We start from the raw sequence: 56,970 nt of genomic DNA, 5'->3' as shown, positions 1-56,970 counted from the left end.
AGTAAACAAGGCCGTATTCAGCTCAAAGCCAAGATGTTCAAAAAGCTGCGCACCGCCCGTTACCTGAAGGCAAAGGGCGATGCGAACGCGATTACGGTGGGCTTTACCGGGCGTATCGCTCGTATTGCCAGGGTTCACCAGTACGGATTGAAAGACCATCCCGGAAAAGGAGCGGCGGATGTTCGTTATGCGAAACGGGAGCAGTTGGGGTTTACTGCTGCGGATCTGGAGATGGTCCGCGACAGTTTGCTGAGGCACCTCGCCGACTGACCGATACAAGCTAGCAAGCTACTTCTCAGAATGTACTTCAGGAATAAACCGACAAACGGCAAGCAAATTTTTTTGTTTCATAGCAACACCGCAAAAATAATTGGTGTCCCAGTTTCAGGCGCGAAACAGGGTTGAATGTCCCGAGCTATCAAGACAAATGCGCCCTTCTTCCTTGTGCAAACATTAGCGCCTAGTTGCATTATGTTTAGCAGTTGATTACATTATTCAATATTGTATACGACGTATACAGAACTTCATGAGGAAGAAATGATGGCTTCGCCTGTTTTGTCATTTCGCGTTGAAGATGTGTTGGTAGAAAAGCTTGATCAACTGGCCCAGGCTACTGATCGTGATCGTCAATATCATCTCAAACGCGCGTTGGCTCGTTATGTTGAATCTGAATCCTGGCACGTCAAAGCCATCGCCGAAGGTATGGCGGATGTCGAGGCTGGCAGGGTAACTGATCTAGAAACCGTTAAAGCCAAGTGGGTAAAGCGTGCTGCTAATCGAACTGACTGAAAAAGCGCAAAGCGACCTGGATGCGATCCATGAACACTATGTATCGCACCTAGGCAACGGAAGAGCTGACGCTGTTATCGCGGACATTTTTGACTCCATCGAGCAGTTAAAAACCTTTAGAGGCATGGGCCGTCCCTCCCAAGCGCCCGATGTTCGTGAGTTAGTTTTAACCCGCTACCCCTTTATCGTTGCTTATCATGTGGCCCACGAGATCATCTCAATTGTTCGCATTCTTCATGAACGCAATGAACGTAATCGCGACTGGTGATCTCCGCGCATTGAAAGTTGGGCGGTGTACTCTGTAGCAGAGCCCCACACAACCCCCTCTAGCTGCGCCCCGCACGCGTGAACGCCACTATGGCGGCATGAACGATTTCGCCGCTTTCGCCCGCATGCTCGAAAATTTAATCCGCTTCGGTACCATCGCCGAAGTTCAGACGGTGCCGCCCCGTGTCCGCGTTAAAACCGGTGATTTGCTGACCGGCTGGTTGCCATGGCTGGCCCTGCGGGCCGGAGCGGATGTCGATTGGGACCCGCCGACAGTCAATGAGCAAGTGCTTTTGTTGAGTCCATCCGGCCAGTTGGCCAACGGGGTCGTCGTCACGGGGGTTTACTGTAATGCGATACCCGCCAACGGCGACCGTGGCGGTTTGCATCGCCGTACCTATCGCGACGGTACGGTTATCGAATATGACAGCAACGCGCACCACTTGAGCGCGGTGTTGGTGGACGGCGGCACGACCGACCTGATCAGCAAAGGCGGAATTCACATCGTTGGTTCGATTACCCATGAGGGGGATTACACCCAGCAGGGTAATTTCACGCAAACGGGCAGTTATGACCAGACCGGCGACCAGAATATCGCGGGCACCGTTACTGTTTCTGCCGACGTGATCGCCGCAGGCGTTAGCCTGGTTAAACACCTCCACATTGGCAACCTTGGTGCCCCAACGAGCCCTCCGGTATGAACCGAGAAACCGGGGCGTCTCTCGATTTACCTGCGCATATCAGTCAATCCATCGACGATATTTTGGGTACCCGCATCGGCACGCGAATCATGCGGCGCGAATACGGAAGCCTGTTGCCCGAACTCATTGACGAGCCCTTTAACGATGTCACTCGACTGCGGATTTATGCGGCCATCGCGATGGCTGTTATCCGCTGGAAGCCACGTATTGGGTTGACCCGTGTGCAGTTCTTCGGGGGAACGTTGGCCGGCGACTCCGTGTTTGATCTGGAAGGCATTTTGATTGACGACAACGTACCCCAAAACCTGCGCATTCCCCTGCAACTAGGGGCCGGCGTATGAACACCTTTACGGCTATCGACCTGAGCCAATTGCCCGCACCGCAAGTGGTCGAGCAGATCGACTACGAGCAGATTCTGGAAGAACGCAAAGCCTACGCCATTAGCCTTTGGCCAGAGGACCAACAGGGCATGTTGATTGAACTGGGGCGTCGGGCAAGGATACCTTCGAAGTGGCGCAGAATTCAGCGCTCATACGCCACCGGGCGAATTCGACCAATCGCCGGCTATTGATGTCCGTGTCTTTCAGGTTGCCGAAGTCGGCGACACTGATCGCCACAAGGGTGGCCCGCTTGGTCTTCCCCAAGGGTCTGACCTTCTCCATCTCCAGTAGGTACCGATTGATCATGTCCTTGATGGTGACGCCCTTGCGGTTCGCTCTCTCGATGGCGCCGGGTTGATCCAACTCTGTTTCACACGAACGAGTCCAAGCCTGCGCTGCCTGTTTCCGGGCGAAGGTCTTACTCTCTTGGTAGACTTGCACTCCTTGACGCATGATTCGGATTTGAGCGGTATAGCTGGCCGTTCCGTCGGCCCGTTTTCTGATCCTGATAGTTGCCATATCGATTTGGTACACGCCGGTTTTGAGTTGGTACGTTGTACCATCGAGCTGAAAAAAAGCCCTAAATCGCCCTGAAACCCGCTGTGAACACGTAGAGAAAAATGTTACCGAAATCAGCTATATACCCTGTAAACACAAGCTCTACGGTGTCTAGGCGTTTCTCTGTTGCCCCCATGATGGATTGGACCGATCATCATTGCCGGTACTTCCTGCGGCTACTGTCAAAGCATGCGCTTCTCTACACTGAGATGGTCACTACCGGCGCCTTACTCAATGGCGATCACGAGCGCTTCCTGCGCCATGACCAGGCCGAGCATCCATTGGCTTTGCAATTGGGTGGCAGCGTCCCTGGAGACTTGGCAACGTGCGCGCGCATGGCGGAGACTGCCGGTTATGACGAGGTCAATCTGAATGTGGGCTGCCCGAGTGATCGGGTGCAAAACAATTTGATCGGTGCTGTGTTGATGGCGCATCCGGGGCTGGTGGCGGATTGTGTGAAGGCAATGCGGGATGCAGTGGCTATTCCGGTGACCGTGAAACATCGCATCGGAATCAATGGCCGAGACAGCTACGCCGAGCTGTGTGATTTTGTCGGGCAGGTGCATGAAGCGGGTTGTACCAGCTTTACCGTGCATGCGAGGATCGCGATTCTTGAGGGTTTGTCGCCGAAAGAGAATCGCGATATTCCGCCGCTGCGGTATGACGTAGCGGCAAAGCTGAAGGCAGATTTTCCCGATTTGGAAATTATTCTGAACGGTGGCATCAAGACCCTCGACCAGTGCGCCGAGCATTTGCAAGTCTTTGATGGGGTGATGCTGGGCCGCGAGGCTTACCATAATCCATACATTCTGGCTGCCGTCGATCAACGGCTTTTTGGCAGCACCGCGCCAGTGATCTCCCGGGCGCAAGCGCTGTCGGCGTTGAGACCTTATATTGCCGCGCATATTGAGAACGGCGGGTCGATGCATCACATCACTCGCCATGTACTGGGGCTTGGCACGGGGTTTCCCGGGGCACGGCGCTTTCGGCAACTGCTGTCAGTTGACATACATAAAGCGCAGAACCCACTGGCGCTGCTGGATCAAGCGGCAGAGCTGCTGGAAGGTCGCTAGTTATCTGTAAGTTCACGGAACAAGCTGTGCGGATGGGGCTCAAATGTTCTTCGATTGCCCATCCGCCTCAAGACGCATTTAGAAAGATGTTTTCTTGAGTGGTCGGCAGCGCTCGGGTAATGTCATCTAACCGCACAGGACAGAGCACACTCATGACTTCCAAGCTGGAACAACTCAAGAAAATCACCACTGTAGTCGCCGACACCGGCGACTTTGATGCCATCGCCCGCCTTAAGCCGGTGGATGCCACGACCAACCCATCTTTATTACTCAAGGCCGCTTCAAGTTCGAGCAACGATGAGTTGCTCCAGGAAGCGTTCAAAGGCAGCAAGAACGATATTGGCTTGGCCTGCGACCGTTTCGCCGTCGCAATCGGTCAGAAAATTCTTAAAGTCGTACCGGGTCGTGTGTCTACTGAAGTAGATTCCCGCCTCTCGTTCGATACCAACGCCATGATCGAACGTGGCGAACGCCTTATCGGTTTGTATGACGAAGCCGGCATCGGTCGCGAGCGGATACTGATCAAACTTGCATCGACCTGGGAAGGCATACGTGCCGCCGAGAAGCTGGAAAAAAGCGGCATCCAGACCAACCTCACCCTGTTGTTCTCATTTGCTCAGGCAGTAGCCTGTGCTGAAGCGGGTGTGTTTTTGATCTCCCCGTTTGTGGGCAGAATTTACGACTGGTACAAAAAATCAGCCGGCCACGACTTTGGAGGCGCCGATGATCCTGGCGTGCAGTCGGTCAGCAAGATCTACAACTACTACAAGTCCAACGACTACAAGACCGTGGTGATGGGCGCCAGCTTCCGTAACCTGAGCCAGATCGAGCAACTAGCCGGCTGTGATCGCCTGACCATCAGCCCAGACCTGCTGGAGCAACTATCTAAAGACATGGGCACGCTAGAGCGCAAACTTGCTCCGGGCAACTCCGGCGAACCGCGTCAAAGCTTGACCGAAAATCAGTTCCGCTGGGCATCGAACGAAGACGCCATGGCGACTGAGAAATTGGCTGAAGGTATTCGTCAGTTCGCTCGCGACCAAGAAAAGCTTGAGGCATTGCTCGCCGCCAAGGCCTGAATGCGCAAAAGGGCGGTACCTCTAGAGGGTCCGCCCTTTTTTACGCCTGCGATTTGTAATTATTGACCCGCGGTGTTAGGGGTCTCAGTGACGCTCAAGGGCATTGACCAGATCATGAAACGCTTCACGATTTGAGTCGTTGAGGCCCATTAAAATCTTGTGCGCTTCCAACACCTTCGCTTTTACCACTTCCTCGGATTGATCTTGCGATGGCAAATCCGTCAACGATTCAGGGCAGCGAATCGGCCGATCGACGATGTTGAATACCTGATCAAAACCCATCGACTGCAATAGCCGAGTAATGTCTTCGTGGGTGGTGACGACAGTCGGCAGAAGTCCAACTTTTTGCCGGGACATAATCGAAAGCTTGGCCAGCAAGCCGAGCGTTGTGCTGTCTATGCTACGGGTTTCAGTCAAATCGATAATGATCGCTGAAAAATTCCGCGACGTGAAAATTCTTTCAATAGTTGTATCCAAAGCCGAACAAAGCGTAAGTCGTACTTCCCCGACGAATTTGAGAATAAACGTGCCTGCTTGCTCGGCGAACTGGATTCTACCGGTACTCATTAAAGGTTCCTGCTCAACACCAACAAGGCGATATCATCCGGCATCTCCCCTAGCGTGGCCAATCCAAACACTTGACGCAGACCATCCAGGCTGCCGCCTGCCGCTTTCACCAACTGAGGTAAAACGGCTTCTTTCTCTTTGAGTGTATCACCCGGTAAAAGGTCCAATATCCCATCGGACAGCAAGGTCAGACTGAATGCTTCAGGCAAATCCAACACGTGATCCTGATAGGTTGCCTCATTGAACAGCCCTACCGGAAGGCCTCGACCTTCCAGATAGTGCACTTCAGTTGGCGTGTACATAATCGGTAGGGGTAAATGGCCTCCGATGCTGTAGGTCAATTTCCCGGTTTCTTCGTCTATGACGCCGCCAACCATGGTGACATGCTTACCTAGGTTGCAGTTGATCAATCCACGATTTATGTGACCTAGCACTTCTGAAGGCTTGAAGTCAGGCATGGTGCCGTTGCGCTTGAATTCAAACATCAAGCGCGTCGTCATGAATTTCAACAATACCGTGACGAATGCTGATGAAGCCCCGTGCCCAGATACGTCAGCCAAATAGAAGGCTACCCGGCGCTCATCAACCCGGAAATAGTCCACGAAATCGCCAGAGAGGTACAGCGACGGAATGATCTCGTGCGCGAACTGGAACTCGCCTACCTCCCACGGATTGACCGGCAGCATATTCATCTGCACCTGGCGACCAGCGTTCTGGTCTTCCTGGAGCAAGTGCAAACTAGCTTCGAGTTCACGGTTAGCGGTTTCGAGCTTTTGTCGATAGCGTTGGTTTTCCAGCAGCAAACGAGCTCGATCCAAGGCTCTACGCACTGAATGCTCGAGCACTGCCAGATCTTCCAGCGGCTTGACCAAGTAATCTGCCGCGCCCAGACGCAAAGCCTCGACAGCATCGTTCATAACACCAGCGCCGGAAACGACGATGACTGGCATCTCAGGGGCGAGGTCTGTTACCTGACGGATAAGTTCGAGGCCGCCCACCTGAGGCATACGCAGGTCGCAGATCACTAGATCGGGCTTTTTTTGCTCGAAGATCTGAAGGCCCTGCAAGCCATTGCTCGCTTGCAGGACACTGAAGCCACTGTCTTCCAAATAGGCGGCGATGCTCGCTCGCACTACTTCGTCGTCATCGATTATCAGCAGCGTGGCACTGGTTTTCTGCATGTGGGCAAACGGCGCCAGGGGTAGGTTGGCGTAGGCGATTCGGATCACCCGGATCGCATACTGGATTCGCTTCTAGCCTCTCTAAAACGCCAGCAACAGACTTTACCATCGCTGATATTGCCATTCAGAGGTGCCCTTTAAGGCGCAGACGGTACTCCCATCCGACGGGCGTTTCAAGCTCATGCCCGTGGCGCCTTGGAGTCTTTACATCACAAATCACAGAGAGTTATAAGAACAGACAAATCAGCAACTAAATCGAAGGACTAACCATGAGCCAAAATGATCGGGACTACACGGAAAAGAGAGATTACATTCGAATGCGTGTGGATGCCGATATCACCTTGTTGTACGCAGGCCAGGTCGTTCCTGCAATCTGTGTAGACCTGTCAAGCTCGGGCATGCAGGTGCAGGTGCCGCGGGCTTTCAATGTAGGAGACAAGCTAAATGTACGCATTGATTCAGACCATTCTTCCCTCAAAGGATTAGAAGCGAAAACTGAAGTGGTCTGGCTGGTGGCTCAGGAAGACGGTGGCCAGAAACTGGGGCTCACCATTATTTCGATGAATTGATACAATTTTTTTCCTTGCGCGCTTATTGAATAAAAAAGGCGACCTCAGGGTCGCCTTTTTTAAATTTAGAACGATTAGAAATCGTCTTTGACCTTTCCGTCTTTTACCTTGAACTCGCGGCTTTGCAAGTAAGCATTACGGATGAACGTATACTTGTCACCATTGATCAACTTCTCAGCCGACAGCAGGCTGGCGCGGGTATCGACAATATCCAGCGCCTCAAGCGAGTTACGCCAGGAGATATCATTCATGTAGTGGTAAGGCGAGTCGTAGGTATCAGGGAACCTGGCAAGGCCATCACGCACGGTGCTTGGGCCTAGCAACGGCAGCATCACGTAGGGACCGCTGGAAACACCCCAGTAACCCAGGGTCTGACCGAAGTCTTCGTCATTACGCTGCAAACCCATTCGAGTACCGACGTCAATGAAACCAGCAACACCCAACGTGGTGTTCAACAGCAAGCGCGCTGTGTCGACCCCAGCGGCGTGTGGTTTGGCTTGCAAGACATCGTTAGCAAAGTTGCGGACGTCGCCGATATTGTTGAAGAAGTTATGGATACCATCTTCAACGAATCGCGGAGTGATGAACTCATACCCCTGGGCCAGAGGTTTTAGCGCATACATATCAAGCGTGTCATTGAAGCGAAATATTACGCGGTTGACGCCTTCCCACGGATCTTCATCCGCCGCTTGGGCTGCCGAAGGGACCAGTGCTACACCGCCGATAAAGCACAGTAGAGCCAGACGATTGATAAAGCCTGCACCAGTCACGGGCATAGCTAACACTCCTAGTTAATGGGTCGGGCTCTTGCCCTGCACGTCAAGGTCAGCAGTATAAAGCCTTCGGCAACATTTTTGGCAGCCTCTCTGGCACTGATAGTGCTAATGCACAAAATCGATAGCTCCGTGCTCATATAGCATTCATCTAACTGTCACAAAGGCTCCGTAGCGTAGGAGAATATTTCAGGGACGCCACTATGCCTGCGCCACACGCCCTACATTTGACTGCACCCGCTCCCACCTTCACCGCGCTGCTTTTCGGCCTCAGCGGCTGCTTAGTGGACTTTGGCGCTTGCGCATCGTCGTCGACCAGTAGTGCCCTCAACGCTCAACTCGAAAGCCAAGTCGATAAGCTCGATGAGTACGCCAGCATCACGCTTGGGTCCCTAGCGATTTTGCAAACACTTAATCGCCAAGGGGTGCCCTGCGCCTGGATGGATGAATTACCCGAAAACTTAAGCCATCTTCTCGCCAGGCCACTAGGAAGCTGGATCAAACCGGCAGTCCGCTCTAGCACATGCGCAGACTGGCCGGCACCTGATGCCTGCTGGCAAGCGTTAATGAGCCTTAACGTGCAGCAGCTGGACGGATGCGTCTTAGTCAGCGGCGACCCACGGCTGCTGCAGTCAGCGCTAAATGCAGGGCTTTGGACTGTCGGCTTGGCAACCTGCGGCCCACTTTGCGGTTTGTCACCCAAAGATTGGCACGCACTTAATGATGCCGAGCGCGAATACCGGCGAGGCCAGGCCACCCTGCAGCTATACAGCCTTGGCGTCCATTCTGTGATAGATCACGTGGGCGAACTAGCGTCGTGCCTTGCAGACATCACCTTGCGTCGGACGAAGGGTGAGAAGCCCTAATCAGATCTGTTTGATCAAGATCATGCACTTAGAAGCGGAGTGGATTAGTCTTACGCACATCAAGGACCTTTTAGCCCTGTGCAAGGGTCCATGCCAGAGCCTATCCATAAAAGGGAGCACGCTATGCCTGCCCGCGAACTGCAAGACCAACTCAATACTTTGCGCGAGCAATTGGAGAAAAATCCACCGCTTTCAGAATCTGAACGTCAGAATCTGCACGATCTGATAATGCAAATCGAGGATAAAATCCAACTGGAATCGATGACTCAGGACGCAAGTCTGTCCGACGGCGTCAACCTTGCTGTTGAGCGCTTCGAACTAAAGCACCCTGCTATTGCCGTGACACTGCGCAATATTGTGCAAACCCTCGGCAATATTGGAATTTAAATTTTTTGAGGTTTGATTTTCTGTAAAAAAACCCGTTCAGCGACGGGTTTTTTATTTACTGCCGCGCCAGCCGGCGATTCTCATAACGAATCGATTCAGTGCTGCGGTAGGGATTGATATCTAACCCGCCCCGCCGCACGTAACGCGCGTAAACCGTCAACTTTTCCGGTTTTAAAAGATGGTGCAGATCAAGAAAAATTCGCTCGACGCATTGCTCGTGAAAATCGGAATGCTGACGAAAGCTAACGATATAAGCCAACAGGCTTGCAGGATCGAGCGCCAACCCGCGGTACTCAACAACAACGCTGCCCCAGTCGGGTTGACTGGTGACTGGACAGTTGGATTTAAGCAAATGACTGTGCAGGCTTTCTTCCACCACCCGCGATTCATCGAAACGCAGTAATTCGGGGCGTGGGGCCTCATAACTGCTGACACTGATATCCAAGTCATCGATGCAAGCGCCTGGCAGCGATGCCAACCCTTCGCTTTCAATCTCCGCCAGACTGCGAATACGCACGCCCACTGCCTTACCTGCGGCTGCCGACAAGTCTTTTTCAAGCACTGCGACCAGCGTCCCAGCGTCAGTGAACACGGTTTGATTCAGCGAATTGAGGTAGAGCTTGAATGACTTGGATTCTATGATGTTCGCAGAGTCCGCCGGAATACTGAACTCGCCGACGGCAACTACCGGCTTGCCGGACGGCAACAACCAGGACAGCTCATAGCAGTTCCAGAAGTCAACACCTTGGTAGGGCAACGTCTGGGCCGTCAGACCTAATTCCGCCCATTTCGCGGCACGCGGAATCTGGAACAACAATGACGGCTTATAAGTAGCAATGTATTCACTGGACTTGCCCAGCGGCGAATGTTCGGCTGCGGGATACATAACATAGACCTGACTAATTTATCCCGACGAGTTTATAGGGTTTGCCGTTGATTTTCAGCGTCTCGTCGAGGATCTCGATCCTTACTCACGATTACCGCCTGATAATGTCCGGGATATTGCAAGCATTCAAGGCCGCCAGCCTTGCTGACCAAAACTAGACACTTCATCTACCTAGGCCAGCCAGGGCAGACTTAACGCAGACGTCCCTATAGCGACAAACAAACGGAAAGCGCAGACATAAACTCTCCATATAGAATCTCTAATACCCAAATATCACTCGTACCGCAGAGCATATGCTGGCTGGATCTGGGCCGCCCGCCAGGCTGGGTACAGGGTAGCCAGAAAGCTCAAGATAAACCCGGCGCTGCAAATCAAAACGACATCGCCGCCCTGCAATTGGGAAGGCAAGTTATTAACGAAGTATACGTCCGAACTGAAGATATGCTGACCGCTGACTCGCTCCAACCAGCCAACCATCGCACTGACATTGATCGCAGCAATGACCCCCAGAACACCGCCGATCAACGTGCCTACGATCCCGATAACGGTGCCCTGAACCATGAAAATGGTCATGATCTGTCCAGGCGTGGCGCCGATCGTACGCAGAATCGCGATGTCGGCGCCCTTATCATTAACCACCATGATCAACGTCGCGATAATGTTGAAGGCCGCGACGGCCACAATCATCAGCAGCAATAGACCGATCATGGTCTTTTCCATCTTCATGGCGCTGAACAGACTGCCTTGAGTATGGGTCCAGTCATCGGCCCGGTAATCAGCGCCCAAACCGGCAACGACTGACGCCGACACTTGGGGAGCGGTGTATAAATCTTTTAGCGCCAACCGCACGCCTTGCACTTGATTCGGCTGCCAATGCTGTATTTGCGCAGCGTCAGCCACGTTGATCAAAGCCATCGTGCCGTCGAGTTCGGCGCCGACCTTGAACACGCCAACCACTGTCAGACGCTGCAGGCGCGGTGTAATGCCGCCAGCCGCCGAGGCGCTGGCTTCCGGGACGATCAGGGTAACTTTGTCGCCTACATTCAAACGAAACCGTCTGGCGGTTATTTCACCTACCACAACACCAAACGCTCCCGCCTTAAGGTCTTCCAGACGGCCTTGAGTGATGTGTTGGGCAACAATCGATACTTGGTGTTCCAGCGCTGGATCGACGCCGCTAACCTGAATCGGCTGCATCGATCCCTTATACGAGAACATGCCGTCCATTTCGGTAAACGGAACGGCAGCGGTCACTTCAGGATTCTTCAGTGCCGCTGTCGCCACGGGCTTCCAGTCATTTAGCGGCGTCACGCCATCAATGACGGCGTGCGGCACCATGCCGAGAATCCTCGAACTCATCTCACGCTGAAAGCCGTTCATGACCGACAACACAACGATCATAGCCAGAACCCCCAACGCAAGGCCGATCATCGAGGTCATGGAAATAAACGAAATAAAATGATTGCGGCGCTTGGCGCGGGTATAGCGCATGCCAATAAAGATCGATAACGGTCTGAACATTCGCGGAGCACCGTAAAAAGTGTGGAGACCCGACGCCGTCAGGGGCGTCGGGTTGATGGGTCAGCCTTCGACCAGTCGACCTTCTTCAAGGCGCAATACACGGTCCATCTGGCTGGCCAGATTCATGTCATGAGTCACCACCAAAAACGCCGTGCGCGACGAGGTGCTGAGCTCCAGCATCAAATCTTGAATCCCCTGAGCCGTGTGTTGATCGAGGTTACCCGTGGGTTCGTCGAGCATTACCAGACCCGGCTGATTGACTAACGCCCGGGCAATCGCCACGCGTTGCCGCTCGCCACCGGACAACTCTGACGGTTTATGCGCCAGCCGATGCCCAAGCCCCACGCGTTGCAGCAAGACGGTAGCGCGTTGGCGTGCTTCCGGGATCGCCGTACGGCCGATCAAAAGCGGCATACAGACGTTTTCCAATGCGGTAAATTCAGGCAGCAAGTGGTGGAACTGGTACACAAAACCCAGCGACCGGTTGCGCAGCAGCCCGCGAGCTTTTTCACCCAACGCCGACAGCTCTTCGCCCGCCAGCCACACACTGCCTTGCGAAGGAGTATCCAAACCGCCCAACAAATTGAGCAGCGTACTTTTACCGGAGCCCGAGCTGCCGACAATCGCCACGCGCTCGCCAGGGTGCAATTCCAACTGCAAGTCCGATAGGACCACCACAGACTCCGGGCCCTCCTCGTAGGATTTGCCTAGATTGCGGCAACTCAGCACTGCTTTATCACTCATGCCCGACTCACTCATAACGTAACGCCTCCGCCGGCTGGGTGCGCGCGGCACGCCAGGCTGGATATAAGGTGGCGAGAAAACTCAAAACCAACGCGGCACCGCAGACCAGAACCACATCTTCAGCCATCAGCTGGGACGGCAGATAGTCGATGAAGTAGACATCTGAACTGAGAAACTTGTGACCGATCAGGCCTTCTAGGGCGGAAATGGCTGCGCTGACATTAAGTGCGGCAAAGATGCCGACCAGCGCGCCAATCAACGTCCCGACAACACCAATGACCGTGCCTTGGACCATGAAAATACCCATGATTTGCCCAGGTGTGGCGCCAAGAGTACGCAAGATCGCGATATCGCCCTTTTTATCGTTGACCACCATCACCAGCGTAGAAATGATGTTGAACGCCGCAACCGCGACGATCAGCAGCAATAACAGACCGATCATGGCTTTTTCCATACGGATCGCTTGATACAGATTGCCATGGGTGCGGGTCCAGTCACGGGCATAAAACTCGTGATCGCCCAGCTTCTGAGCAATTTCCCATGCAACGCGTGGCGCCTGAAACAAGTCATCAAACTTGAGACGCAACCCTTGCACCTGATTTGGCTTCCAGCGATGCAGACGCGCCAAATCAGTCAGGTTGGTCAGGCCGAGGTAACCATCCAGCTCGCCAGCGCCGACGTGAAAAATACCGACCACAGTAAAACGCTTCATTCTCGGAAAGATGCCACCGGGCGTTACGGTGACTTCCGGGGTAACGAACGTGACCTTGTCGCCCATGCCCACACCGAGGTTGGTGGCGGCCTTGTCACCGATCACAATCCCGAAGCTGCCCGGCGTCAGCTCGTCGAGGCGACCCTGCTGCATGAAGTTATCGATAATGGAGACTTTTCGCTCCTCGACGGGATCGATCGCGTCCAGTAATACCTTCTGCACTTTGCCGTTGCTGGTCAGCAATCCCTGCATTTGAGTAAAAGGCGCAACCGCCTGCACCTCAGGGTGCGCCTTGACCTTTTCAGCCAGTGCATGCCAGTCGTTGATAGGTTGATCACCCTCAATCGTGGCGTGGGGCACCATGCCGAGGACGCGGGTTCGCATCTCATGATCGAACCCATTCATCACCGACAACACGACAATCATCACAACCACGCCAAGGGCAAGGCCGATCATCGACGTCAGGGAAATGAAAGAGACAAAATGATTACGACGTTTCGCACGGGTATAACGCGTGCCAATAAATACAAAAAGAGGTCTGAACATTTAGGGGCTTGTTCGCAGGAATAGGAACGTCCTTGTGGCGAGGCTCAACGAGCAGCCTTACACTCAGACCACCGCCGCTACCATGGGTTCGCCATGTCGACATTAGATGAAGAAGATCGCCGCGAATACTACCGTATCGAGGACACGATCGCACTGGAAATAAACCATACAACCGGCTCTGACCCAGGCCATAAGGCGCCCGCGCAGGACACATCCATTTTGTTCGGTCTGCTCAGCGAGCTGCATGTCAGCGAGTTCGAGTCTCAGCATTTGCTGCGCCAGCTTGGCGAAAAAGACCGCGTGCTGAATAGCTTTCTGAAAGCCCTGAGCAGGCGTATCGATTTACTTGGGCAAGTGGTTGCACATACCGCTCTAGGCAGCGTAGGCGAGCCCCAACGGGTAAAGCTGTCCGAAGGCGGTGTGCAGTTCCATCATCCGCTACCTATTCCGGCGGGCACTCAACTGTCGATTAAGATGGTGTTATTACCCGAGGCAAGAGGCCTTATGGTGAACGCGAAAGTCACGCACTGTGACGCCCATGAAATTGGCAGTTTCGAAATCGGTACCGAGTTCGAAGACCTCTCGGATGCTCAACGACAGCTGCTTGCCAGACACATTCTGCAACGACAATCCCAGCAACGGCGCTTGGCGAAAGATCAAAGTGAGATCCAGGAGTCATAAGAGTGCCGAGGCTAGCGAATAGCGCCGCCGCTGCCCTCACTAATGATTTATTCCCATGGATATTCAGACCGGCTGTCGAAGCCCGACCCTTTTCAATCTTGATTAATCTACCGACGCCCATAAGGACTAAACGTGACGCTCATTTATGGCCACCGCGGCGCCAAAGGCGAAGCACCGGAAAACACTTTGACCAGTTTCAAGGAATGCCTCAAGCATGGCGTCCGTCGTTGTGAACTGGACCTGCACCTGTCGCTGGACGGCGAGTTAATGGTCATTCACGATTCGACACTCAAGCGCACCACGGATCGGCGCGGCAAGGTCGTAGAACACTTATCTGCCGACTTGGTAACCTATGACGCACGCAAGGGAGGTCCAGGCTGGGTACAGCCTTGCCCCGTTCCGCGCTTGGAAGAGTTATTCGAAACCTGTGATTTCGACCATTGGCAGTTAGAGGTCAAAAGCGCCTCGCGTACCCGCGCCGCGACTACCGTACTAGCGATTCGCGAGATGGCGCAACGTCACGGCCTGCTGGAAAAAGTGACGGTGACGTCCAGTTCCCGGGAGGTGCTGCGCGCGGCGCTGAACCTGACTCCCGATCTGTCTAGGGGGTTAGTTGCTGAATACGCTTGGCTCGACCCGTTGAAAGTCGCGCACAGTTATGGCTGCACATTGTTGGCGTTGAACTGGACGCTATGTACACCGGAGAGGTTGCAAAAGGCACAACGTCAGGGCTTGCATGTATCAGTGTGGACAGTCAACGAACCCGCGCTAATGCGCAGGCTCGCAGACTTCGGCGTAGACAGCCTGATTACAGACTTTCCCGGTTTGGCCACCGCCACGCTCGGGAATCACTGAAATCGGTCCCCCCGACCGGCTCAGGCCACCGGCCGGAGCCGCTTAAAAAAGCCGGTTAAGACCATCGTAAGCAGCTACCCGATAGGCTTCGGCCATGGTCGGGTAGTTAAACGTGGTGTTGACGAAGTACTTCAACGTATTGGCCTCGCCCGGCTGGTTCATGATCGCCTGACCGATGTGCACAATCTCTGATGCCTGGTCACCGAAACAATGCACGCCCAACACTTGCAGCGTGTCTCGATGGAACAGAATTTTTAACATGCCTACCGGTTCGCCGGAGATCTGCGCCCGCGCCATGCCTTTAAAGAATGCCTTGCCAACTTCGTAAGGGACCTTCGCTTGAGTCAGCTCGTGCTCGTTTTTACCGATCGAGCTGATCTCAGGTATCGTATAAATGCCGGTCGGCACGTCGTTGACAAAGCGCCAGCTGCCGTTATCGACCACACTGCCCGCCGCCGATCGCCCTTGGTCATAAGCGGCACTGGCCAAACTTGGCCAGCCGATCACGTCGCCGGCGCCATAGATGGTTGGCACACTGGTACGGTAGCTTTCATCGACTTCAATCTGACCACGACCGTTGGCTTTAATACCGACGTTCTCCAGACCTAGCTTGTCAGTGTTACCGGTCCGACCATTACACCAAAGCAAAGCGTCAGCCTTGATTTTCTTACCCGACTTGAGGTGCAGGATCACTCCGTTTTCCAAGCCTTCAACCTTTTCGTAATCTTCGTTATGACGAACCATCACGTTGTTGTTGCTGAAGTGGTAGCTCAGTGCCTGGGCTATTTCCGAATCCAGAAAGCTCAGTAACTGCTCACGGTTGTCCACCAACTCAACCATCACGCCTAGCCCGCTGAATATCGAGGCGTATTCGCAGCCGATAACGCCAGCGCCATAGATAATCAATTTACGCGGGGTATGTCCGAGACTAAGGATGGTGTCGCTGTCGTAAATTCGCTTATGAGAGAAGTCGATATCCGCCGGACGATAAGGGCGAGAGCCCGTGGCGATAATGACTTGGCTGGCGACCAGCTTTTCCACTGCGCCATTGGCGCACACCACGTCGACCGTGCGCTCATCAGCAAAACTTCCGGTGCCGAAAAAAACATCAACTCGGTTACGGGCGTAGTAACCGGTACGCGAGGCCACCTGTTTATTGATCACCTTTTCGGCGTTTTTCAATACGTCCGGAAATGAAAACCAGCGCGGCTCACCAATAGCCCGAAACATCGGATTGGTATTGAATTGGATAATCTGCTTGACCGAGTGACGCAGTGCCTTGGATGGGATAGTGCCAAGGTGAGTGCAGTTGCCGCCAACCTGCTGACGGCTATCGACCATCGCGACTTTGCGCCCTGCTTTCGCAGCGTTCATTGCCGCTCCTTCTCCCGCAGGACCGGAACCCAGTACCACTACGTCGTAGTTGTAAACAGCCATGCGTACTCCTATAGAACGGGCCGAAACGCCACTCTGGCGTCTTTGGCTAAATCAAGTCGCGGCCAGCGACATGAAAGATCAAAACCTGGGGCGCAGTTTAAACAAGCGCCGACGCCGCGAACATTAACCCTTGGTCGCGTCGTAGGCCAACGTTGTGTGCACTACATGCGCATCGAGTCGATAAAGCTGCGGTCAGCTACTGCAATTTACCGGGAAACAGCCTGTCAAATTCCGGGCTACTGCGGATGATAAAGCGGTTATCGGCTCGAATCACAAAAAAGGCGGCGATTTTATGCGTGTCGGCATAGACCCATCCACGCTCAGGGCCAAGGATCTCCAGCAATGTCGACAATCCGTCGGCCATTAACGTGGAGGGATCAATGACTGTGACCGATGCCAGTGCGTGCACAATCGGCGCCCCGGTCAACGCGTCGAAGGTATGGGAGTAACGCTTTGCGTCCTGTTCGAAATAGTTTCGATAGTCCCCGGAGGTGGAAACACCATAACCGTCCAGCTCGATAATTTGTTCGGGAACCTGCTGATCATCCCGCGGCACCTCAAGCGCCACACGCCACGATGACCCGTCGGTTTTTTTGCCGACTGCCTTTAACTCCCCAGTGGCCTCGGCCAAATAACTCTGTATACCCAGTGACTGTAAGCGGGCACTGATAAGGTCCACCGCATACCCGGCGGCAATACTATTGAAATCGACCTCAACTGGCGCGTCCTTACACAACCGATCACCGTCAATGGTTAGGTGAGCATGGCCTACACGCCGCAGCACCTGTGCCAATTGTTCCGGTGTTGGCACACGCTCGACCCGGGCTTGCGGCCCAAAGCCCCACAAATCGAGCAACGGTTCGACCGTCAGGTCGTAAGAGCCGCGGCTGTCAGTGGACAGCTGCTCACCGAATCGAACCAACTGCAAGACGCTTTCGGGCATCGGTTGGCAACTGTTGCCGGGCAGCTTATTGAACCGTTCAATGTCAGAGTCGGCACGGTAAGTCGACAATTGTCGATCAACTTCAGCCAGAATCGCATCGACCTGAGGCTGAACATCCTCTGCTCGCGGCCCACCAGAAGGCCTCACGTACTGCACTGAATAGCTGCTGCCCATGGTTGGGCCGGTGAAGCTTTCCTGACTATCACCCGAACCACATGAGGTCACGGCACTTATCAGCAGCAAAGACATCGAAACCCTTACCCACCAGCGGGAGATCTGAAGCGAAGTCAGTCGAATAGTCCAATTGAAACGCATTCATCACTCGCAAAGCCCGGAATTGGGCAACAATTGTCTTAGTCTGAAATCAAAAAGAGGCGCGGCCATTATGCGATATTTGCTTGTCTGCTTATTGCTGTTATTAAGCCCAATAGTCTCAGCCAGTTCTGCAGACCGACTCAAGGAGGCTGCTTTTCCTAATCAGTTGAGCGATCGAACGCCAGCGCTCATGCTAAAAGGTCAAGGCGTATTGACTTATCTTTGGGCAGACGTTTATGCCGCTGCCCTGTTCAATGAACCGTCAATCAGTGCTGCCCAAGCGTTCAGCGGACAACGCGCACAATGTCTTGAGCTGTATTACTTTCGAGCCATTGACCGCTCAGACATGATTAAGGCCGCAGATGCAACCTTGGCTCGTCAACAAAGTGAAGCCACCCTCACCCGACTGAAACCGGAATTAGATCAGTTGCACGCGAGCTTTCAGGACATTCAGCGCGGTGACCGGTACCTATTGAGCTTTCAACCCCAACGCGGCCTTAGCCTAGAGCGTAATGGCCAAGTGATTTTCAGAAGCGCAAACCCCGAGTTGGCACACGTCTATCTCGGCCTGTGGCTGGCCCCGGATGGATTGTCTAAGAGTCTGCGTAAAGCCCTGTTAAATCGGACTTAGCCCGAGGTTTTCAGTTGTCTTGACGACCTAATACACATATTGTTACATCCGGTGCTGCATGCAGGCAGGAAGCCAACGTGCCATAAAGAAAAAAATAAGGGATTCCAGCTACATAGCCTAAGTGAGTAATTTGAAATGTCCTCGAATACGGGCAAAGGCAAAGCGATTTTTCGCGTTGTCAGCGGCAATTTTCTGGAAATGTTCGACTTTATGGTTTACGGCTTTTATGCCACAGCCATTGCAAAGACCTTCTTTCCTACCGATAGCGCTTTTGCTTCGCTGATGCTGTCCCTAGCGACCTTTGGTGCTGGCTTTCTAATGCGGCCATTGGGCGCGATTTTCCTAGGCGCCTACATTGACCGTCACGGTCGCCGCAAAGGTCTGATCATTACGTTAGCGATGATGGCCATGGGCACGGTGCTTATCGCCTGCGTACCGGGTTACGCCACGCTCGGTGTCGCAGCGCCGCTGTTGGTGCTGTTCGGGCGTCTGTTACAAGGCTTCTCCGCCGGTGTAGAACTGGGAGGCGTTTCGGTTTACCTCGCAGAAATCTCCACGCCAGGCCGTAAAGGTTTCTTCGTTAGCTGGCAGTCGGCCAGCCAACAAGCTGCGGTTGTATTCGCCGCCCTGCTCGGTGTTGGTCTCAACCATTGGTTGAGCCCGGAGCAAATGGGTGATTGGGGCTGGCGCGTACCGTTCCTGATCGGCTGCATGATCGTTCCGGCGATCTTCATTATTCGTCGTTCGCTGGAAGAAACGCCTGAGTTCCAGGCCCGCAAACATCACCCAACCTTAGGCGAAATTATTCGTTCGATCGGCCAGAACTTTGGCTTGGTATTGGGTGGCACCGCGCTGGTGGTGATGACCACTGTGTCGTTCTACTTGATCACCGCTTACACACCGACCTTCGGTAAAACCGAGCTGCACCTGACCGACTTGGAAAGCTTGCTGGTCGCAGTATGTGTGGGTATCTCGAACTTCATCTGGCTGCCAGTCATGGGCTCGCTGTCTGACCGCATCGGCCGCAAACCGCTGCTGTTGGCCGCAACTATCTTGGCATTGCTCACGGCTTACCCTGCGCTTTCCTGGCTAGTGGCTCACCCTAGCTTTGAAAACCTTTTGATTGTTGAGTTGTGGTTGTCGTTCCTATACGGCTCGTACAACGGCGCCATGGTTGTAGCCCTCACCGAAATCATGCCAGCAGATGTACGGACAACCGGTTTCTCTCTGGCCTACAGCTTGGCAACAGCCACTTTCGGCGGCTTTACACCCTTGGCCTGTACCTACTTGATCCACGCACTGGACAACAAGGCAGCGCCTGGCATCTGGCTCAGCGGTGCAGCGCTTCTCGGGTTGATCGCAACGCTGGTACTGTTTCGCAAAGGCAAAAACCGACTGGAAGCGCCTCAGGCCATTCCTGCTAGCGCCTGATAGTAATTTTAAAAAGCTGTAATAAAAAATGCCCCGACTCAGTCAGGGCATTTATTACAAAAGCTACTTACTTCGGAAACGCTGGCGGGTTAACCCCGGCAATGTCTTCCATCACACGAACAACCTGGCAGCTGTAACCGAATTCGTTGTCGTACCAGACATACAGAACAACGCGGTTGTCGTTGCAGATTGTTGCCTCGGCATCGACAACACCGGCGTGACGTGAGCCGACGAAGTCGGTGGACACTACTTCCTGCGAATGAACGAAATCGATCTGCTTATGCAAATCGGAGTGCATTGCCATGTAGCGCAAGTACTCGTTGATTTCTTCACGGGTGGTGGGTTTCTCAAGGGTCAAGTTGAGAATCGCCATGGACACGTTAGGCGTCGGTACCCGGATCGCATTGCCGGTCAGCTTACCAGCCAGTTCAGGCAACGCCTTGGCAGCAGCGGTGGCAGCACCGGTTTCCGTGATGACCATGTTCAACGCAGCACTACGGCCGCGGCGATCGCCCTTGTGGAAGTTATCGATCAGGTTCTGGTCGTTGGTATAAGAATGAACCGTTTCAACGTGACCGTTCACGATGCCGAACTTGTCATTAACCGCTTTGAGCACCGGCACTATGGCATTGGTGGTGCAAGAAGCCGCCGAAATGATCAAGTCATCTGCGGTGATCTGGTCATGGTTAATGCCATGCACGATGTTCTTCAGCTTGCCTTTGCCAGGCGCAGTCAACACAACGCGGGCAATGCCGGGGCAGGTCAAGTGCTGGCCCAGACCTTCGGCATCGCGCCACACACCGGTGTTATCTACTAGCAAAGCGTTTTTGATGCCGTACTGGGTGTAATCCACGTCAGTCGGATTCTTGGCGTAGATTACCTGTATCAGGTTGCCGTTTGCAGTGATGGTATTGTTGGCTTCATCAATGGTAATGGTGCCATCGAACGGACCATGTACCGAGTCGCGACGCAGCAAGCTGGCACGCTTGATCAAATCATTGTCGGCGCCTTTACGCACAACAATCGCCCGCAAGCGCAAACCATCGCCGCCGCCGGTTTTTTCGATCAGTATCCGTGCCAAGAGGCGACCAATTCGGCCGAAACCGTACAACACAACATCGGTGCCTTTGCCCGAGGTAGCGCTTTGTTGACCCACTACATCAGCCAATTCGTCACGCACAAACTGTTCAGCGCTGCGGCCTTTGCCCTCAGCCTTGAACTTCACAGCCAGCTTGCCCAAGTCTACCGAAGCAGCACCCAGTTTTAGCTCGCTCATGGCTTTGAGCAGCGGGAACGTCTCATGCACGGACAACTCGACGCCATCGGCTTGCCGGTGACGAGCAAAACGATGTGCTTTAAGAATTGCGATGACTGAACGGTTGATCAGGCTGCGGCCATAAATCGAGCTCACCACATTATTATTGCGGTAGAGCTGACCGATGAGAGGGATCATTGCCTCGGCGAGGGCTTCACGATCGATCCATTCACCAAGACACTGGTCGGGCTTCTGAGTCACGGGAACCTTCCACATGTAGGGGCTGAAAAAAGGGACTACATTATGCCGCCGCCTTTGTTTATGAGCAATGCGTGACGTTGAGATCACACGGCACTACATAAATTCCATGCACGTAAAACGCTGAAAACTGACAGCACGCACCTTCGTTCGCTACAATCAACCGCCCTTTCGCAACGCTGGAGCTCAACCGTCCGTGCCCGTTCTGCGTATCCCGAAACTCCCTGCTGCGGCAGGCAAACAACACTGGGGAAATTTGCCCGGTGCTGCCCTCAGTCTGGCCATTGCCGAAGCTGCCAGCGCTGCCAAGCGTTTTACGCTGCTGCTAACCGCTGACAGCCAAAGCGCCGAGCGTCTTGAGCAAGAACTCGGCTTTTTTGCGCCAGACTTGCCCGTACTGCACTTTCCAGACTGGGAAACCCTGCCCTACGACCTGTTTTCGCCGCACCAGGACATTATCTCCCAGCGCATCGCCAGCCTTTACCGGCTGCCAGAACTGGCGCACGGCGTGCTGGTGGTTCCCATCACTACCGCTCTGCACCGACTGGCCCCGACCAAGTTTTTGCTCGGCAGCAGCCTGGTGCTGGACATCGGCCAAAAGCTCGACGTCGAGCAAATGCGCATCCGCCTTGAAGCCAGTGGCTATCGTTGCGTGGATACGGTGTACGAGCACGGTGAGTTTGCCGTCCGTGGCGCGTTGATCGATCTGTTTCCCATGGGCAGCAAACTGCCGTACCGGATCGATCTGTTCGACGACGAAATCGAAACCTTGCGCACGTTCGACCCGGAAACCCAGCGTTCCATCGACAAGGTGCAGTCAGTTCGGCTGCTGCCTGCGCGCGAGTTTCCGCTGCAAAAAGATGCCGTTACTCGTTTCAAGGCTCGGTTTCGCGAGCGCTTCGATGTGGATTTTCGCAAGTGCCCGATCTTCCAAGACCTGAGCAGCGGAATCACGCCGGCCGGGATCGAGTACTACCTGCCGCTGTTCTTCGATGAAACCTCGACCCTGTTCGATTACCTGCCCCAAGACACCCAGGTGTTCTCGCTGCCCGGCATTGAACAAGCGGCCGAGAACTTCTGGGGTGATGTGCGCAACCGCTATGAAGAGCGCAAAGTCGATCCTGAACGGCCGTTGCTGCCGCCCAGCGAATTATTTCTCCCCGTGGAAGACTGTTTCGCCCGCCTGAAAAGCTGGCCACGGATAGTCGCCAGCCAACAAGACGTCGAAACCGGCATCGGCCGTGAACGGTTCCCGGTTCTGCCGCTGCCGGATCTGGCCATCGAATCCAAGGCCACCCAACCACTGGCCGCGCTATCAAAGTTTCTCGACGAGTTTCCGGGGCGCGTATTGTTTACCGCCGAGTCTGCCGGGCGCCGCGAAGTGTTGCTGGAGCTACTGGAGCGCCTGAAGCTGCGGCCAAAAACCGTCGACGGCTGGACGGACTTCACAGAAGGCAAAGATCGCCTGTCGATCACCATTGGGCCGTTGGACGAAGGCCTTATCCTGGAGCAGCCAGCCCTTGCGCTGATCGCAGAAAGCCCGCTGTTCGGCCAACGCGTCATGCAACGTCGGCGTCGGGAGAAGCGCACCGACGGCGGCAACAATGACGCGGTGATCAAGAACCTCACCGAACTGCGTGAAGGTGCCCCTGTGGTGCATATCGACCACGGTGTGGGCCGCTATCTGGGGTTAGCGACGCTGGAAGTCGAAAACCAGGTGGCCGAGTTCCTGATGCTGGCATACGCCGAAGAGGCGAAATTATATGTGCCAGTAGCCAACTTGCACTTAATCGCACGATACACCGGCAGCGATGACGCCTTGGCGCCGCTGCATCGGTTGGGCTCTGAAACCTGGCAGAAAGCCAAGCGTAAGGCCGCCGAACAGGTTCGCGATGTCGCGGCGGAGCTGCTCGACATTTATGCCCGTCGCGCCGCCCGTGAGGGTTATGCTTTCGCTGACCCCAAAGCCGACTACGCAGCCTTTAGCGCCGGCTTCCCGTTCGAAGAAACCCCGGACCAGCAAACCACCATCGATGCCGTGCGCGCCGACATGCTCGCGCCAAAGCCGATGGACCGCTTAGTGTGCGGCGACGTGGGCTTCGGCAAAACTGAAGTGGCCATGCGCGCGGCGTTCATCGCCGTGCACGGTGGTCGCCAAGTTGCCATTCTGGTCCCGACCACCCTCCTCGCTCAGCAACACTACAACAGCTTTCGGGATCGCTTTGCCGATTGGCCGGTGAGCGTCGAAGTCATGAGCCGCTTCAAGTCCACCAAAGAGATCAATGCCGCCGTGGCGGACTTGGCTGAAGGCAAAATCGACATTGTGATTGGCACGCACAAGCTGCTGCAAGACGACGTGAAGATAAAGAACCTTGGGCTGGTAATCATCGACGAAGAACACCGTTTCGGGGTACGCCAGAAGGAACAGCTCAAGGCCCTGCGCAGTGAAGTCGATATCCTGACCCTGACCGCAACACCGATTCCGCGAACGCTGAACATGGCCGTGTCGGGGATGCGCGACTTGTCGATCATCGCCACTCCGCCGGCGCGTCGTTTGTCGGTCCGTACCTTCGTCATGGAGAACAACAAAAGTACAGTCAAAGAAGCCCTGCTCCGTGAACTGCTGCGTGGCGGACAGGTTTACTACCTGCACAATGACGTCAAAACCATCGAGAAATGCGCTGCGGACTTGGCTGAGCTGGTGCCGGAAGCGCGCATCGGCATCGGTCACGGGCAGATGCGTGAACGCGATCTCGAACAGGTGATGAGCGATTTCTACCATAAGCGTTTCAACGTGCTGATCGCCTCGACCATCATCGAGACCGGGATCGACGTACCAAGCGCCAACACCATCATCATCGAACGAGCTGACAAGTTTGGCTTGGCACAATTACACCAATTGCGCGGCCGGGTGGGGCGCAGTCACCACCAAGCGTATGCCTATCTGTTGACGCCGCCTCGCGCACAAATCACCCCAGACGCCGAGAAGCGTCTGGAAGCGATTGCCAACACCCAAGACCTTGGAGCGGGCTTCGTGCTCGCCACCAATGACCTGGAAATCCGTGGCGCCGGCGAACTATTGGGCGATGGTCAGAGCGGGCAAATTCAGGCTGTGGGCTTCACCCTGTACATGGAAATGCTCGAGCGCGCGGTCAAGGCCATTCGTAAGGGCGAACAACCGAACCTAGACCAGCCTTTGGGCGGCGGCCCGGAAATCAACCTGCGATTGCCGGCATTAATCCCCGAGGCGTACCTGCCCGACGTACATACACGCCTGATCCTCTACAAGCGCATTGCCAACGCCGCCGACGAAGAAGGTCTCAAGGATTTGCAGGTCGAGATGATTGATCGCTTCGGCCTGCTGCCCGAGCCGACCAAAAATCTGGTACGCCTAACGCTGCTAAAGCTGCAAGCCGAGCAATTGGGTATCAAGAAAGTCGACGCCGGTCCTCAAGGTGGGCGTATTGAGTTCAGCGCCAGTACCCAGGTTGATCCCCTGGTACTGATCAAGCTGATTCAGGGCCAGCCCAATCGCTACAAGTTCGAAGGCGCCACGCTGTTCAAATTCATGGTGCCCATGGAACGTCCGGAGGAGCGTTTTAACACGCTGGAAGCTCTGTTCGAACGTCTTGCGCCGAAAAAAGCCTGAATCGTTAAAAGCGCTCCACTTGCACCGCACGCACGGCCATACTGGTCGACGTTTATCACAAAGCACTCAAGGGGCGCACTGCGCCCCTTGCCTTTTGAGCACCGCTGCGGCGTAGGGCTGTATTGAACTGTGTCGTCAATTCTTGAAAGAGTTTTAGCCTCTTCGTGGGCAGATGGTTTCAAAGCTCAAAGCCTTGAGCGAGGGCGCGACTATGCCCGGCAACAACGCATCATGTTGCACCACCTGAGCGGGGAGTTAGTCCAGACGCTATGCCGAGGCTCAAGCCTGGAAATCTACACCCAAACTCTCAAGCTCAAAGACCCGGAGAAATACAGCCAGTTCGTGGTCGCCAAATGCACCTGCCCAGTACGTAACAACTGTAAGCACTGCGCCGCCGCTTTGTTTTTCCTGCAAGCCCCGGAAAATCAGCCATCGATCCTTGCTGCGCTCGACATAGCCAACCCCACGCCTGATCTCGCTCCCCCCGTAAAACAAAAACCGGCGCTGCCCGAACGCACAATCGACTACTTTCCACGTCCACGGCTGACAGTTGCCAGTGTCGAGTACAGTGCCTACGAACCACGTAACGGCCGTATGCAACGGCACCTCCAGCACCGCGCGGCCTTGGCTTTTGGCTATGGTCCTTACTATGCGGCGGGCAAACCCGTCGATATGGTTTTGCACGAGCAAACCGAGACCCTGCGCCTCCATCGCCACGCCGATGAGGAAAAACGCTGCTACGAGGCGATGCACGACTGTGGCTTTAAGCTGGCGACTCGGCAAAGCAAGGCGCTACCCGACAGCGCCGGGGACATGTTCGAACTGCCGAACGATAAAGCCTGGCTGCACTTCATGACCCACCAATTGCCGCTATTGCGCGAACAGGGCTGGGAAATTGATATTTATGATGATTTCAGTTTCGACGTCACACCCGTCGAAGACTGGTATGCGGTCATTCAGGAGAAACCGGAACACGACTGGTTCGACCTGGAACTGGGGATTGTCGTCAACGGCGAACGCCTGAGTTTACTGCCGATTCTGATCAACTTGCTGCGCACTCACCCTGAATTGATGAGCGCCAGCGGGATTGCCAAACGCCGCGACGACGAACAGCTTCTGGTGCAGCTCAATCACTTCACGCAAAAAGGTGGCGAACCGATTCAAGTGGCGCTGCCCTATGGCCGACTGAAACCGGTGTTAGCAGCCTTGGGCGACTTCTATTGGCACGACGATGGCAATAATGCGCTTCGCCTGAACACTGCCGACGCTACCCGTCTGACGGCACTGGACAACTTGCCGCTGATTTGGGAAGGCGGCGAACGCTTGCGTCGCTTCGCCGAGCGCTTGGCCAACATTAAAAATTTCTCGGTCGGTATACCCGAGCGCTTGAATGCGACGTTGCGACCCTATCAGCATGAGGGCTTGAGCTGGATGCAATCGCTGCGCGAGCTGGAAGTCGGCGGCATTCTAGCTGACGACATGGGCCTGGGAAAAACCCTGCAAACCTTGGCTCACCTGCTTATAGAGAAACAGGCGGGTCGCATGGACCGCCCTTCGCTGGCGGTAATGCCCACTAGCTTGATTCCAAATTGGATGGACGAAGCCGAACGCTTTACCCCGGAACTGAAAGTCTTGGCGCTGCATGGTGCAGGTAGAAAACGAAATTTTACAAACCTGCACGAATACGACCTGATTTTGACTACCTATGCGCTGCTGCCACGGGACGTTGAGTTGCTGGCGCTACAACCGCTGCACGTGCTGATACTGGACGAAGCGCAGTACATCAAAAACCCCCGCAGCAAGGCCGCTCATGCTGCGTGCAGTTTGAATGCCCGGCAACGGCTGTGCCTGAGTGGTACGCCACTGGAAAACCACTTGGGCGAGCTGTGGTCGCTGTTTCACTTTTTGATGCCGGGCTGGCTGGGTGACAACAAACACTTCAATAGCAACTACCGCAAAGCCATTGAAAAAGACGGCAGCGAGTTACGTTTGCAGCATCTGAATGCCCGAATCAAGCCGTTCTTGCTGCGCCGGACTAAAGAGCAAGTGGCCACCGAACTGCCCCCGAAAACCGAAATAGTGCATTGGGTTGAGCTCAATGACACTCAACGTGATGTGTACGAAACCGTGCGGCTGGCCATGGATAAAAAGGTTCGCGAGGAGATAGGTCGCAAAGGCATGGCGGGCAGCCAGATCATTATTCTTGAAGCCTTGCTGAAATTGCGCCAAGTGTGTTGCGATCTGCGCTTAGTCAACAGCGCCCCTGCCATCGGGCGCCATGGCAGCTCGGCCAAACTTCACAGCCTGATGGAGATGTTCGAAGAATTGTTGGCCGAGGGGCGAAAGATCCTGCTGTTTTCCCAATTCACTTCAATGCTAGCGTTGATTGAAGCGGAGCTGAACCAACGGGGCATCGAATACGTGCTGCTTACCGGCCAAACCCGCGACCGCCGTGCGCCGGTGCAGGACTTTCAGAGCGGTAAGGTACCGGTGTTTCTGATCAGCCTGAAAGCAGGCGGTACCGGCCTGAACCTGACCGCCGCCGACACCGTGATTCATTATGACCCGTGGTGGAACCCGGCAGCGGAAAACCAAGCCACCGACCGTGCGTATCGCATCGGTCAGGACAAACCCGTATTCGTCTATAAGATGATTGCGCGAGGCACCGTCGAAGAGAAAATCCAGCGCTTGCAGCAAGAAAAATCAGCGCTGGCATCCGGTGTACTTGATGGCCGAACAGCTGGAGACTGGCGACTTGAGAGCGAAGACATCAATGCTTTGTTTGCCCCGCTGCCTATACCGTCGCCGAAGCCGAAAAAGGTCAGGCCGTGAGCTAAATAATCTGGAGCCGACGTGTTGGGGTTCAGAAAAATCCGCAGGCCGAATACATCGGGAAGGGCGTCGCTCGGTGCATCAGTGAATCGCAATCACATTGGTTCATCCAGAAAGCCGCCGCGCTCAATCAGCCGTCAGCACCCTGGCCAAGGTTGCTTTAACCTTGCCCATTCCGTCGTGCAAAGCCTGTTCGATTTCCGCCATGGTAATCACCGCCGACGACTTCCCGGCAGCAGGATTAACCACCAATGCCAAACACGCGTAGGCCAGGTCGATCTCACGCGCCAATGCAGCTTCAGGCATACCGGTCATCCCGACGATATCGCACCCGTCACGCTCCAGACGAACGATCTCCGCCACGGTTTCCAGGCGTGGACCCTGAGTGCAGGCGTATACACCCTGGTCGCTGTGGTCGCACCCTTCAGCGGCCAGCGCAGCAATCAGTCTAGCGCGCAGTTCTTCGCTATAGGGATAGCTGAAGTCGATGTGGGTTACGTGTTCCAGGTCGTCGGCGAAGTACGTGTGTTCACGGCCGCCGGTGTAGTCAATCAACTGGTGTGGCACGCAAAAGTGGCCAGTGCCCATTGCCGGATGAATCCCGCCAACCGCATTCACCGCCAGAATCGCTTCGGCCCCGGCCTGCTTCAATGCCCAGAGATTGGCGCGGTAGTTCACTTGATGCGGTGGAAAGCGATGGGGATGACCGTGTCTGGCTAGAAATAATACTTCGCGCCCGGCGTATTCACCGACCTGAATCTCGCCAGAAGGCGCGCCGTAGGGCGTGTTCATGGGTAACGATTGACGGATGTTCAGCCCTTCCAGTTGAGTCAGTCCGGTACCGCCGATAATCGCGTAAACAGTCATGGCAAAATCCTTTAATCAATCAGTTGGGCGGCACGCAACGCTTCAAGCGCTGCCAGCCAGCGCGGGTGCTGACGGTATTCAGTGGTGGCGTAAGCCTGCCCGCGCATCCGCGCGATACGCAGCGACGGTGCGACCTTCATCCGCTGCAGCGCGCTAAGGGCCAGCTCAGCGGCACCGCGATCATTACACACCAGGCCCATGTCACAGCCGGCCGAAAGCGCCGCCTCGATACGGCTTGCCGCATCCCCGACCACATGCGCACCCGCCATCGAAAGGTCGTCGCTAAAAATCACACCGTCGAATTTCAATTCACCACGTAAGATGTCTTGCAGCCAACGGCGGGAAAAGCCCGCGGGCTGCGAATCGACCTGTGGGTAAATCACGTGGGCCGGCATCACTGCCGCCAGTTGCTTGCTTAGCCTGGCGAACGGCACAAGGTCGTTGGCGCGAATATCATCCAAACTGCGCTCGTCAGTCGGCATTGCGACATGCGAATCAGCTTCTGCCCAACCATGACCAGGGAAATGCTTACCAGTTGCGGCCATGCCGGCCGCATTCATTCCTCGAATAAAAGCCCCTGCCAACAGAGCTGCGCGCTCAGGATCACCGTCAAATGCCCGGCTACCCACTACCGCACTACGCTGATAATCCAGGTCCAACACTGGCGCAAAACTCAGGTCCAGGCCTACCGCTAAAACTTCGGTGGCCATCACCCAACCGCAGTGTTCGGCCAGCGTTGTGGCGTTCGGGTTGTCGGCAATGGCCCGCATCGCTGGCAAGCGGATAAAGCCCTGACGCAACCGCTGCACGCGACCGCCTTCTTGATCCACCGCAATCAACACGTCAGGTCGAATGGCACGAATTGCAGCGCTAAGCTCGCGGACTTGCCGAGGATGCTCGATATTGCGCGCAAAAATGATCACACCACCGACTTCGGGCTGACGCAGTAGCTGGCGATCTTCGGCGGTCAACCACGTACCGGCGACATCGACCATCAACGAGCCTTGCAGGCCTGAACTCATCATGAAATTCCTTAACTCATACAGCCAAACCCTACAAAGGCGTGGCATCAGGCACAGTGCACACGGCCAGACGCGCAACCCATGAGGACAAACGGGTTGGCGAGGGAGACACGAATAAACCGAAGGGTACGCATAGGCGGCTAGCTTAGCGGATGAACGCTGTCGCGCCCACCCGACTGCGGCTAAACCTTGGCGGCAGCCGGACTTTTGCTGCGAGGCTTGAGCTGTGCTGAAACCATGGCATCGTCGGTAACGCCGGTCTCGGCGCGCATGCCGGCCGCAAGGAAAGGCACCATTAAGCGCATCACCTGCTCAATCGACGTATTCACGCCGAAATCAGTCTCCGCGATAGCGCGCAACGCCTTGATCCCGGACATGCTAAACGCGGCTGCTCCGAGCATAAAATGTACACGCCAGAATAATTCTATCGGGGGAATACGCGGCGCGGCGTCATTGACCAACAGCATGTAGCGCCGAAAGACTTTGCCGTACATGTCTTCGAGGTAGCGCCGCAGATGGCCTTGGCTCTGGCTAAAAGCGAGGCCCAGCAGACGCATAAATATCGAAAGATCGTTGTTGCTACGAGGCTGGACTGCCAAAGCTTGCTCTACAAGAATTTCCAGCAGCTCTTCCAGTGTGGGTTTGTGATCGGGCTTGGTGTAACGGCGCTCAAGCTCACGATCCAGGCTGATGCAGAAAGGTCCGAGAAAGCGAGAGAATACTGCTTGAATCAAGGCCTTTTTTGACCCGAAGTGGTAATTCACCGCCGCCAAATTGACCGATGCTTTACTGGTAATCAACCGCAGCGACGTTTCCGCGAAACCTTTCTCCGCAAACAACTGCTCAGCAGCATCCAGGATGCGTTCTACTGTTTCCGACTGGGCCATGATCTTCGCCTGACAAACACTTGTTTGAAACATACGTTTCAAGCGGGTTGTTTGTCAACCCTGTGCATTCATTTTCTGGCTGGGCAGTCACGCTGGCATTTAACCCTACAACAATGCGTAAAGATCTTACAAACCAGGGCCTGAGAACCTGCCGGGACAAGCGATCGCGTCGAGTCTTTGTCAGGTCGGTAGAGACCGTCCAGCGGTCCGGATACAAAGGACGATTGCCAAGACGTAATCACTGTATATAATCCCAGTCACTGTATAAAAAGCCAGAGCGATCAACATGCTGAAACTGACGCCACGCCAAGCCGAAATTCTGGGTTTCATCAAACGCTGCCTTGAAGACAACGGCTATCCACCGACCCGAGCAGAAATCGCTCAAGAGCTCGGTTTTAAATCTCCCAACGCCGCTGAAGAGCACCTTAAGGCGTTAGCGCGCAAGGGCGCTATCGAGATGACCCCTGGCGCCTCCCGGGGTATTCGAATTCCGGGATTTGAAGCCAAATCCGAAGAAAGCAGCCTGCCAATCATTGGTCGAGTCGCTGCGGGCGCCCCGATACTTGCGCAGCAACATATTGAAGAGTCCTGCAATATCAACCCGGCTTTCTTCCATCCCGCTGCCGACTATCTGTTACGTGTCCACGGCATGAGCATGAAAGACGTCGGCATTCTCGACGGTGACCTGATTGCCGTACACACCTGTCGCGAAGCTCGCAACGGGCAGATCGTGGTCGCTCGGATCGGTGACGAAGTAACGGTAAAACGTTTCAAGCGTGAAGGCAGCAAAGTCTGGCTGATCGCGGAAAACCCTGACTTCGCCCCTATAGAAGTGAACCTTAAAGATCAGGATCTGGTTATCGAAGGCTTGAGCGTCGGCGTCATTCGCCGCTAAAGGAGATTTTATGCAGTTCCACCAAACCCCACAGCATGCTCAATTACCACTGTTCGAGGCATTTATGGCACAGCCCATCGCCCCGCTACTTACAGACGTGGTCGAAACGCCCTGGAATTCAGCGCCAGAAGTTTTTAGTGAATTGTCGTTGCGCGGCGCGGCCGGAAATTGTCTAAATCTTTTGGCGCCGATTCTGCGCGAGCTGAGTCAGGATCAAGATGCGCGATGGCTAACGTTGATCGCACCGCCGTCGAGCCTGACTCAAGCCTGGCTGCGTGACGCGGGATTAAACCGGGAGCGAATTCTATTGCTTCAACCGCGCGGCGTTCAAAGCGCACTGGAGTTAACCTGCGAAGCCCTGCGATTGGGCCGCAGTCATACAGTGGTGAGCTGGATCAATCCGATCAATGGCATAGGGCGTGAACAATTGATCAGCGCGGCAAGGACCGGTGACGCCCAAAGCTTGAATATTCGCCTGGGCTGATTTATCAGCCCACGACCACCCGACAATTCAGTGGAGAATTCGCGGGCCATTGTGCTTATCAATATCACCTTCCGCGAGACGTCCAGCCATTTGCACGCCAACACTCAGCATCGCTTTAGCAATTTCTACGTGCTGGCCCTGCAGGAATACTTTGGCGTCTGCAGAGAAATCCAACGTAACCAAAGACCCTTCGTCTTCGGCGCGGCGCAATTCAATACGTCCGTCAGGCAACTCGACAATTTCTAAAAAAGACGTTGGCATAGCGATCTGCTTCCCCGCAAAAAGTCGATATTGTACCAGCCCATCCGACTCAACCCCTAGCCCATCGATCATTCAGCACTCACTGAGCCCTTCTCGAAATCGAACCGTCAGTCCCTTTAGCTGCTGACGCCAGTCTTCCATTTCCGTGCGAGTCAAAGCCGGGGCAGGCTCGTCCCCTAGGCTGATAGCAATGATTGACGGTTGAGTAACATCACCCTTAGGTTTCTTCGGTGCGCGCGGCGGCTGGAACAGTGCGTTATAGGCGGCCAACAGCTGTGCCAGCCAGGTTTGCGAATGCTCAGCCAATTCGATCAGTTCGGCCATTTCGGGAATCGCAACAGCGCTTAATACGTCCTGCGTCAGCAACATTTCTGCCCGGGGCGCACCGGCTTGGGGTAAGCGATAGAAACCTGCGATCTCATGACACAGGCCCAGCAATGCACCGTACAAATGAAACAACGCACATTCGCGCTCGGACTGGATTAGCGCCTGTGCGTTCATGGCCCGGCTGTCTTCAGCTTTGCCAAGCGCTTCCAGGGCAAGCCCGGCGAAATAGATTTTCTGGTTGGTGCGGGTATAAAGCTCATGGGCCATGGCGCGACTCTCCATAACAAACAGTTTTAGCCATCAAAAACAATTTTAGAACAGCTGGACTTAAAGCAAATCTGGCTCGCGCAACACGCATTTTGCGCGTCGGGCGAGCCAGCATCCGACAACCGAAAAGCACCCAACCCGAAGGTCAGGCGCACATCATCAACGTTTGTCTTCGACCTTCCAGGCGTTGCCGTCGTAGAACGCACGCCAGCCTGTCGGCTTGCCTTCCACTTCAGTCTGCACATATTGCTCTTTGGTTTTGCGGCTGTAACGTATCACCGCAGGGTGCCCGTCCGGATCCTTCTTCGGTGCGTCGCAGAGGAAGTGATACTTGGGGTCGATTTCGTCCCGGTGAGGAACAATCTCGATCACCAGTGGCGCACGGGTCTCGCGATTTTTCGGGAATTGACTGGCAGCCAGAAACAAACCTGAAGCACCATCACGCAAGATATAGGTGTCGGTAACTTTCTCGCACTTCAACTCGGGCATCTTCACCGGGTCCATCTTGGGCCCCGCCGCTTCCCCGCTTTTCAGCAGTTTGCGCGTGTTTTTGCACTCTGCATTGGTGCAACCGAAGAACTTGCCGAAACGTCCGGTCTTTAGCTGCATCTCACTGCCGCACTTGTCACATTCCAGGCTTGGGCCTTCATAGCCCTTGATCCGGTAAGTGCCTTCTTCAACCTCATAACCCACGCAGTCAGGGTTATTGCCGCAGATGTGCAGCTTTCGCTTTTCATCCAGCAGATAGGCGTCCATTGCCGTGTTGCAAATGTGGCAACGGTGCTTACCACGTAATACCCGAGACTCAGACTCGCCTTCATCGTCCTCGGCAATTTCGTCACCTGGCGTCAGGTTAACCGTTGCCTTGCAGCGCTCTTTCGGCGGCAGGCTGTAACCAGAGCAACCCAGGAACACACCGGTGGAGGCGGTACGAATCTGCATCGGACGACCACACACTTTACAAGCGATATCTGTCATCACCGGTTGGTTGGCGCGCATGCCGCTATCCGCAGCCTCGGCTACTTCGAGTTTTTTCTTGAAGTCGCCGTAGAATTCGTCGAGGACATTTTTCCAATCACGCTGACCTTTAGCGACGTCATCAAGGTTCCCCTCCATGCCGGCAGTGAAACCATAATCCATAAGATCGGAGAAGCTCTCAGACAAGCGCCCAGTAACGATGTCGCCCATTTTTTCGGAGTAGAAACGGCGGTTATGAAGCGCTACGTAGCCGCGATCCTGGATAGTGGAAATGATCGCAGCATAGGTCGATGGTCGGCCGATCCCGCGCTTTTCCATCTCTTTGACCAAGCTCGCTTCGGAGTAACGCGCAGGCGGTTTTGTGAAGTGTTGAGTCGGGTCAAGCTGGTTCAACTTGAGCGTATCGCCCTGCCCCATATCCGGCAACACGTCGTCGTCGCCCGGCTTGGCCATCTGCGGCAGAACGCGAGTGTAACCATCAAACTTTAGGATACGACCTTTGGCGCGCAGTTCGAAGGTCCCGGCAGCGACACTGACGGTGGTCGACAGGTATTGCGCCGGTGGCATTTGACAGGCTACGAATTGGCGCCAGATAAGTTCATAGAGCCGCTCAGCGTCGCGCTCCATCCCCGTAAGCTTGCTCGGATGGGTATTGACGTCTGAAGGACGAATCGCTTCGTGAGCCTCCTGTGCGCCTTCTTTGCTGCTGTAGACGTTAGGCGCTTCAGGCAGGTACTTCTTGCCGAACTCGGTTTCGATATAGGCACGTGCCATGGTCACCGCATCAACCGATAGATTGGTCGAGTCAGTACGCATGTAGGTGATGTAGCCAGCTTCGTACAAACGCTGAGCCATCATCATGGTTTTTTTCACGCCGTAGCCCAAGCGGTTACTGGCAGCCTGTTGCAACGTGGAGGTGATAAACGGCGCCGATGGCTTGCTGCTGGTGGGCTTGTCTTCGCGCTTGACGATGCTGTAGCTGGACGCTTTGAGCTTCTCAAGCGCGGCCATAGCCGTGGTTTCGTTTAGCGGCTTGAACGCCTCGCCGCTTTCACGGGCGACTTCGAAACGTACGTTTGCGCCCTTGGCAGTGCCGAGGTCTGCGTGGATTTCCCAATATTCTTCAGGGTTAAACGCTCGGATCTCCCGTTCGCGCTCAACCACCAACTTAACCGCAACCGACTGGACGCGACCTGCTGATAGACCACGGGCAACTTTCTGCCAGAGCAGCGGCGAAACCATGTACCCCACCACGCGGTCGAGGAATCGACGAGCCTGTTGAGCGTTGACCCGATCAATGTCCAACTCACCCGGCTTGGAAAAAGCTTCCTGAATCGCTTTCTTAGTGATCTCGTTGAACACCACGCGCTTGTAGCGGCTGTCATCACCACCAATGGCTTCGCGCAGGTGCCATGCAATGGCTTCCCCCTCGCGGTCCAAGTCGGTTGCGAGATAGATGATGTCAGCATCTTTGGCGAGCCGGCGCAGCTCTTCGATCACCTTCTCTTTACCGGGAAGGATCTCGTACTTGGCTTTCCAGCCGTGATCAGGATCGACACCCATCCGCGACACAAGCTGGCGCTTTGCCTTTTCTTTCGGCGTCAGAACCGGTCCCTCGCCCGCAACAGCCTTGCCGCGCTTGGCAGCAGGCTCTTTGCTGGCGCTAGCCGAACCGCTGGTGGGCAAGTCTCGGATATGGCCGATACTCGACTTCACCACGTACTGGTTACCCAAGTACTTGTTGATGGTCTTGGCCTTAGCCGGGGATTCCACGATGACCAGCGATTTGCCCATGGATCAGAAAATTCCTGAATTTAGAAATGAAAGGCGCTTGGTGCCTGTCGAGGCACCGCTATATATAGTGGCAATAAGACGAGGTCAAGCACAGGCTACTGCGCGATCTCAACTCAGGGCCTTGAAAACAGGCTCGGTTCGGCTTGAACCAAAGCAAAGCGTGGCACCTGTTCGCCGTCAACTTCGACGGACTCCAGGAACATGCTCAAGGGACGCACCCAAAGACCGTAATCGCCATAGAGGGCTTGATAGAACACTACTTCTTCTTCGGTTTCAGAATGACGGGCAATGCTGAATACACGGTACTCAGGGCCCTTGTAATGGCGATAGAGTCCAGGCTGTAACTGCATGCTGCTGACCTCGAAAATGAAACCTGAAAATAAATTATTTTGAAATGCAACTTTTTGCAAAAAAACCAGCTTTTCATAAAAACAAAAGCCGGGGCACTTGGCCCCGGCTTCCCATCAGACGAACCTTTAGACGCGTTCGAAGACGGTGGCAATGCCCTGACCCAGGCCAATGCACATGGTCGCAACGCCAAGGTTGCCGCCATTCTGTTTCATAACGTTGAGCAACGTACCGGAGATACGAGCACCGGAACACCCAAATGGATGCCCAAGAGCAATTGCGCCGCCGTGCAGGTTAACCTTCTCGTTCATCTTGTCGAGCACTTTCAAATCTTTCAGCACTGGCAAGGCCTGTGCGGCGAAGGCTTCGTTCAGCTCGAAGAAGTCGATATCAGTGATATTCAGCCCTGCGCGCTTCAAGGCTTTTTGTGTTGCCGGTACTGGACCGTAGCCCATGATTGCGGGGTCCACACCCGCCACCGCCATCGAGCGGATGACCGCTAGAGGTTGGATGCCGAGGTCTTGAGCACGCTGCGCTGACATGACAATCATGCACGATGCACCATCGGTGATTTGCGAGGACGTGCCCGCCGTAACCGTGCCACCTTTAGGATTGAAGGCAGGTTTTAAGGCGGCAAGGCTTTCCAGAGTTGTATCCGGACGAATGGTTTCGTCGTAGTCGAACATTTTCAGGAAACCGTTCTCGTCATACCCTTGCATCGGGATGATTTCATCCTTGAACTTACCTTCAATCGTTGCCTTGTGGGCCAACTGATGTGAACGCACGCCAAAAGCATCTTGGGCCTCGCGGGTAATACCATGCATTTTACCGAGCATTTCCGCAGTCAAGCCCATCATCCCTGACGCCTTGGCAGCGTACAGCGACATATGCGGGTTTGGATCTACGCCGTGCATCATGCTGACATGGCCCATGTGCTCGACACCGCCGACCACGAACACATCACCGTTGCCGGTCATGATCGCTTGCGCGGCAGTGTGCAGCGCGCTCATGGATGAACCACACAAGCGGCTCACCGTCTGCGCAGCGGCGGAGTGCGGGATCTGAGTCAACAGCGAAGCCATGCGGGCAATGTTCCAGCCCTGTTCCAGGGTCTGGTTTACGCAACCCCAAATCACATCTTCGACTTCCGCAGGGTCAACTTTGACATTGCGTTCCAGCAATTTGCTAATCAGGTGCGCGGACATATCTTCGGCGCGGGTATTACGGTGCATGCCACCCTTGGAGCGGCCCATCGGGGTGCGACCGAAGTCAACAATCACGACGTCTCTCGGATTCAAGCTCATAAATTCCTCTCAGTCGTTGGGCGCTTAACCGAAGAAGCTCTGGCCATTTTTAGCCATCTCACGCAGCTTCGCGGTCGGATGGTACAAGGCGCCCAGATCAGCATATTTGTCAGCCAGGGCAACGAACTCAGCCACACCAACAGAGTCGATGTAGCGCAGCGCACCGCCACGGAATGGAGGGAAGCCGATGCCGTAGATCAAGCCCATGTCGGCTTCTGCGGCGGTGTCGACGATGCCGTCTTCCAGGCAGCGAACGGTTTCCATACACAGCGGAATCATCAACCAGTTGACAATGTCGTCGTCAGACACTTCGCGTTGCTCGTAGACAATTGGCTTGAGGACTTCAAGCACAGCGGCGTCCGTGACTTTCTTCGGCTTGCCCTTCTTGTCCATCTCGTAAGCGTAGAAGCCCTTGCCGTTTTTCTGCCCCAGACGATTGGCTTCGTAAAGCACATCCACAGCCGAACGACGGTCATCCTTCATGCGATCTGGGAAACCTTCAGCCATAACGTCACGACCGTGGTGACCGGTGTCGATACCGACCACGTCCATCAGATACGCCGGGCCCATTGGCCAACCGAATTTTTCCATCACTTTGTCGATACGGACGAAGTCCACACCGGCGCTGACCAACTTGGCAAACCCACCGAAGTACGGGAACAGCACGCGGTTGACCAAGAAGCCGGGGCAATCATTAACCACAATCGGGTTCTTGCCGATTTTCTTCGCGTAAGCCACAGCCGTTGCCACTGCAACTTCACTGGACTTCTCGCCGCGGATGACTTCTACCAGCGGCATCATGTGCACTGGGTTGAAAAAGTGCATGCCGACAAAGTTTTCCGGGCGCTTGAGGGCTTTGGCCAACAGGCTGATGGAAATGGTCGAGGTATTCGACGCGAGAATCGTGTCGTCCTTAACTTGGCCTTCTACTTCGGCCAATACCGCCTGCTTGACCTTTGGGTTCTCGACCACGGCTTCAACCACGAAGTCGACCGTGCCGAAATCGCCGTAGGAAAGCGTAGGACGAATCGCATTTAATGCGACGGCCATCTTCGCAGAGGTTAAACGGCCCTTGTCGACACGATTGCCCAGCAACTTGGACGCCTCGTTAAGACCCAATTGAATGGCGTCTTCACGAATATCCTTCATCAGGATCGGCGTACCTTTGACAGCCGACTGATAGGCAATACCGCCGCCCATGATCCCGGCACCAAGTACGGCGGCCTGCTTCACGTCTCTAGCGACTTCATCGTAGATTTTGGCTTTTTTCTTCAATTCCTGATCGTTCAGGAACAGGCCAATCAAGCTCTGCGCAGCAGAGGTCTTGGCCATTTTAACGAAGCCGGCGGCTTCGATTTCCAGAGCCTTGTCGCGGCCAAAGTTGGCGGCTTTCTGGATGGACTTGATGGCTTCAACCGGGGCTGGGTAGTTCGGGCCAGCCTGGCCTGCTACGAAACCTTTAGCTGTTTCGAACGCCATCATCTGTTCAATAGCGTTGAGCTTGAGTTTATCCAGCTTAGGCTGACGCTTGGCTTTGTGAGCAAACTCGCCGGAAATGGCACGTTTGACCAAGTCCAGCGCGGCTTCGGCCAATTTCTCTGGCGCAACAACCGCATCGACAGCGCCCACTTTCAGCGCGTCTTCAGCACGGTTTTCTTTGCCCGAAGCGATCCACTCGATAGCATTGTCAGCGCCGATCAGACGCGGCAAGCGAACGGTGCCGCCGAAACCTGGGTATAGACCCAACTTGACTTCCGGCAACCCGACTTTGGCGCTGCTCGACATGACACGGAAGTCAGCCGCCAAGCACATTTCAAAGCCACCGCCTAGCGCGATGCCATTGATGGCCACGACCGTTGGAACACCGAGGTCTTCGAAGTCGCTGAAGATTTTGTTGGCTTCGAGGTTGCCAGCCACCAGCTCAGCATCCGGCAACTTGAAGTTCTCGACGAACTCGGTGATGTCGGCGCCGACGATGAAGACGTCTTTGCCACTGCTGACAATCACACCCTTGATCGAACCGTCAGCCTTGATGCTATCTACAGCCTGACGCAATTCATTTAGGGTTAGACGGTTGAACTTGTTGACGGACTCACCCTTGAGATCGAACTTCAGTTCGACGATGCCACTTTCAAGAGCCTTAACCGTGATGGCTTTACCTTCGTAAATCATCAACTGATCTCCACGATATGGAAGCTGAACAATACGCGCTGGACGCTAGAGGCCGACGTGAATACGGTTTAACCCGTTATTACTACCATCTGCCTAGACACACCCACCGACGCGATACTCGGGATTCTGTAAGCGCTTTCCGACATGCAAACGCTCATTTCATACGCCCGTTTGATTTGGGTACGGACACCATCACGGAAATCCTGCCAATTGTCAATTCCGCAAAATTCCCGTGGAGACTGCAATATATCGACACGTCAGTAATCCACGCCGCGCTGGCTGCGGGTTTGATACCTGTCGGATGTAGGAATATTCACTGGATTAATAATTCGCAGGCACACGCGTAATGCCGCACCTAATCGGCGTAATTTAACCGTCGAAGGACCAATGAAAGGGTCAGTTTGGTCGCTTCAAGCCAACGATCTGAGGATGGCAGAAATCCGCTGCAATATTTCGGGTTCGCCGCGCTCAGCCCAATACAGTGAGATAAGCTGCTTGCTGGCTTCGACCTTGAACACGTCGCAGGGCAATGTACAAAACTGCGCCATCAGCAATGCGTCCTCGCAAGGTTCGCGCCACTGATTCAGCCAAATACCCGGAGCGGCTTGCCAATAAACCCAGCACGCAGGCTCTTTGCGACTACGCGGCAAGTGATACTGCGCACAGGGGCTTGGAGGTTCAGTGGGTAGCCAGTGCGGCCATTCTTGCGGCGCGAGCTGCATACCCAAGCCGATACGACGCGCCTCCAAGCGCAACGCCATTCTTCCACTCTGCCGTCGTGATGGCCGTAACCAGGCCAAAGGGCTCAAAATCATCGCAAGGATTGACAGCACTATCCAGACCGTCATAGTTCTTTCCCGGAAATAACCATCATTTAAAGGCGCACACGATTGTGCGCGAAAGAGCCATACTCAAGGCTATCGCAATCCTCAAGAGGTACTCCTCATGCCGTACGAACATATCCTGGTCGCTATCGACCTTACTGAAGAGTGCGATCCTGTTATACGCCGAGCGCGTGAATTGGCAGTCAGCAACAACGCCAAACTCTCACTGGTACACATCGTCGAGCCTATGGCAATGGCGTTTGGGGGCGACGTGCCCATGGATTTATCGCAACTGCAGCAACAGCAATTTGATCAGGCCAAAGAAAAGCTCGATGCCCTGAAATTGAAATATCCGGAAGTCAGCATCGGCGACAGCCACCTTACCTACGGCCAGCCGCGCCAGGAAATCCATCAACTGGCCAAAGCGCAGGCCTGCGACCTGATCGTTGTCGGCAGCCATGGCCGTCACGGCCTGGCTTTGCTGCTGGGTTCTACCGCCAACGACGTTCTTCACGGCGCGCCGTGCGATGTATTGGCCGTGCGCCTGAAAACACAGAGCTGACAAGTTCCTGTAAGGGCCAATCCGTTGGCCCCTACAGATCAACTATCAAGCGTCCAGTTCAGCCCAACGTTCCAGAAGGGTATCGAGTTGGGCTTGCAGGTTTTCCAGTTGCGCCAGTACTGCCGCCGATTGCTCGGCCGGGCGCTGATAGAAACTGGCATCTGCCATTTCAGCATTCAACGAAGTCATTTGCGCTTCAACGTCGTCTATTTGCTTAGGCAGCGCTTCCAGCTCGCGCTGTAGCTTGTAGCTGAGTTTTTTCTTGGCAACCGGCATGTCCTGAGCGGCGACCGGGGCAGCAGCAACGGCGGCGGTGGCCAGCTCGGCTTTACCAGACTTGTTCTCGGTAACGCCCAACAGACGTGGCGAACCACCCTGGCGCAACCAGTCCTGGTACCCACCGACGTATTCACGAACCTTGCCTTCGCCTTCAAACACCAGCGTACTGGTCACGACGTTGTCGAGGAATGCCCGATCGTGACTGACCATCAGCACGGTGCCTTTAAACGTTAGCAGCACTTCTTCAAGCAACTCAAGAGTCTCTACATCCAGATCGTTGGTTGGTTCGTCAAGGACCAATAGGTTGGCCGGTTTACTGAACAGCTTTGCCAACAACAGACGAGCACGTTCACCGCCGGACAACGCTTTCACCGGCGTACGCGCACGCTGCGGACTGAATAGGAAATCGCCCAGATAGCTCAGCACATGACGGCTCTGACCATCGATATCGATGAAGTCGCGCCCTTCGGCTACGTTGTCGATAACGGTTTTTTCTAAATCGAGTTGGTGACGCAACTGATCGAAATAGGCGACGTCCAAACGTGTACCCACTTCAACCGAACCGCTGCTCGGTTGCAGACTGTCGAGCATCAACTTGAGCAAGGTGGTCTTGCCGGTCCCGTTGGCACCGAGCAGACCGATACGGTCTTCGCGCTGCAAGACCATGGAGAAGTCTTTGATCAGGAAGGGGCCGCCAGGATGAGCGAAGCTGACGTTATCCAGCACCATGACCTGCTTACCGGATTTATCGGCGGTATCAAGTTGGATATTGGCCTTGCCGGTACGTTCGCGACGCTCGCCGCGCTCTACGCGCAACTCTTTCAGGGCGCGGACGCGGCCTTCGTTACGCGTGCGGCGGGCTTTGATGCCCTGGCGAATCCAGACTTCTTCCTGGGCCAGACGCTTGTCGAACAAGGCGTTAGCAGTATCTTCGGCCGCCAACTGGGCTTCTTTGTGGACGAGGAAGCTGGCGTAATCACCGTTCCAGTCGATCAAGCCACCGCGGTCCAGCTCAAGAATCCGGGTTGCCAGGTTCTGCAGGAATGCCCGGTCGTGGGTAATAAACAGAACCGCACCCTGAAAGCCCAGCAAAGCCTCTTCGAGCCAAGCGATTGCGCCGATATCCAAGTGGTTGGTCGGCTCGTCGAGCAGCAGCAAGTCTGGCTCAGAAACCAAGGCCTGGGCCAATAACACCCGACGACGCCAGCCGCCGGAAAGCTCGGCCAGAGTTTTATCAGCCGGTAACTGCAGGCGACTCAACGTGCTGTCGACCAATTGCTGCAAGCGCCAGCCGTCTCGGGCTTCAAGGTCTTGCTGAACATGCATCAGCTTGTCCAAGTCCTCGGCCGTGACGATGTTCTGGCTCAGGTGGTGATATTCGGCAAGCAGTGCGCCAACGCCATCCAGGCCTTCGGCAACCACATCGAACACGGTCCGCCCGTCGGCTTCCGGCAACTCCTGCGGCAGCTCCCCGATTTTCAGGCCTGGCGCGCGCCAAACCGATCCGTCATCCGGTTTCTGCACGCCTTTTACCAGCTTCAACATACTGGACTTGCCCGTGCCGTTACGGCCGATGATGCACACCCGCTCACCACGGGCGATCTGCCAGGACACCTTGTCCAACAACGGCATAGCGCCGAAAGCAAGGGACACATCGCTGAATTTGAGCAGGGTCATGATCTTCTCCAAAAACTGGGGGCGCATTCTACCTGAGATACCCGCCATATGTTGACATTCAATAACAATCAAACAGGGGTCATTGACCTTCGTTACACGAAGGCGCTTGTTGAAATACAACAACTTCACCTCCGTTCGCTCGCATCCATCGTCAATGCTTTCACCCGGAGCCGGCAAAGGGCTAAGCTAGCGACACTTTTATCGATTCCTCTGCACGGAAGTCTCATGCGCAGTCGTCTGCTCGGCCTTTTATCCTGCTTGCTTGTCTCTGTCACCGCCGCCCAATCTGCACTGGCTGGAGACATTGCCCAACAACGTCAGTACTACGATGAAGCAAAACGGGCATTGGCCAAAGGCGATACCGGGCCTTATATGCGTTACAGCCAAGCGCTTGCCGACTATCCGCTGGAACCGTATCTAGAATATGACGAACTGACTGCTCGCCTTAAAACCGCCAGCAACGCAGAAATTGAAGAATTCCTCGCGGAGCACGGTGATCTGCCCCAGGCCAACTGGATGAAGCTGCGTTGGCTGCGTTGGTTGGCCGAACGTGGCGACTGGCAACCCTTCGTAAAGTACTACGACCCTAAGCTCAACTTCGTAGAGCTGGACTGCCTGTATGGTCAATACCAACTGAGCCACAATTTGCGCTCGGAAGGGTACGCCAACGCCGAAAAACTGTGGATGACCAGCAAGACATTGCCAGCTTCATGTGACGGTTTCTTCGCGCGCTGGGCAGCGGAAGGTCAATTGACCGAAGAAAAACGCTGGAAACGCGCCAAGCTCGCGGCCTCTGCGCGCAACTACAGCCTAGCCACGACCTTGGTCGACAGCCTAGTGACCCTCGCGCCGCAAGGACGCCTGTTGATCGCGGTTGCACAGAAGCCCGAGCTACTTAACGACCCTTCGCGCTTCAAGCCCGTCGATGAGGCCATGTCGGACGTAGTGGGCCTGGGCCTGCGTCGCTTGGCCAGGAAAGACCCGCAGAAAGCCCTGGAGATGCTCGACAACTACTCCGCGACAATGCATTTCTCCCGTGACGAGCAAGTGGCGATTGCCAAGGAGATCGGCCTCACGCTGGCGCGTAGCTTCGACGGCCGTGCCTTGGAGGTGATGACTAAATACGATCCTGACCTTCGCGACGACACGGTCACCGAATGGCGTTTGCGCTTACTGTTGCGACTGGGCCGCTGGGACGATGCGTACCAGCTGACCCGACGACTGCCTCAGGACTTGGCTACCACCAACCGCTGGCGCTACTGGAAAGCGCGCTCACTGGAGCTGTCGCAGCCCAACAATCCGCTGGTGCCTTCGCTGTACAAAGCCGTCTCCAAAGAACGTGACTTCTATGGCTTCCTCGCTGCGGACCGCTCGCAAACTGCGTATCAACTGAATAACCGTCCACTGATGCTCAGCCAGCAGATTATCAATAAGGTTCGCAACACCCCGGGTGTGCGTCGGGCGCTGGAGTTCCATGATCGCGGTGAAATCGTCGACGGCCGACGCGAGTGGTACTACGTCAGCCGCCTGTTCAACCGTGACGAGATGGTTGCCCAGGCGAAGCTTGCCTATGACATGCATTGGTACTTCCCAGCCATCCGCACCATGAGTCAAGCGAAGTATTGGGACGACCTGGACATCCGCTTCCCAATGGCTCACCGCGACACCCTCGTGCGCGAAGCTAATGTGCGCGGGTTGCATTCCAGCTGGGTGTTTGCCATTACTCGCCAAGAGAGCGCGTTCATGGACGATGCCCGCTCCGGCGTCGGCGCCAGCGGCCTGATGCAGTTGATGCCAGCAACCGCCCGGGAGACCGCACGCAAGTTCAGCATCCCGCTGGCATCGCCACAGCAAGTGCTTGATCCCGATAAAAACATCCAGTTGGGCGCAGCGTATCTTAGCCAAGTGCATAGTCAGTTCAACGGTAATCGCGTGCTAGCCTCGGCAGCCTACAATGCCGGCCCAGCGCGAGTGCGCCAGTGGCTCAAAGGTGCAAACCACCTGGCGTTCGATGTCTGGGTTGAAAGCATTCCGTTTGATGAGACCCGTCAGTACGTAGAGAATGTGTTGTCTTATTCGGTCATCTACGGACAAAAACTCAACTCGCCGCAACCGCTGGTGGATTGGCATGAGCGGTTTTTTGACGATTTGTAGATATTGAATAGCTAACGCAGCGTTGCCCAAAGCGCGTGCGCGACCTGCGGCATTCAGGCGAGCCTGGCGCCTTGAGGTTTTTCTGTGTCAGCCCAATAGCCATGTCATATGCATACTCTGGCTTGGCCCCAAAGGCGGTGTATCGAATCACCGCTGCGTGCCTACTCCAACACTGACACTGGCATGCCAACCTCAAGCGTGCCCGGCCCATCATTGACCATGTTTTGTCCAAACCAAACGTCCCCTTCGCGCTCACGATAAGTTTTCAGGGTCACCATAGGCTCGCGATCCGGCGAGCGTTCGCCGGTCTTCGGATCAATGGTGGTAAGAATGCAGCGTGTGCATCCCTTGAGCAGTCGAAACTCAATGTCGCCAATGCGGATACGTTTCCAGCCATCTTCAGCAAATGCTTCGCTGCCCTCAACTACCAGATTTGGTCGAAAGCGCAGCATTTCCAATGGCCGCCCAACTTTTGCCGACAAATCATCAAGGGATGCCTGGCCTATCAAGAGCAATGGAAAGCCGTCGGCGAAACCGACTTTGTCTTCAACCTTGCCGTAGCCGCTAGGCAACCAGCGTGCCCGATCGGCCGGGACATGCACCATGCGCGTAGGCCGCCCCATGAATTCACTGAGCCAGTGCGCGGCAGCATTGCCCGCGTCCGGCACGCGCAGGGTGTCGCGCCAAAGAGTCACGCCACGCAACGAAGCCTCGGTACTTTCCGGCACGGGAACATCCAAGGCCGCAAGACCCGGTGCGCTTAAGGTCAAGCCGCCAGAAGTATTCCATAAAGCCGATAACTGCGACATTTGCGGCATGGCACGCTGGGTGAAAAAACGTCCGGTGCCCTCTTCCACTAACATCCAGCGACGATCTCCGGCCAATCCCAGCCCGTCGAACATCGCCTGGTGAAGCGGCTCGGCCATACCAGATTTGAGTGGAAATCGATAAAGAGCGCTTAGGCGCAACATGGTCAGTTTTCCTAAATACGAAAAACCCAACTTATACGAGCTGCCGCCGCCCTAGACAACCCCCCCTGCTGCGCCTTAAATCAAATCTGCAACCGTGATCAGGCCTGATCGAGCATCAAACGCTCTCGCACCACATCCACCAATTTATCCGGCTGGAATTTGGAGAGAAAATTGTCGCAGCCGACCTTTTTTACCATCGAATCGTTGAAACTGCCCGATAGCGAGGTATGCAGCACTACATACAACTTACGCAAACGTGGATCGCTGCGAATTTCGGTGGTCAACCGATAACCATCCATTTCTGGCATCTCGGCATCAGTGAAAATCATCAACAGCTTGTCGGTCATGACTTCGCCGGAGTCCGCCCAAGCCTTGAGCATGTTCAGCGCCTTGAGGCCATCACGGGCCACATGCATTTTCACCCCGAGCTGAGACAAGGTCTCGCGAAGCTGCGACAGCGCTACGTTCGAATCATCAACCAACAGCACCTCGCGGCCTCGGGCAAGCTCTAACACTGGGTCCAAGAGCTTTTCGCGTGACACCTTAGCGTTGTAAGGCACGATTTCGGCGAGGACTTTTTCTACGTCAATGATTTCTACCAACTGATCATCGACCTTGCTGATCGCGGTCAGGTAATGCTGACGACCCGCACTAGCAGGCGGCGGCAGAATAGCTTCCCAGTTCATGTTAACGATACGGTCTACGCCACCCACGAGAAATGCCTGAACTGAGCGATTGTACTCAGTGACGATGATGGTGCTGTTTGGCCCTGGAATCAGAGGACGCATGCCAATGGCCTGGGACAAATCGATGACCGGCAATGTCTGTCCACGCAGGTTGACCACGCCACAAACAAAGGGATGACGCTGCGGCATTAATGTCAGCTTGGGTAGCTGCAGCACCTCTTGAACCTTGAATACGTTGATGGCAAATAACTGCCGACCCACTAGGCGGAACATCAAGATTTCCAGGCGGTTCTCACCCACCAGCTGCGTGCGTTGATCTACCGTGTCGAGAATGCCGGCCATTATGACTCCTGGGGAATGGTTCGAGTATTAGAGCGCTTCATTGGTTATCGGCTGAAACGCGCAAGACCTTAATGGGTAGGAAGTATGGCACGGAGCTATTGATGTCATATTAATATTAAGGGAATCCCTGAGCAGCCGTCAGGCCCAACCTGATATTCGCCCTGTGCAATAGACATTAATGTGACGCTATTCTCATCGCAACATCGGAGCCAGGCTTGTGTCGGCGATAGCACGACCCAGATCAAACAATACGAAAAGCGCTATCGCCTATGTTTCTAGACCAGCGAGGCATGCCGTCATGGGCGGTGAAAGGAATGACCCAAGCCTTGTGAGACGGTCTTGCAGACAGTGGATCGAGTTGATCTATACAGTTAAAAAACAAGATTCGGAAACGGCCTACAGACTTCCGTTTGGTTTCAACATTAACTTGAGGCCACTCGCCAAGCGAGATTTACGTTCGCTGACCAAGAGCTGTGGAGATAAAGCATGTTGAAGGACATTGAGTGGCAACATATGCTCCCCGATTTTCTGATGGAAGCCCAAAAGCTTCTTGCCAAGTCAGACGAATGCCTGAGTCACTTGGAGCTATTTGCTAATGACAAAGACGCTATCGAATGCTTGCTTGGAACCTTGTTGACCCTTGCTCATAAGGCAGACGAGTTGGGCCTAGACGGCATCACTGATTTTTCCTTGCGAATCAGTCGCTTGCTAAGCCTGGCTTACCCCCATACCACGTTGCAGGGTGATGCGTTACGAGCGCTGGAAAACTGCTTCACCCTCCTCGCTTGGCAACTTGAACTGGTCGATGCAACCACCGGGCTTTTGCCCCTCGATGACAGCGAACAAGTGGAATTGCTGTACTCATTTGCGACCATCGCCGGACTCGAACATGAATTAGCCAGTCTCATGCCGACAGCAACATGGTCGCCCTCCTTGGCGCTGCGATTAAACGTCCCGGCCCACAGACATTAATTGATCAACCTCAGCCGACCCTGCGGGCTGACAATGCACGTTTGGGTCGCGCATCGACTTTCAAGGCGCTACGCTAACCACCTGTTCTTGCGCTATCGCAACTTTGCGCGGCGTTAACGCACTCATTTGCATTCTTCTAGAACTGATATTGACCCGATAGCAATCCGATCGGGTTATCCGCAGCGAACATCAAATGGCTTTTTCGCTATGTATGCCAGCATTAAATCACTCAAATTTCGGTCTCTGAGCAAAAATAACGCTCGCTGGTTGACAGTCGCACTCTGCGGGGGATTGATCGCAGGCAATCTCGCAGTTTATCTCGCCGCAATGGCATTGCCGCCTGAACTGTTAGCGCTAAACCTAGCGACAGTCGCCAGCGTCTGGTATGTGCAACGCAGGTCAGGTAACTCGATTAATTTTCAGCCACAAGAATTGGCTGAACGCATGCTTGAAGTTCAAGAGACAGAACGTCATCGGCTTAGCCGCGAACTGCATGACGACATTGGGCAGATGCTTACCGCCGCCAAACTGCAAAGCGACTTGCTGCAACGCCATATACCGGTGGAACTGGAGAAACAGTTTTTAACGCTATGTACAACGCTGGAAGAGACGCTCACGAAGGTGCGCGATGTATCGGCTATTCTCAATCCTCGCCAACTGGCCAGTCTTGGGCTAGAAGCCAGCTTGCGTGCGCATCTGTCGCGCACGCTGAGTGACACGGCTGTGCATTGGAGTTTGGAATGTCATCAGCGCTTGTCTGGCATATCGGAAGAGGTCGCGGTTGCGGCGTTTAGAATCACTCAAGAAGCCGTGACTAATATGCTGAGACATGCCGCCGCAAACAATCTTTTGGTCCGTTTGCAGCGCTCACCAGAAGGACTATTACTGCACATAGCAGATGATGGCATCGGTTTTCTGCCTGCTAAAAACCCAGGGCAACAAGGGCAACGTGGCATGGCGGGTATGGCAGAACGTATTGCGCTGCTGAGCGGTACGTTAAAGGTTTACAGCCACCCCGGCGAGGGCACCCACATTGACGCTCTTTTTCCTTGGGCACCCCGTGCTCGCGAACGCGCCAATACAAGCAGGGGCTTATGACGTGCAACCTGCTTCTAGTCGATGACCACGCGCTGATCAGGGCCGGTGTGCGTGCGCTGATTTCAGAGTTTCCAGGTTATGCCGTGATCGGCGAAGCCGACGATGGTTCCCAATTACTCGAACTGGCGCGACGCTTGCGGCCGGACATTATCCTTTTGGACATCTCCATGAAGGACACCAATGGTCTGGATGCCATGGAGCAGTTGCTCAATGAGCTGCCCCTGAGCAGCGTACTGATCTTGTCGATGCACACCGACCCCCAGATGATCATGCGTGCGCTGGAGAGAGGTGCCCATGGTTACTTACTCAAAGACGCAACCGGCACCGAACTCGAACAGGCCTTGACCGCACTTCGCAATAACGAGCGTTACCTCAGCCCTGCTATTGCCCATGCTGTAATCAATCAAGCATTGATCAGCGTCCACGCGCGCCGTCCCGAACGCGTCGTTGCGCACAATTTGACCAGCCGCCAAACAGAAATCCTTCGCTTGATCGCTCGCGGTAAATCCACCCGAGAAATTGCCGGGGGTCTTGGTTTGAGCATAAAGACAATCGAAACTCATCGAGCGCAAATCATGAAGCGCTTGCAGATATTCGACGTCGCAGGCTTGGTGTTGTTTTGCGTTCGCGAACGAATTATCAGCCTCGACGATTGAGCGGCTCGATGTCACCCAACAGCGGTGAGTGTTCGGGCAAATGCACCCGCAACGCTCGCGGTCGGACCGAAAAGTGCAAGCTCTCGCCGCTCAACGGTTCACCGTCGAGATTTATGTCCAAACCACGGGTCGATTTGAGTTCAACCCACGGCAGACGTGCACGCACGAACATGTTGTCAATGCCTAGTCCTCCTTCGAGCAACCCTTTAAGGGTGCTCACGACTTCTTGAGGCGCGGGCAAAATACTGATGTCCAGCAAACCGTCATCAGCCAGGGCTGTAGGACACAACACATGCCCGCCGCCCGCTTGGCGGCCGTTTCCGATACCCAGTGCCAAAAGGTCGCCACACCAATGAAAGTCAGGTCCGGTCAACTCACCATAGGCCGCGCGCAATTCACTAAAGCGTGACAGCCCAGTAAACAAGTAAGCCGCACCACCCAATACTTTCTTCAGGTCTTCAGAGGTACTCGCAGTAACCTGGCTACCAAAGCCACCGGTTGCCATGTTCAAAAACAATTGTCCGTCGACATCCCCGACATCCACTTCCCGAGCTGGCAGCTCAAGCAGGTCCAACGCCGCTTTGGCAGCCATTGGCACACCAGCCGCACGCGCGAAATCATTGGCAGTTCCCATGGGCAGCAATACCAGGCTGACTTGGTGTGGATACTCGGCGTGCGCCAATACTAAGGCTTGAGCAATTTCGCGCAATGTTCCGTCACCGCCGCCAGCGATGATTGTCCGGAAACCCGCGGCCAGCGCCTCGTTCACCAGCCGCTGGGCATCTCCGGGCTCCCAAGTCACCCTCACTCCAAGCTGCCAGCCCTCTTCACGTTTGGCCCCAACCGCGGCGCGTACCTCTTCATTAAGGGCTTGCTTCCCGTGAAGTATCAAAAGAGCCGTGCGCTGCGTCATTTAGATTCCTACCAGAGGCAAACCAATATCCTTGTGAAGAGTCAGACCCCAAGGCCACTAAAAAAAATCCGGCTCGACGTATAAATTTTCTTTCCGTTGACCCGCTGGAAGGCAGGCACGGCTTTATTGGATTTATGCTTTGAACCTGCCTATTCAGCTGAGTGAACTGACTACCTGATATCGTGGTTTTTACCCTCCGATTGAAGATATTTCTGTTTTTTAGACAGAGCACCATTGAAAACAAAGAGTCGGCTGTGGTTTATTCGACAAAATATTGGCTTTCATGGAGTTAGTGGTCTAAAAAGCCATTTTATTGACTTTTTTGTAAATAATGGCCGTTGCAGTGCGAAATCCGGCAACGTTTCATGCCGTAAAGGAGTAAGGAGTTTTATGCGCTTGCGACCAGTTAACAGTCTTCTGCTGACGCGAACTAGCCTTGTCGAATACTTCCTATTCGGGGTTCGGGTAATGCACGGCATCACCTGTATTTTGCCAGGGTTGCTGATTTTGGCATTTTGGCAAAACGACTATCCTGTGGAACTGAAAAGCTACTTGGCGGTGCTGCTATTTTTTGGATTCATCAGCGTGCTGATCTTCCAAGCCATAGGGGTGTATTCAGAAACTATTTTCAGCAACCTTTTACGCTTTCGCCTAACCCTTTTTGCTTGGTCTTCAGCATTTTGCTTGTTGCTGTTCATGCACCAGGCGCTTTCATTGCTCAGTTATATTTCCAACGTTCAGTTGATGCTCTGGTTCGCAACCAGCTTCGTGCTGTTCGGCGTTGAACGGTTGCTGGTACTGATGGCCTTCCAACGCCTAATGCACAAAGGCGTCTTTCTGCAGAACGCGATTATTCTGGGAGCTACCGAAAATGGTCAGCGTTTGGCTGAATACCTCGAACAGAATCAGGATATTCGATCTGGAGTTTGCGGGTTCATCGACGACCGCATTGGGCGTATGCCTGCGACTGTGGCAAATCTGCCGCTGATAGGGAATTCGGGCGACCTGGAACGGCTCATTCGCGAAGAAAAAGTCACTCAAGTATTAGTCGCTCTGCCTTGGACTGCGGAAAACCGTATGGACTACATCATTCGCGAACTGCGTAGATTGCCGGTTAACGTGTTGTTAGTGCCCGATATGGTTGCATTCCGACATGCCCACAACCGAATCACCGAAGTCGCCAACCTACCCATGTTCAACGCATCCGACGTTCCATTGAATGGCTGGTCACCGTTCTTCAAACGGCTTGAAGACATGCTCTTGTCGAGCATCGCACTGCTAATTTTTGCGCCAGTGATGCTCGCAGTTTCCATCGCCATAAAGCTCGACTCTCGTGGGCCGGTGCTGTTTCGGCAAAAGCGCTATGGGTATAACAACCGTTTGATTGAAGTCTACAAGTTCCGCTCGATGCACCGGCATCAAGCGGATGCAAATGCTGAAATTCAGACTGTCCGGGGTGACGCCAGAATCACTCGTGTAGGCCGGTTTATCCGCAGAACCAGCCTGGACGAACTGCCGCAGTTGTTTAACGTTTTGGCTGGCAGCATGTCGATGGTTGGTCCAAGGCCCCACGCTACAGCAACAAAGGCCGCAGGCATCCTGTTTGAAGAAGTCGTCAAGGAATACACCTCTCGGCATCGGGTCAAGCCGGGGATCACTGGATTGGCGCAAATCAACGGCTATCGGGGGGAAACGGACACCGTGGAGAAGATCGAGAAACGTGTCGAGTTCGATCTTGAATACATCGAAAACTGGTCGGTATGGTTCGATCTATACATCCTTTTCCGCACTGTTCCGGCAGTGCTCTTTACTCGCGAGGCTTACTAATGAGCATCCTCATTCCTTGCATCATCGCTGGCGGCGCCGGCACCCGTCTTTGGCCGGTATCGCGGGAGGCCATGCCTAAACCATTCATGCGCCTGCCCGATGGCGAGAGCTTGTTGCAAAAGACCTTCGTCCGAGCCTGCGGGCTGCCAGAGGTCAATCGAGTTCTCACCGTAACCAACCGCGACGTGTATTTCCGTATGGTGGACGACTATCGGCAGTTGAACACTACCCGCGCAAAACTAGACTTTATTCTCGAACCGTTAGGCCGTAATACAGCGGCGGCCATCGCTGCGGCCGCACTGCATGTCGCCCAGTTATACGGCGAAGATGCGCACCTGTTGGTGCTGCCCGCTGATCACCTGATCAAGGACGTAAAAGCCTTTGCCGAAGCCGTTGCTGTGGCACGAGAACTTGCAGATAAAGGCTGGATGGCCACGTTCGGCATCGTCCCGACTAAAGCGGAAACCGGCTTCGGGTACATCGAAAAAGGCCAAATGCTAAACACCTCTTCCTACCAGGTGGCGCGCTTTGTCGAGAAGCCCAATGCCGAGACCGCTCAAGACTACTTGGACGGCGGCCTTCATTTGTGGAATGCAGGCATGTTCTGCATGCGCGCCGACACTATGCTACGGGAGTTACAAGAGCACGCGCCCAACGTACTGGCCGCCGTACGCGCCTGCCTGGAGCAAAGCCAATGCAAGGAAGGCGATCACGAGTTGCAATTGGAATTGAATGCCGAGTTGTTCGCTTTGGCCCCGGATATTTCCATTGATTACGCAGTTATGGAGCCTTCGCAGAATGTCGCGGTGGTGCCTTGCCAGCTTGGCTGGAGCGACATCGGGTCATGGCAAGCGATGCGCGAACTTAGCCCAACCGATGACAACGGCAACCAATGCAATGGCCAGACCGTATTACAGGACGTGACCAACTGCTACATCGACTCACCAAGACGACTAGTGGGCGGTATCGGTCTGGACGATTTAATCATCATTGACACACCTGACGCCTTATTGATCGCCGACGCGAAACGTAGTCAGGATGTAAGCATTATTGCCAAGGAGCTCAAACGGCAGGGCCATGATGCTTATCGACTGCACCGAACCGTCACCCGCCCATGGGGCACCTACACCATCCTTGAAGAAGGTAAGCGATTCAAAATCAAGCGCATCATGGTCCGCCCGCAAGCGTCGCTGTCATTGCAAATGCACCACCACCGCAGTGAACACTGGATCGTCGTCAGTGGTATGGCGCTGGTCACCAATGGCGAAAATGAATTCTTGCTAGACACCAACGAGTCAACCTTCATCAAACCGGGCCGCACACACCGCTTAGTCAACCCTGGCGTCATCGATCTGGTAATGATCGAAGTGCAAAGCGGAGAATACCTGGGCGAGGACGATATCGTTCGCTTCACCGATATCTATGGTCGCGTACCTGTGGAGGCCGCCAAGCCCTGAAACTCGGCGCCAGGATTTCATTGACACGTTTGATAGCAAGCAGCCGCACAAATTGTGGAGGCATGCTTGCCTACGAAAGGCCTATCGTTGCGCCGCCTATATCGACCTGAAACCTGGGTTGCTGGCATTAACGTTTTCGTCGGCAAGGCAACTCCCAATCGCGGGTCAAACGTACTCAGAAATCTCTATCAGGTTCAGATCCGGGTCACGCAGGTACACCGAACGAATGGGTCCGGTGGCGCCAGTGCGCATGATGGGGCCTTCAATAATTGGCCAATTGGCCGCGCTCAAACGTTCGATCACCTGATCCAATGGGATCGATGCGACAAAGCATAAATCCAATGCCCCAGGCACCGGCTGGTGGGCTTTGGGCTCGAACTCATGCCCTCTAATGTGCAGGTTTATTTTCTGATGACCGAACGTAAACGCTATACGCCCTGCACCAAAGGTCTCCAGCTGCATCCCTAACACGCGAACGTAAAAATCCTGAGCAGCTTGGGCATTGGTGGCGGTCAGCACCAGGTGGTCCAGGTGATCGATCATTGGTTAAACTCCTCAAGCATTTTTGCCACAAAACGGGTTGGTACCACGAGCGCGCCTTACTCTGCGCAATGCTTCACGTGCTCTATAAAGTGCGCTACGGCCGGAGCCTTCTCGAATCGTCGATACACCAGCGACAAGCATGACGAAGGTTGGCAGTCCTGAATGCGTCGGTACACCACGTTGGGCAAGTTGATATGGTCCACCACCGATTCAGGCACCACCGCCACACCCTGTCCAAGGGAAACCAACGCGATGACCGAGACCAGTCCACCCGGCTGCGGCCCGAGCGTTGGCGCGAAGCCACCGTGGGCCGCCACTTGCAAAGTGCCGGAGATCTGTTCGGGAAGAATGAACGTTTCATTTTGCAAATGCACGGCGTTGAGGTCTTTCAGACGGCACAACCATGAGCTGTCGGGCACCGCCAAAGTGAAGCCTTCCGCCACCAGGCTGAGGGTGCTGAGCGAATCGGGCACATGCATCGGTGAGCGAATGTAGCCGACATCAAGCCGCCCTTCCTCAATCAACGTCGGCAACGCAGGCATCAAGCTCTCGCTGATGGCAAAACCAATGTCGGGATAGCGCTGACGAAAGCTGCTGACTTGCTGCTGCAACGCACCGGAAAATACCGCCGACGCAACATAACCCAATTCGATATGCCCGGTCTCGCCCCGTCCGGCGCGCTGTGCGTTGAGTTGCGCGGTTTCAAACTGCCTCACCGCCAGTTCAGCCTCTACCTGCAATGCCCGGCCGGCGTCAGTCAGGCTGACTTCTCGCTGCTGCCGCAGGAACACCCGTGTGCCCAGTTCATTCTCCAGGTCTTGAATCTGCCGCGTCAGGGTCGGCGGGGCAATACCCAACTGCTCCGCAGCCCTGGTGAAATTCCGGTGCTTCGCAACGGCCAGAAAGTAGCGAAAGTGGCGTATTTCCATAGTCGAATTAGCTCAAAGGTAATGAAATCCTACTGCATGGGTAATCATAGGCTGAAACCTTTGCTTTATGCTGCTGATAGCGTTACCTGCAAGACAATCATAAGCATAAGCGCCCGGAGGCAGAATTGAAAATCGTTAGCCCGCGTATGACCTTGTTGACCGCTTCCGGTGTCTGCTCGCTCATTGTTCTGGACACCAATATCGTCGCCGTCACGCTCCCCAGCATCGCCCGAGATTTGGGGGCGGGCTTCGCCGACATTGAATGGGTGGTCAGTGCTTACATGCTGGCGTTTGCGGCACTGCTGTTGCCGGCTGGCAGCATTGCTGATCGCTTCGGCCGCAAGAAAACCCTGATCAGCGGCTTAGTGCTATTTATTTTGGCGTCGGTGGGCTGCGGCGCTGCGCCCAACATCTTATTTCTCGACATCGCACGTGCGATCAAGGGTGTGGGTGCGGCGTTGCTGCTGACCTCGGCGCTGGCAACTATCGGCCACGTCTTTCACGACGAAACCGAACGCGCTAAAGCTTGGGCGTTCTGGGGGGCGTGCATGGGCGTGGCAATGACCGCAGCGCCCACCGTCGGCGGGTTGATAGCTTCTTTCGTCGGCTGGCGTTGGATTTTTTACTTGAATCTGCCGGTGGGTGCGGTGCTGATGTTCTTGGTCTGGCGCAACATCCCCGAGTCGCGCAATGAACAATCGGCGCGACTGGACCCTTGGGGCAGTTTGGCATTCAGCGGCAGTTTGTTGTGTTTGATCTGGGGTTTGATCGAAGCCAATCGTATTGGCTGGGACAACAGCCTGACCACCCTGCGCATGGCCGGCGGGGTGCTGCTCTTGGCACTGTTCGTTGTGGTGGAACGCCTACAGCATCGGCCGATGGTTGATTTGCAATTGTTCAAACACCCACGCTTCATCGGAGCGCTGCTCGGGATGTTCGCCTACGCTGGCTGCGCTCAGGTGATGATGACGATGCTGCCGTTCTACCTGCAGAACGGCTTGGGCTTTAGCGCCATTGCATCAGGACTGGGCATGCTGCCGTTCGCCGCGACCATGCTGATCTTCCCGAAAATTGGTGCGCGGTTGTCGAACCATCTCTCACCGGCAGGCATGATGACTGTCGGACTGGTCTTGGTGGGCTGCGGCAACCTGCTCAGCGCATGGGCTGCCTCTGTCGGCGGTTACTTGGGTTTTGCTTGCGCCATTGCAGTCACCGGAGCTGGGGCCGGTTTGCTCAATGGTGATACCCAGAAAAACATTATGGCGTGCGTGCCGCGGGATCGTGCAGGCATGGCCTCGGGCATGAGCACCACCATGCGTTTCAGCGCCATTGTGTTGGCAATCGGGATCTACGGCGCGGTATTGGCCAGCCACACGCAACAGGCGTTGAGTGGCAGTCTGCACACGGAAGCCCCCGAATGGTTGACGCAAACCGATTACATCGCCTCGCGTGTGGTGGCCGGCGATATGACCGCCGCGTTGTCGCCCCTGACAGAGAGTGCTCGCTTAGTGATTCAGCCCTTGGCGCAACAGGCTTTTGTCGCAGGTTTCAGCACCCTTCTCTGGCTAGCCGGGTTGTTGGCGTTGTT

Annotated in this window: 52 protein-coding genes and 2 pseudogenes (2 of these 54 only partly in view); 27 read left to right on the top strand and 27 right to left on the bottom strand. The window is 54.9% G+C overall.

Going from position 1 to position 56,970, the window contains the following annotated elements; genetic code table 11:
• From QN378_RS03940 to QN378_RS03915, 6 genes and pseudogenes are all read left to right on the top strand, one after another.
• Nucleotides 1-270: the 3' portion of a phage virion morphogenesis protein gene (locus QN378_RS03940; protein ID WP_323547056.1), read on the top strand. 186 nt of this gene lie to the left of the window's left edge; the window shows 270 of its 456 coding nt (coding positions 187-456); its start codon lies off the left edge, out of view; its stop codon occupies nucleotides 268-270.
• Nucleotides 271-540: 270 nt separating this feature from the next.
• Nucleotides 541-789 carry a CopG family ribbon-helix-helix protein gene (locus QN378_RS03935; RefSeq protein WP_322202408.1) on the top strand — a complete coding sequence of 83 codons (249 nt, stop codon included), beginning with the start codon at nucleotides 541-543 and terminating at the stop codon, nucleotides 787-789.
• Nucleotides 767-1,057 (top strand): type II toxin-antitoxin system RelE/ParE family toxin, encoded by a 291-nt coding sequence (locus QN378_RS03930; RefSeq protein WP_322202406.1) that lies wholly within the window; start codon nucleotides 767-769, stop codon nucleotides 1,055-1,057. The genes QN378_RS03935 and QN378_RS03930 overlap by 23 nt, the downstream gene beginning before the upstream one ends.
• Nucleotides 1,058-1,154: 97 nt before the next feature.
• On the top strand, nucleotides 1,155-1,757 hold the full coding sequence (locus QN378_RS03925; RefSeq protein WP_323547057.1) for a phage baseplate assembly protein V: 603 nt from the start codon (nucleotides 1,155-1,157) through the stop codon (nucleotides 1,755-1,757).
• Entirely contained in the window at nucleotides 1,754-2,098 is a 345-nt protein-coding gene (locus QN378_RS03920; RefSeq protein WP_323547058.1) for a GPW/gp25 family protein, read from the top strand. The genes QN378_RS03925 and QN378_RS03920 overlap by 4 nt, the downstream gene beginning before the upstream one ends.
• Nucleotides 2,095-2,232: pseudogene (locus QN378_RS03915) on the top strand (baseplate assembly protein); the annotation flags it as partial. The gene QN378_RS03920 and the pseudogene QN378_RS03915, both read left to right, overlap by 4 nt.
• 46 nt (nucleotides 2,233-2,278) lie before the next feature.
• Here QN378_RS03915 and QN378_RS03910 read toward each other — a convergent pair.
• Nucleotides 2,279-2,656 (bottom strand): annotated as a pseudogene (locus tag QN378_RS03910) (site-specific integrase); the annotation flags it as partial.
• 101 nt (nucleotides 2,657-2,757) lie between these two features.
• Here QN378_RS03910 and dusA point away from each other — a divergent pair.
• Both dusA and tal read left to right on the top strand, forming a co-directional pair.
• Nucleotides 2,758-3,768: a tRNA dihydrouridine(20/20a) synthase DusA gene (gene dusA / locus QN378_RS03905; protein ID WP_322202403.1), complete on the top strand. Its 1,011-nt coding sequence runs from the start codon at nucleotides 2,758-2,760 to the stop codon at nucleotides 3,766-3,768.
• A gap of 152 nt (nucleotides 3,769-3,920) precedes the next feature.
• On the top strand, nucleotides 3,921-4,847 hold the full coding sequence (gene tal, locus QN378_RS03900) for a transaldolase (RefSeq protein WP_323547059.1): 927 nt from the start codon (nucleotides 3,921-3,923) through the stop codon (nucleotides 4,845-4,847).
• A gap of 84 nt (nucleotides 4,848-4,931) precedes the next feature.
• Here tal and rssC read toward each other — a convergent pair whose 3' ends face one another.
• Entirely contained in the window at nucleotides 4,932-5,414 is a 483-nt protein-coding gene (gene rssC, locus QN378_RS03895; protein ID WP_299832100.1) for an anti-sigma factor antagonist RssC, read from the bottom strand.
• A complete protein-coding gene (gene rssB / locus QN378_RS03890) occupies nucleotides 5,414-6,595 on the bottom strand; it encodes a two-component system response regulator RssB (protein ID WP_322206837.1) in 1,182 nt (393 codons plus the stop codon). The genes rssC and rssB overlap by 1 nt, the downstream gene beginning before the upstream one ends.
• A 269-nt stretch (nucleotides 6,596-6,864) precedes the next feature.
• On the opposite strand from rssB, the gene QN378_RS03885 reads away from it, so the two are divergent.
• The gene (locus tag QN378_RS03885) at nucleotides 6,865-7,164 is read left to right on the top strand and encodes a PilZ domain-containing protein (RefSeq protein WP_322202397.1); all 300 of its coding nucleotides are present in this window, start codon (nucleotides 6,865-6,867) and stop codon (nucleotides 7,162-7,164) included.
• A gap of 74 nt (nucleotides 7,165-7,238) precedes the next feature.
• Here the strand turns inward: QN378_RS03885 and QN378_RS03880 are convergent, their stop codons facing one another.
• Complete coding sequence (locus QN378_RS03880; protein WP_322202395.1) at nucleotides 7,239-7,940, bottom strand: VacJ family lipoprotein; 702 nt, start codon at nucleotides 7,938-7,940, stop codon at nucleotides 7,239-7,241.
• Nucleotides 7,941-8,140: 200 nt separating this feature from the next.
• On the opposite strand from QN378_RS03880, the gene QN378_RS03875 reads away from it, so the two are divergent.
• Both QN378_RS03875 and QN378_RS03870 read left to right on the top strand, forming a co-directional pair.
• Complete coding sequence (locus QN378_RS03875; protein WP_322202393.1) at nucleotides 8,141-8,803, top strand: HAD family phosphatase; 663 nt, start codon at nucleotides 8,141-8,143, stop codon at nucleotides 8,801-8,803.
• A gap of 123 nt (nucleotides 8,804-8,926) precedes the next feature.
• A complete protein-coding gene (locus QN378_RS03870; RefSeq protein ID WP_322202391.1) occupies nucleotides 8,927-9,190 on the top strand; it encodes a DUF4404 family protein in 264 nt (87 codons plus the stop codon).
• A 55-nt stretch (nucleotides 9,191-9,245) separates the two neighbouring features.
• On the opposite strand, the gene queF is transcribed toward QN378_RS03870, so the two are convergent.
• The 4 genes from queF to QN378_RS03850 form a co-directional block, all read right to left on the bottom strand.
• Nucleotides 9,246-10,076, bottom strand: coding sequence for an NADPH-dependent 7-cyano-7-deazaguanine reductase QueF (queF, locus tag QN378_RS03865; RefSeq protein WP_322202389.1), 831 nt, complete (start codon nucleotides 10,074-10,076; stop codon nucleotides 9,246-9,248).
• Between the two features lie 273 nt (nucleotides 10,077-10,349).
• Nucleotides 10,350-11,597 carry a lipoprotein-releasing ABC transporter permease subunit gene (locus QN378_RS03860; protein ID WP_322202387.1) on the bottom strand — a complete coding sequence of 416 codons (1,248 nt, stop codon included), beginning with the start codon at nucleotides 11,595-11,597 and terminating at the stop codon, nucleotides 10,350-10,352.
• A gap of 60 nt (nucleotides 11,598-11,657) precedes the next feature.
• A complete protein-coding gene (gene lolD / locus QN378_RS03855; protein ID WP_322202386.1) occupies nucleotides 11,658-12,341 on the bottom strand; it encodes a lipoprotein-releasing ABC transporter ATP-binding protein LolD in 684 nt (227 codons plus the stop codon).
• 7 nt (nucleotides 12,342-12,348) lie between these two features.
• Nucleotides 12,349-13,599, bottom strand: coding sequence for a lipoprotein-releasing ABC transporter permease subunit (locus QN378_RS03850; RefSeq protein WP_322202384.1), 1,251 nt, complete (start codon nucleotides 13,597-13,599; stop codon nucleotides 12,349-12,351).
• Nucleotides 13,600-13,692: 93 nt separating this feature from the next.
• On the opposite strand from QN378_RS03850, the gene QN378_RS03845 reads away from it, so the two are divergent.
• A complete protein-coding gene (locus QN378_RS03845) occupies nucleotides 13,693-14,280 on the top strand; it encodes a PilZ domain-containing protein (protein WP_322202382.1) in 588 nt (195 codons plus the stop codon).
• Between the two features lie 132 nt (nucleotides 14,281-14,412).
• Entirely contained in the window at nucleotides 14,413-15,135 is a 723-nt protein-coding gene (locus QN378_RS03840; RefSeq protein ID WP_322202380.1) for a glycerophosphodiester phosphodiesterase, read from the top strand.
• 42 nt (nucleotides 15,136-15,177) lie between these two features.
• Here the strand turns inward: QN378_RS03840 and sthA are convergent, their stop codons facing one another.
• Nucleotides 15,178-16,572, bottom strand: coding sequence for a Si-specific NAD(P)(+) transhydrogenase (sthA, locus tag QN378_RS03835; protein WP_322202378.1), 1,395 nt, complete (start codon nucleotides 16,570-16,572; stop codon nucleotides 15,178-15,180).
• A gap of 196 nt (nucleotides 16,573-16,768) precedes the next feature.
• Nucleotides 16,769-17,764 (bottom strand): FAD:protein FMN transferase, encoded by a 996-nt coding sequence (locus QN378_RS03830; RefSeq protein WP_322202377.1) that lies wholly within the window; start codon nucleotides 17,762-17,764, stop codon nucleotides 16,769-16,771.
• Between the two features lie 136 nt (nucleotides 17,765-17,900).
• Between QN378_RS03830 and QN378_RS03825 the strand changes: the two genes are divergently transcribed.
• On the top strand, nucleotides 17,901-18,461 hold the full coding sequence (locus QN378_RS03825) for a chalcone isomerase family protein (protein WP_322202375.1): 561 nt from the start codon (nucleotides 17,901-17,903) through the stop codon (nucleotides 18,459-18,461).
• 135 nt (nucleotides 18,462-18,596) lie between these two features.
• The gene (locus QN378_RS03820) at nucleotides 18,597-19,892 is read left to right on the top strand and encodes an MFS transporter (protein ID WP_322202373.1); all 1,296 of its coding nucleotides are present in this window, start codon (nucleotides 18,597-18,599) and stop codon (nucleotides 19,890-19,892) included.
• Nucleotides 19,893-19,959: 67 nt separating this feature from the next.
• Here QN378_RS03820 and QN378_RS03815 read toward each other — a convergent pair whose 3' ends face one another.
• Nucleotides 19,960-21,423: a glyceraldehyde-3-phosphate dehydrogenase gene (locus QN378_RS03815; protein ID WP_322202371.1), complete on the bottom strand. Its 1,464-nt coding sequence runs from the start codon at nucleotides 21,421-21,423 to the stop codon at nucleotides 19,960-19,962.
• A gap of 178 nt (nucleotides 21,424-21,601) precedes the next feature.
• Here QN378_RS03815 and mfd point away from each other — a divergent pair, with 178 nt between their 5' ends.
• Entirely contained in the window at nucleotides 21,602-25,054 is a 3,453-nt protein-coding gene (gene mfd / locus QN378_RS03810; protein WP_323547060.1) for a transcription-repair coupling factor, read from the top strand.
• 129 nt (nucleotides 25,055-25,183) lie between these two features.
• Nucleotides 25,184-27,886: a DEAD/DEAH box helicase gene (locus tag QN378_RS03805; RefSeq protein ID WP_323547061.1), complete on the top strand. Its 2,703-nt coding sequence runs from the start codon at nucleotides 25,184-25,186 to the stop codon at nucleotides 27,884-27,886.
• Between the two features lie 126 nt (nucleotides 27,887-28,012).
• Here QN378_RS03805 and QN378_RS03800 read toward each other — a convergent pair whose 3' ends face one another.
• The 3 genes from QN378_RS03800 to QN378_RS03790 form a co-directional block, all read right to left on the bottom strand.
• Nucleotides 28,013-28,753, bottom strand: coding sequence for an S-methyl-5'-thioinosine phosphorylase (locus QN378_RS03800; protein WP_322202365.1), 741 nt, complete (start codon nucleotides 28,751-28,753; stop codon nucleotides 28,013-28,015).
• Nucleotides 28,754-28,764: 11 nt separating this feature from the next.
• Entirely contained in the window at nucleotides 28,765-29,763 is a 999-nt protein-coding gene (gene nagZ / locus QN378_RS03795) for a beta-N-acetylhexosaminidase (protein ID WP_322206836.1), read from the bottom strand.
• Nucleotides 29,764-29,957: 194 nt separating this feature from the next.
• On the bottom strand, nucleotides 29,958-30,662 hold the full coding sequence (locus QN378_RS03790) for a TetR/AcrR family transcriptional regulator (protein WP_322202363.1): 705 nt from the start codon (nucleotides 30,660-30,662) through the stop codon (nucleotides 29,958-29,960).
• Nucleotides 30,663-30,948: 286 nt separating this feature from the next.
• Between QN378_RS03790 and lexA the strand changes: the two genes are divergently transcribed.
• Entirely contained in the window at nucleotides 30,949-31,557 is a 609-nt protein-coding gene (gene lexA, locus QN378_RS03785) for a transcriptional repressor LexA (RefSeq protein ID WP_322202361.1), read from the top strand.
• A gap of 10 nt (nucleotides 31,558-31,567) precedes the next feature.
• Nucleotides 31,568-32,041: an SOS-induced cell division inhibitor SulA gene (gene sulA, locus QN378_RS03780; protein WP_322202359.1), complete on the top strand. Its 474-nt coding sequence runs from the start codon at nucleotides 31,568-31,570 to the stop codon at nucleotides 32,039-32,041.
• Nucleotides 32,042-32,068: 27 nt separating this feature from the next.
• On the opposite strand, the gene QN378_RS03775 is transcribed toward sulA, so the two are convergent.
• The 7 genes from QN378_RS03775 to QN378_RS03745 all read right to left on the bottom strand — a co-directional run bounded on the left by QN378_RS03775 (nucleotide 32,069) and on the right by QN378_RS03745 (nucleotide 40,340).
• Entirely contained in the window at nucleotides 32,069-32,302 is a 234-nt protein-coding gene (locus tag QN378_RS03775) for a hypothetical protein (RefSeq protein ID WP_322202357.1), read from the bottom strand.
• A gap of 72 nt (nucleotides 32,303-32,374) precedes the next feature.
• Nucleotides 32,375-32,896: a DUF6586 family protein gene (locus QN378_RS03770; protein ID WP_322202355.1), complete on the bottom strand. Its 522-nt coding sequence runs from the start codon at nucleotides 32,894-32,896 to the stop codon at nucleotides 32,375-32,377.
• Nucleotides 32,897-33,055: 159 nt separating this feature from the next.
• Nucleotides 33,056-35,668: a type I DNA topoisomerase gene (gene topA, locus QN378_RS03765; protein WP_322202353.1), complete on the bottom strand. Its 2,613-nt coding sequence runs from the start codon at nucleotides 35,666-35,668 to the stop codon at nucleotides 33,056-33,058.
• Nucleotides 35,669-35,781: 113 nt separating this feature from the next.
• Nucleotides 35,782-36,018, bottom strand: coding sequence for a DUF1653 domain-containing protein (locus QN378_RS03760; protein ID WP_322202351.1), 237 nt, complete (start codon nucleotides 36,016-36,018; stop codon nucleotides 35,782-35,784).
• 126 nt (nucleotides 36,019-36,144) lie between these two features.
• The gene (gene fadA, locus QN378_RS03755; protein ID WP_322202349.1) at nucleotides 36,145-37,320 is read right to left on the bottom strand and encodes an acetyl-CoA C-acyltransferase FadA; all 1,176 of its coding nucleotides are present in this window, start codon (nucleotides 37,318-37,320) and stop codon (nucleotides 36,145-36,147) included.
• Nucleotides 37,321-37,344: 24 nt separating this feature from the next.
• Nucleotides 37,345-39,492, bottom strand: a complete 2,148-nt coding sequence (fadB, locus tag QN378_RS03750) for a fatty acid oxidation complex subunit alpha FadB (protein WP_322202347.1) — start codon at nucleotides 39,490-39,492, stop codon at nucleotides 37,345-37,347.
• Between the two features lie 410 nt (nucleotides 39,493-39,902).
• On the bottom strand, nucleotides 39,903-40,340 hold the full coding sequence (locus QN378_RS03745; RefSeq protein ID WP_322202345.1) for a hypothetical protein: 438 nt from the start codon (nucleotides 40,338-40,340) through the stop codon (nucleotides 39,903-39,905).
• Nucleotides 40,341-40,437: 97 nt separating this feature from the next.
• Between QN378_RS03745 and QN378_RS03740 the strand changes: the two genes are divergently transcribed.
• On the top strand, nucleotides 40,438-40,878 hold the full coding sequence (locus QN378_RS03740; RefSeq protein WP_322202343.1) for a universal stress protein: 441 nt from the start codon (nucleotides 40,438-40,440) through the stop codon (nucleotides 40,876-40,878).
• 45 nt (nucleotides 40,879-40,923) lie between these two features.
• Here QN378_RS03740 and QN378_RS03735 read toward each other — a convergent pair whose 3' ends face one another.
• The gene (locus tag QN378_RS03735; RefSeq protein ID WP_322202341.1) at nucleotides 40,924-42,834 is read right to left on the bottom strand and encodes an ATP-binding cassette domain-containing protein; all 1,911 of its coding nucleotides are present in this window, start codon (nucleotides 42,832-42,834) and stop codon (nucleotides 40,924-40,926) included.
• Nucleotides 42,835-43,059: 225 nt separating this feature from the next.
• On the opposite strand from QN378_RS03735, the gene QN378_RS03730 reads away from it, so the two are divergent.
• Nucleotides 43,060-44,988 (top strand): transglycosylase SLT domain-containing protein, encoded by a 1,929-nt coding sequence (locus tag QN378_RS03730; protein ID WP_322202339.1) that lies wholly within the window; start codon nucleotides 43,060-43,062, stop codon nucleotides 44,986-44,988.
• A 161-nt stretch (nucleotides 44,989-45,149) separates the two neighbouring features.
• Here the strand turns inward: QN378_RS03730 and QN378_RS03725 are convergent, their stop codons facing one another.
• Nucleotides 45,150-45,959 (bottom strand): MOSC domain-containing protein, encoded by an 810-nt coding sequence (locus tag QN378_RS03725; RefSeq protein WP_322202337.1) that lies wholly within the window; start codon nucleotides 45,957-45,959, stop codon nucleotides 45,150-45,152.
• 98 nt (nucleotides 45,960-46,057) lie between these two features.
• Nucleotides 46,058-46,987 carry a chemotaxis protein CheV gene (locus QN378_RS03720; protein WP_322202335.1) on the bottom strand — a complete coding sequence of 310 codons (930 nt, stop codon included), beginning with the start codon at nucleotides 46,985-46,987 and terminating at the stop codon, nucleotides 46,058-46,060.
• Nucleotides 46,988-47,473: 486 nt separating this feature from the next.
• On the opposite strand from QN378_RS03720, the gene QN378_RS03715 reads away from it, so the two are divergent.
• The 3 genes from QN378_RS03715 to QN378_RS03705 all read left to right on the top strand — a co-directional run bounded on the left by QN378_RS03715 (nucleotide 47,474) and on the right by QN378_RS03705 (nucleotide 49,713).
• A complete protein-coding gene (locus QN378_RS03715; protein ID WP_323547062.1) occupies nucleotides 47,474-47,959 on the top strand; it encodes a hypothetical protein in 486 nt (161 codons plus the stop codon).
• 207 nt (nucleotides 47,960-48,166) lie between these two features.
• The gene (locus QN378_RS03710) at nucleotides 48,167-49,057 is read left to right on the top strand and encodes a sensor histidine kinase (protein ID WP_322202331.1); all 891 of its coding nucleotides are present in this window, start codon (nucleotides 48,167-48,169) and stop codon (nucleotides 49,055-49,057) included.
• The gene (locus tag QN378_RS03705; RefSeq protein WP_322202329.1) at nucleotides 49,054-49,713 is read left to right on the top strand and encodes a response regulator transcription factor; all 660 of its coding nucleotides are present in this window, start codon (nucleotides 49,054-49,056) and stop codon (nucleotides 49,711-49,713) included. The genes QN378_RS03710 and QN378_RS03705 overlap by 4 nt, the downstream gene beginning before the upstream one ends.
• Here QN378_RS03705 and yegS read toward each other — a convergent pair.
• Complete coding sequence (gene yegS / locus QN378_RS03700; RefSeq protein WP_322202326.1) at nucleotides 49,697-50,626, bottom strand: lipid kinase YegS; 930 nt, start codon at nucleotides 50,624-50,626, stop codon at nucleotides 49,697-49,699. The genes QN378_RS03705 and yegS overlap by 17 nt on opposite strands.
• Nucleotides 50,627-51,016: 390 nt before the next feature.
• Here yegS and QN378_RS03695 point away from each other — a divergent pair, with 390 nt between their 5' ends.
• Together QN378_RS03695 and QN378_RS03690 are read left to right on the top strand one after the other, a co-directional pair.
• On the top strand, nucleotides 51,017-52,453 hold the full coding sequence (locus QN378_RS03695; protein ID WP_322202324.1) for an undecaprenyl-phosphate glucose phosphotransferase: 1,437 nt from the start codon (nucleotides 51,017-51,019) through the stop codon (nucleotides 52,451-52,453).
• On the top strand, nucleotides 52,453-53,910 hold the full coding sequence (locus QN378_RS03690) for a mannose-1-phosphate guanylyltransferase/mannose-6-phosphate isomerase (RefSeq protein ID WP_322202323.1): 1,458 nt from the start codon (nucleotides 52,453-52,455) through the stop codon (nucleotides 53,908-53,910). The genes QN378_RS03695 and QN378_RS03690 overlap by 1 nt, the downstream gene beginning before the upstream one ends.
• Before the next feature lie 165 nt (nucleotides 53,911-54,075).
• Here the strand turns inward: QN378_RS03690 and QN378_RS03685 are convergent, their stop codons facing one another.
• Together QN378_RS03685 and QN378_RS03680 are read right to left on the bottom strand one after the other, a co-directional pair.
• Nucleotides 54,076-54,453 carry a VOC family protein gene (locus QN378_RS03685; RefSeq protein ID WP_322202321.1) on the bottom strand — a complete coding sequence of 126 codons (378 nt, stop codon included), beginning with the start codon at nucleotides 54,451-54,453 and terminating at the stop codon, nucleotides 54,076-54,078.
• 56 nt (nucleotides 54,454-54,509) lie between these two features.
• A complete protein-coding gene (locus QN378_RS03680) occupies nucleotides 54,510-55,382 on the bottom strand; it encodes a LysR family transcriptional regulator (RefSeq protein WP_322202319.1) in 873 nt (290 codons plus the stop codon).
• A gap of 125 nt (nucleotides 55,383-55,507) precedes the next feature.
• Here QN378_RS03680 and QN378_RS03675 point away from each other — a divergent pair, with 125 nt between their 5' ends.
• A protein-coding gene (locus QN378_RS03675; protein WP_322202317.1) for an MFS transporter crosses the window boundary here: on the top strand, nucleotides 55,508-56,970 show its 5' portion. The gene runs 67 nt beyond the window's last position; only the first 1,463 of its 1,530 coding nucleotides appear in the window; its start codon is at nucleotides 55,508-55,510; its stop codon lies off the right edge, out of view.

It is taken from the genome of Pseudomonas sp. 10S5, from assembly GCF_035019745.1.
Classification (GTDB): Bacteria; Pseudomonadota; Gammaproteobacteria; order Pseudomonadales; family Pseudomonadaceae; genus Aquipseudomonas.
The sequence above is the reverse complement of the archived record's forward strand: the minus strand, read 5'-3'. Positions and strand labels throughout refer to the sequence as shown.

What these genes read in the sequence shown, in the direction of transcription:
- QN378_RS03745 (WP_322202345.1), bottom strand. Translation starts at nt 40,340, where the DNA reads ATGACGGTCTGGATAGTGCTGTCAATCCTTGCGATGATTTTGAGCCCT.
- QN378_RS03705 (WP_322202329.1), top strand. Translation starts at nt 49,054, where the DNA reads ATGACGTGCAACCTGCTTCTAGTCGATGACCACGCGCTGATCAGGGCC.
- QN378_RS03880 (WP_322202395.1), bottom strand. Translation starts at nt 7,940, where the DNA reads ATGCCCGTGACTGGTGCAGGCTTTATCAATCGTCTGGCTCTACTGTGC.
- QN378_RS03885 (WP_322202397.1), top strand. Translation starts at nt 6,865, where the DNA reads ATGAGCCAAAATGATCGGGACTACACGGAAAAGAGAGATTACATTCGA.
- QN378_RS03775 (WP_322202357.1), bottom strand. Translation starts at nt 32,302, where the DNA reads ATGCCAACGTCTTTTTTAGAAATTGTCGAGTTGCCTGACGGACGTATT.
- QN378_RS03730 (WP_322202339.1), top strand. Translation starts at nt 43,060, where the DNA reads ATGCGCAGTCGTCTGCTCGGCCTTTTATCCTGCTTGCTTGTCTCTGTC.
- QN378_RS03825 (WP_322202375.1), top strand. Translation starts at nt 17,901, where the DNA reads ATGCGATATTTGCTTGTCTGCTTATTGCTGTTATTAAGCCCAATAGTC.
- QN378_RS03770 (WP_322202355.1), bottom strand. Translation starts at nt 32,896, where the DNA reads ATGGCCCATGAGCTTTATACCCGCACCAACCAGAAAATCTATTTCGCC.
- QN378_RS03680 (WP_322202319.1), bottom strand. Translation starts at nt 55,382, where the DNA reads ATGGAAATACGCCACTTTCGCTACTTTCTGGCCGTTGCGAAGCACCGG.
- fadA (WP_322202349.1), bottom strand. Translation starts at nt 37,320, where the DNA reads ATGAGCTTGAATCCGAGAGACGTCGTGATTGTTGACTTCGGTCGCACC.
- QN378_RS03850 (WP_322202384.1), bottom strand. Translation starts at nt 13,599, where the DNA reads ATGTTCAGACCTCTTTTTGTATTTATTGGCACGCGTTATACCCGTGCG.
- QN378_RS03715 (WP_323547062.1), top strand. Translation starts at nt 47,474, where the DNA reads ATGTTGAAGGACATTGAGTGGCAACATATGCTCCCCGATTTTCTGATG.
- lexA (WP_322202361.1), top strand. Translation starts at nt 30,949, where the DNA reads ATGCTGAAACTGACGCCACGCCAAGCCGAAATTCTGGGTTTCATCAAA.
- QN378_RS03735 (WP_322202341.1), bottom strand. Translation starts at nt 42,834, where the DNA reads ATGACCCTGCTCAAATTCAGCGATGTGTCCCTTGCTTTCGGCGCTATG.
- QN378_RS03830 (WP_322202377.1), bottom strand. Translation starts at nt 17,764, where the DNA reads ATGTCTTTGCTGCTGATAAGTGCCGTGACCTCATGTGGTTCGGGTGAT.
- sthA (WP_322202378.1), bottom strand. Translation starts at nt 16,572, where the DNA reads ATGGCTGTTTACAACTACGACGTAGTGGTACTGGGTTCCGGTCCTGCG.
- yegS (WP_322202326.1), bottom strand. Translation starts at nt 50,626, where the DNA reads ATGACGCAGCGCACGGCTCTTTTGATACTTCACGGGAAGCAAGCCCTT.
- QN378_RS03710 (WP_322202331.1), top strand. Translation starts at nt 48,167, where the DNA reads ATGTATGCCAGCATTAAATCACTCAAATTTCGGTCTCTGAGCAAAAAT.
- QN378_RS03820 (WP_322202373.1), top strand. Translation starts at nt 18,597, where the DNA reads ATGTCCTCGAATACGGGCAAAGGCAAAGCGATTTTTCGCGTTGTCAGC.
- QN378_RS03690 (WP_322202323.1), top strand. Translation starts at nt 52,453, where the DNA reads ATGAGCATCCTCATTCCTTGCATCATCGCTGGCGGCGCCGGCACCCGT.
- QN378_RS03695 (WP_322202324.1), top strand. Translation starts at nt 51,017, where the DNA reads ATGCGCTTGCGACCAGTTAACAGTCTTCTGCTGACGCGAACTAGCCTT.
- sulA (WP_322202359.1), top strand. Translation starts at nt 31,568, where the DNA reads ATGCAGTTCCACCAAACCCCACAGCATGCTCAATTACCACTGTTCGAG.
- lolD (WP_322202386.1), bottom strand. Translation starts at nt 12,341, where the DNA reads ATGAGTGATAAAGCAGTGCTGAGTTGCCGCAATCTAGGCAAATCCTAC.
- QN378_RS03845 (WP_322202382.1), top strand. Translation starts at nt 13,693, where the DNA reads ATGTCGACATTAGATGAAGAAGATCGCCGCGAATACTACCGTATCGAG.
- queF (WP_322202389.1), bottom strand. Translation starts at nt 10,076, where the DNA reads ATGTATCCCGCAGCCGAACATTCGCCGCTGGGCAAGTCCAGTGAATAC.
- QN378_RS03685 (WP_322202321.1), bottom strand. Translation starts at nt 54,453, where the DNA reads ATGATCGATCACCTGGACCACCTGGTGCTGACCGCCACCAATGCCCAA.
- QN378_RS03875 (WP_322202393.1), top strand. Translation starts at nt 8,141, where the DNA reads ATGCCTGCGCCACACGCCCTACATTTGACTGCACCCGCTCCCACCTTC.
- QN378_RS03920 (WP_323547058.1), top strand. Translation starts at nt 1,754, where the DNA reads ATGAACCGAGAAACCGGGGCGTCTCTCGATTTACCTGCGCATATCAGT.
- QN378_RS03935 (WP_322202408.1), top strand. Translation starts at nt 541, where the DNA reads ATGGCTTCGCCTGTTTTGTCATTTCGCGTTGAAGATGTGTTGGTAGAA.
- tal (WP_323547059.1), top strand. Translation starts at nt 3,921, where the DNA reads ATGACTTCCAAGCTGGAACAACTCAAGAAAATCACCACTGTAGTCGCC.
- rssB (WP_322206837.1), bottom strand. Translation starts at nt 6,595, where the DNA reads ATGCAGAAAACCAGTGCCACGCTGCTGATAATCGATGACGACGAAGTA.
- QN378_RS03925 (WP_323547057.1), top strand. Translation starts at nt 1,155, where the DNA reads ATGAACGATTTCGCCGCTTTCGCCCGCATGCTCGAAAATTTAATCCGC.
- topA (WP_322202353.1), bottom strand. Translation starts at nt 35,668, where the DNA reads ATGGGCAAATCGCTGGTCATCGTGGAATCCCCGGCTAAGGCCAAGACC.
- QN378_RS03790 (WP_322202363.1), bottom strand. Translation starts at nt 30,662, where the DNA reads ATGGCCCAGTCGGAAACAGTAGAACGCATCCTGGATGCTGCTGAGCAG.
- QN378_RS03800 (WP_322202365.1), bottom strand. Translation starts at nt 28,753, where the DNA reads ATGACTGTTTACGCGATTATCGGCGGTACCGGACTGACTCAACTGGAA.
- dusA (WP_322202403.1), top strand. Translation starts at nt 2,758, where the DNA reads ATGTTACCGAAATCAGCTATATACCCTGTAAACACAAGCTCTACGGTG.
- QN378_RS03860 (WP_322202387.1), bottom strand. Translation starts at nt 11,597, where the DNA reads ATGTTCAGACCGTTATCGATCTTTATTGGCATGCGCTATACCCGCGCC.
- QN378_RS03760 (WP_322202351.1), bottom strand. Translation starts at nt 36,018, where the DNA reads ATGCAGTTACAGCCTGGACTCTATCGCCATTACAAGGGCCCTGAGTAC.
- QN378_RS03720 (WP_322202335.1), bottom strand. Translation starts at nt 46,987, where the DNA reads ATGGCCGGCATTCTCGACACGGTAGATCAACGCACGCAGCTGGTGGGT.
- QN378_RS03815 (WP_322202371.1), bottom strand. Translation starts at nt 21,423, where the DNA reads ATGTGGAAGGTTCCCGTGACTCAGAAGCCCGACCAGTGTCTTGGTGAA.
- QN378_RS03740 (WP_322202343.1), top strand. Translation starts at nt 40,438, where the DNA reads ATGCCGTACGAACATATCCTGGTCGCTATCGACCTTACTGAAGAGTGC.
- fadB (WP_322202347.1), bottom strand. Translation starts at nt 39,492, where the DNA reads ATGATTTACGAAGGTAAAGCCATCACGGTTAAGGCTCTTGAAAGTGGC.
- rssC (WP_299832100.1), bottom strand. Translation starts at nt 5,414, where the DNA reads ATGAGTACCGGTAGAATCCAGTTCGCCGAGCAAGCAGGCACGTTTATT.
- QN378_RS03870 (WP_322202391.1), top strand. Translation starts at nt 8,927, where the DNA reads ATGCCTGCCCGCGAACTGCAAGACCAACTCAATACTTTGCGCGAGCAA.
- QN378_RS03725 (WP_322202337.1), bottom strand. Translation starts at nt 45,959, where the DNA reads ATGTTGCGCCTAAGCGCTCTTTATCGATTTCCACTCAAATCTGGTATG.